Below are 57,671 nucleotides of genomic sequence, written 5' to 3' on the forward strand. Positions count from 1 at the left end.
CTGATATTGGTAAAGACGGTATGCTCAGCGGAGTTAATGTCGAATTTACGGTTGATATAGCTAGATCTAGCGGTATAGACACTATAGCAAGCGGAGGAGTAAAAGACATCGGCGACATAATAGCCCTTCAAAAAACCGGTCAAGTATTTGGCGTCATAGTAGGCAAAGCTTATTATGAGGGCAGGATAGATCTCAAAGAGGCGCTTAAATTAACTATCTAAAATTAAAGTTTATTTAAATATAAAATTTGATAAAATAGACCAAAATTTTAAAAGGAATGATTGTGAAAATATTAGTAGTAGACGATAGTTCTACGATGAGAAGAATTATAAAAAACACTCTGCAAAGGCTCGGTCATCAAGATATTTTAGAGGCTGAAAATGGTCTTGAAGCTTGGCAGCTACTAACTCAAAATAGTGATATAGATATACTTATAACCGACTGGAATATGCCTGAAATGAACGGACTCGAGCTTGTAAAAAAAGTTCGAGCAGAGCAAAAATATGTAGATATGCCTATCATAATGGTTACTACAGAAGGCGGTAAAGCGGAGGTTATAACGGCTTTAAAAGCGGGTGTAAACAACTATATAGTTAAACCTTTTACACCTCAAGTTCTAAAAGAGAAGCTTGAAGACGTTATCGGTTAATGCAAAATTCTCCTTTGAAAGAAAAATTTTATGAGCTAAGTGTTGTTTCTAACAATGCTTGCGATTTATTACTAGATCTTGTTTTTGCCTTTGGAATAACCTGTGTAGAAGAGATTGAAAATGGATTTATAATCAGAGATGAGGACGATCTTAGCGGGATTCAATTTGGCTTAATTGAGTATGTAAAAGCGGCTGAAAAATCTCTTGATAAAAAGATCGATCTTAAGCTTGATTTGCAGGTTAAAGAAAATAAAGATTGGATTAATGAATATAAAAAAAATGTTAAGCCCATCAAGCTTGGTAAATTTTATATACGTCCAAGCTGGGAAAATCCTAGAGAAGATCTTTTGAATATTATAATAGATCCTGCCTTGGCATTTGGCTCCGGACATCACGAGAGTACAAGCGCTTGTATAAGTTTTTTGCAAAAATATGCAAAAGAAGGAATGAGTGCTATTGATGTTGGTTGTGGAAGCGGTATTTTAAGCATAGCATTGGCAAAACTTGGATGCAATGTAGATGGTTGCGATACGGATGAGCAGGCAACTTACAGTTCTAAACAAAATGCAGAGTTAAACGATGTTAAATTTAATAAAATTTGGACTGGCTCCATATCAAATTTAGACGCTAAATACGATATTGTTGTGGCCAATATCATAGCTGATGTTATATTAATATTAAAAAATGATTTGATAAAATTACTCAAAGATGGTTCTTATCTGATTTTAGCAGGTGTGCTAGAAAAATATAAAGAGCGTATCCTAGAGGTCTTTGCTTCACTTAAGCTTGTTGAATTAAACACGCAAAATGAGTGGAGTAGCTTCGTATTTCAAAAATAATTTTTAAGGGACATAATGAACAATAAAAGATTCGATGAAGATAGAAATTCAAATAATAATAATGGCAATAACGGATTTTTTAATAAGAATCCGATTTTTATTTTTGCTATTTTTGCTATCGTTATTATTTTGGTATTTAGAGGTTTTACAGACAATATGGAGATGAGCGGTTCATTTGGAGGTCAAACAGCTACTAAGAGTGTGACATATTCTGAATTAAAAGAGATGATTAAAAACAAGCAAATTTCTCAAGTAGGAATTGCAGAAACGTCCATTAAAGCACTTGGCAATATGGGAGATGGCAGAAGCGTATTTATAGCAAAACGAGTGAACGACCCGACTTTGGTTCCTTTGCTTGAAGAAAACAAGATACCTTATGGCGCGTATAGCGAGACGAACTGGTTTAGCGAACTGCTATTTTCTTGGGTGCTTCCTATATTCATATTCTTTGGAATTTGGATGTTTCTTGCAAGCAGAATGCAAAAAAACATGGGCGGAGGCATACTCGGTATGGGAAGCTCCAAAAAGCTTGTGAATTCAGAAAAGCCAAAGGTGAAATTTACCGATGTAGCGGGCGTTGAAGAGGCTAAGGAAGAAGTTAAAGAGATAGTTGATTTTCTAAAGCATCCTGATAGGTATATAAATTTGGGAGCCAAAATTCCAAAAGGTGTGCTTTTGGTTGGACCTCCGGGTACGGGTAAAACGCTTCTTGCAAAAGCTGTTGCAGGAGAAGCGGATGTGCCGTTTTTCTCGGTTTCCGGTTCAAGCTTTATAGAGATGTTTGTGGGTGTTGGTGCAAGCCGTGTTCGCGATCTTTTTGAAAATGCCAAAAAAGAAGCCCCTGCGATCGTCTTTATCGACGAGATAGACGCCATAGGTAAAAGCCGTGCTGCAAGCGGTATGATAGGTGGAAATGATGAAAGAGAGCAGACTCTAAATCAGCTTCTAGCTGAGATGGATGGCTTTAGCTCGGATGCTTCTCCTGTTATAGTTTTGGCTGCGACAAACCGCCCTGAAGTGCTTGATGCCGCGCTTTTAAGACCCGGAAGATTTGATAGACAAGTGCTTGTTGATAAGCCAGATTTTAAAGGAAGAATCGATATCTTACGCGTGCATATGAAAGATATCAAACTTGATCCAAATGTGGATATCGAGGAAATCGCTCGTATGACTGCAGGACTTGCAGGAGCCGATCTTGCAAATATTATAAACGAGGCTGCGCTTCTAGCGGGAAGAAAAGAGAAAAATTATGTCGAGCAAAAAGATCTGGTTGAAGCAGTTGAGCGCGCTATTGCAGGACTTGAAAAGAAATCAAGACGTATAAATCCAAAAGAAAAGCGTATTGTAGCATATCATGAAAGCGGGCATGCGCTGATTTCAGAAACTACGAAAGGTGCCGATAAGGTAACGAAAGTTTCTATTATACCTCGTGGGCTGGCGGCTCTTGGATATACGCTAAATACTCCCGAAGAGAATAAATTTATGATGCAGCGCCATGAGTTAATCGCTCGCGTTGATGTGCTTTTAGCAGGAAGAGCTGCCGAAGAGGTCTTTATAAAAGAGATTTCGACAGGTGCCGGCAACGACCTTGAGCGCGCAACAGACATATTAAAAGCTATGGTATCGGTTTATGGAATGAGTGATGTTGCCGGACTTATGGTACTTGAGAAACAAAGAAATACATTTTTAACGGGTGGGCAAAGTATTAAAGACTATAGCGATAAGATGGCTGAAAAGGTTGATGAATTCGTTAAGAGTACGCTTGAAGCCAGATATAATGAGGTTTTGCAAACCCTTAGAACGTATAGCGGTGCTATCGAAAAGATGGTTGAGGCTCTATACGAACAAGAGACGATCGAGGGCGCCAAGGTTAGAGAGATTATAAAAGCTTATGAAAATGAAAACGGACTTCCTAGTCGTCTTATTGAAGAGCATAATGATAGCGAGCAAAAGTCTTAGAACGGAGTAGAGTGTGGAGATTGTCGCTAAGCAGGGCTATAAATATATACTAATTTTTAGTTTTTTATTTTTATCGTCGGTGTTTTTTGACACTCTCTGGGCTCTGTCTTTAACACTTTTTATTATCACCCTTTTTATTTTTAGAAACCCTAAAAGAGAGAAGGGAAGTAACGACGAATACGCTATTTTAAGCCCTATTGACGGCAAAGTAAAAAGCATTAGGAGAATTTCTTATTTAGGAGATGATTCTATTGAGATTGTTATCTGCAAATCAATTTTAGGATCAGGTTCTCTTAAAGCTCCTTGCGATCTTAAGCTTGTTGAATTAAGGCGAAGACATGGGCTATTTTTATGCAGTACTATGAAGTCTTCAAATTCTTTAAATGAAAGAGCTTTATATCTTTGTAAGCATGGAAATTTAAAGATAGCCATACGCACTATAGCGGGGGCTTTAAGCAGAAGCTTATCAGTTGAGAAATTTGAGGATTTAGAAGCTGGGGATAAATTCGGGTTTATAGGAGATGGACTAGTTGTGTTGATACTGCCTGCCAATGCTCGCATAAGTGCTGCTATAGGAGATAGTGTAAAGGCGACTTGTAGCGTAATTGGATTTTTTAATCATGAGGATAGAAGATGAGAGAGAATGACAAACTTCAGCTTATGTATATATTTCCAAATTTATTTACCGCAGCTAGTGCATTTTTGGGTGTCATTAGTATTATTGCTTCTGTAAATGGACAATATTTTAAAGCGATAACATATATAGTATTTTCTCTTATTCTTGACGGACTTGATGGTAGGGTAGCCAGACTTACTAAGACTACTTCGAAATTTGGAGTAGAGTTTGATAGTCTCGCAGATATTGTAGCATTTGGTGTTGCTCCTGCTATGCTATTTTATTTTTCGGTAGGGCAAAATTTTGGACGATTAGGCTCTCTTGTTGCAGCGCTTTTTGTAGTGTTTGGTGCTATTAGACTTGCTAGATTTAATGTGATGACGGGCACATATGAGCCTTCGGTATTTATTGGTCTTCCTATACCAACAGCCGCTATTGTAAGCGCTTTTTGGGTTGGGCTTAGTTTAGAATATAGTTTTGCTAGAAGCGCCGAGTGGTTTTTGCTAATACTTCAGTCCGTTCTTTCTGTATTGATGGTTAGTAATATACGTTATCCAAGCTTTAAAAAAATAGATTTAAAACAGGCTAATTTTTTAAAAATTTTAATAATTTTAACTATTATATGCTCTTTGCTCTATATATATCCCATAGAAGTTCCTGCGGCTTTAATGACTATTTACGTTTTTTATGGTATAGTTAGATTTATCTATATGTTTATCAAAAAGAATCCTAAATTTAAAAAGGAGAGCGAATGAGTATCGATTCTGGCATATATTTCATCCAAATTTTCTTTCAAATTAAACACGCTCTGCTGCTGCGCTAAGCAGCTACTACTCACTCTTAAACTCATTAAATTTACAAATTTCAAAAAACTTAACAAGGATCTAAAATGAATAATAATAAAATAATTATATTTGATACCACATTAAGAGATGGTGAGCAAAGCCCTGGTGCCTCGATGAATACGGAGGAAAAGTTAAGAATAGCTCTTCAACTTGAGCGCCTTGGAGTGGATGTGATGGAGGCCGGGTTTGCTGCAGCAAGCCCGGGAGACTTTGATGCGATAAATCAGATAGCAAAGCAGTCTTCAAATATTACTGTTTGTTCTCTTGCAAGAGCCGTAGAAAGAGATATCAAAGCTGCCGGAGAGGCTATATTTCCTGCTAAAAAAAAGAGAATCCATACATTTATCGCTACAAGTCCGATTCATATGGAGTATAAGCTTAAGATGAAATCTGACGAAGTGATACACCGTGCTGTTGAAGCTGTAAAATATGCTAAAACATTTTGTGATGACGTTGAGTTTAGTTGCGAGGATGCGGGTAGGACTGAGCTAGGATTTATGAAAGAGATTTGTGAGGCTGTTATACAGGCAGGAGCAAAGACTATAAATTTACCTGATACCGTTGGGTATCGATTGCCAAACGAGCTTACGGCTATGATAAGTGAGATGGTGAAATTTATAAATGGAAGAGCGATAGTTTCGGTTCATAATCATAATGATTTAGGGCTTGCTACGGCTAATTCTTTAGCTGCGGTAATGGCTGGAGCTAGGCAAGTGGAGTGTACCTTAAATGGACTTGGAGAAAGAGCCGGTAATGCAAGCTTAGAAGAGATTGTTATGGCTATAAAGACGCGTCAGGATATCTTTGCCCCACTATATACAGATATAATTTGTAAAGAAATTTATCCTAGCTCTCGCCTTGTGGCAACCATAACAGGTATAGAGCCTCAGCCAAATAAGGCTATAGTTGGCAAAAACGCCTTTGCTCACGAAAGCGGAATCCACCAAGACGGTGTGTTAAAGCATAAAGAGACCTATGAGATAATCTCAGCAGAAAGTATAGGGCTTGAGAAAAACTCTTTGGTTCTTGGTAAGCATTCAGGACGTCACGCTTTTAAAGATAAACTAATAAGTCTTGGTTTTGAGCTTGATAGCGAGGCGCTAAATGAAGCATTTGAAAAATTTAAAGATCTAGCCGATAAGAAAAAAGAGGTATTTGATGATGATATCCGCGCCCTTGTTACTAGCGAATTTATTAAAATTCCGCAAGCTTACGAGATAGTAACTTTAAGTCAAAATAACTGCAATAAAGGGCTTGCAAGTGCTGCTGTAACGATAAAGCATAAGGATGAGTTTATTAGCGATGCGGCTCTTGGAAATGGAACAGTAGATGCGATATTTAAGGTTATTGATCGCATAAGTAAGATAAATGGAGTATTAAAAGACTATAAAGTAAGTGCGGTTAGCCAGGGTAAAGATGCTTTGGCTAGCGTTATAGTTAAGGTCGAATTTGATAAAAATAACGCTGTTATAGGGCATGGGCTTGATATAGATACTATGATGGCTAGTGCGAAGGCCTATGTAGGTGCGTTAAATAGCTTTATTAGGATCAAAAATTTAAGTAAATAGATATAATCTAAAAATTAGCTCGCAACCACTCAGGTTGCGAGCTAATTTAATTTTATTCTAAAACAGGGTCGTCTCCAAATTGATTAGGGCCTATTGTTCCACGCTTTACAAACCATATTATAAGTATGATTATCCCTATAATCGGTATTAAAAACAGAAGATAAAACCAGCCACTTTTATTGATATCGTGTAGTCTTCTTACGGAGACAGAAATAGTTGGCAAAAAAAGCACTAATACAGATATGGTATAAAATATTGAAGAATTTATCGTTGTGTCTATTATGCTTGCAAATATGTATATGAGCACATTAAAAAGTGCGAACCACCAATACTCAGACCTAGATGCTCTGCCATGAAATGTTGCATAGTTGCTAAAGCAATTTTTTATAGATTGAGAAAAAGTCATTGATTATCCTTGATTAAAAAATATTACTTATATTTTATAAAAACAACTAAAAAATTAAAATAATAAAATTAAAGTAATAAAAATTTATATAAAATATTTAATTTGCAAGTGTCCTTATTAAGAATAAGCACATTATATTGATATTTAGTAATAAAATTTATTATAATGCCAATAGAAAATTTAATACAAGGAGATTACTGTGAGAAAGTTAGGTTTTATTGTTTTTGCAGCACTTCTTGCACTATCGGCTCATGCAAGAACCAATGAATCAATGGCAATGGAGTTAAGAGTAGACGGTAAAATCATAGAGTCTATGCCTTTTGAACACGAAGCTTGCGTAAAGGATAAGGTTTGGTCATCTTGCAAGCAGATTGGTTCGTACTATGATTTCGGAAGACCGGGCGTTGCAAGCGATCCGCAAAAGGCTATTATGTATTATAGATTGTGTTGCGACTTAAATGATCAAGACAAAATGTGCTGTGAAAAGGGCTATGCAAAAGAGCTTAAAGAAAAACGTGAAGCGGCTTGCAAGGCGAATGACGCTGCAAGTTGCGGTAAGCTCGCAGTCTCTGCCTATGACAAAAAGGACTTTGAAGCTTCGTTTAAGTACGCAAAAAAGGGTTGTGAACTCGGCAAGGACGAGGATGCTTGCACATATCTTGCCTATATGTACTACTACGGTCAGGGCGTAGAGAAGAATTATGAAAAGGCGTTTGAGGTCTATAACGGCTTGTGTGAAAGAGGAGTGTATAGTATGTGCCCTACGGTGAGCTTTTTTTACACCGATGGTATAGGTGTGAAAAAAGATATCAAAAAAGGCAAAGAAGTTTTAGAGAAAATTTGCCCTGATAAGTATCCGGAAGCTTGCGGCAGCTTAGGAGAGCTTTATGAAAGCGACAAATACGGCATGAAAGATGAGAAAAAGGCGAACGAGCTATTTTCTATCGCTTGCAAACACAACAGAAAAAGCAAGGCTTGCGAAAAGCTAGGCAAAACCACAAGCGAGGAGATAGCTTGCGAAAACAAAGATCCGCATTCTTGTTATATGGCGGCGAACGCTTATCAAAATGATCCTCAAAAAATGCTGTATTATTACGATAAAGCTTGCGAATACGGATATAGCAACGGTTGCTTTGGAGCTGCCGCTCTTAGCCAACAAGATGCTAAAAAAGCAATGGAGTATGCATACAAAGCTTGCAAATTACATAGAGTTGATGCTTGCGAGTGGCTAATGCAAATTTCAACACAGGCTTGCCAAGCCGGCAATCAGGAAGGTTGCAATTGGGTGGAGAGGATTAAAACGGGTAAATAATTTACCGATATGAGCCGTTTGCTAAATTTGGCAAACGGCTTTGATGATGTGAACCATTAATGTATTCAAATGATTCTTAAAATAATATATTAAAGTTAATGCTTTAACATAAAATCAAAAAATTTGCTTTTGAATTTAGTATCTTTGATTAGATTGTATTGTATTACAGCAGCATCTATATTGCCGATCTCTTGGTATAAGAGTGCAAGTGCCAGCCTACTTTCAAAAGCGTTTGGATCGGTTAGCTTTGATAGTTCCAAAAGAGCGATTGCATTTTGAGGGTGATTGGAGCCTATTGCAGCCACAGATGTTAGAAACAGTGTTCCTGCGTCAGTAATCTTAAACTCATCTATGATTTTGTTATATATTTGATAGCTCTCTTCGAAATCGTTAGTAAAAATATCGATATATGCGAGAGTTTGTAGTAAATTTATATCATTTTGATTACCGTTTGCGATTAGTTTTTTAAGCTTTTCTCTCTCGTAGTTAAGTAGTCCTGAAATTTGAAGAAGTTTGATGTATTGTTCTTTGATAATGTTTGCGCCGTGATAAAAAGCTGCTTCATTTAGCTCTTTATTGTGAAAATAGATTTGGATTTGGCGCACATACTCTTTGATATTACTATCTTTAAATTTGGATATAAAGCTTAAAATATTTGATATTACGTCATCTGGAAGCTTTGATTTTAAAATTTCACTCTTTGCGATAAAGTCCTTATCTCTATTTGCAATTTTAGCTATTATCGCGTCAAATGCTAAATTTATAGCGCTCTCTTCCTTTTCTTCTTCAAGCCATCTTATTAGTGCGTTTTGATTTCCGGAGATGAGCTCTATTAAGGCCTTGTACAAATTCACTTCTTTTATATTCGGATCTTGCGCTAAATTTTCAGTTATCTCTTTAATAAATTTTGTGTTATTAATGCTATTTATGTCGTTTGATATTGCACCAAAAACTCCGGCAAGATGATTCGTTGGATCAAGGTGATAACTTGTAATAAAGTGCTTTGCCGCAAGAGAGAAGTTGCCAAGTTGAGCGTAACTTAAAGCAAGGTTATAGTGAAGCACTGAGTGTTCCGGATAGATTGAAATAAGCTTTGCAAAATGCGCATTTGCCTCTTTTAGTTTGTAGTTTAAAGCGCTTGCTATGGCTTTTGATATTTCTAAATTTACCTTTGATATCATTCCGCTTGTATTTAGGTAGTTGCTTGCTGCGCTTGCATCATCTAAAAACAGACTAATTCCACCTTTTCTTATGTAGTTTATCGTTTGGCCAGGATCAAAAACTTTGTAAGGTGCGAAATAAAACAAGACCTCATATCTTCTGGTTTTGTCAAAAAATATATCGTTTTTAAAATGCATTTGAGCTAAATTTACATCAAATAGTTCCGGTTTTAGTATCGTTTTAATCGGAAAATTATTATTTAAGAATAACGGATCTTTTAAAAAGACCATTTTTAGCCCATCGGCTGCACCCGGATAGTTATTTGTTTTAATATCTATTAAAGCCAGTATTGAGTCGATTTTATCAGTGTTGCTTTCACTTTTAAGAGCGATATTTAGCTTGTTTCTAGCCTTCTCATACTCCCCTTCTTTAGCGTAAAGCATACCAAGGGTCAAACTTGCATCAAATTCCCTTTGTTTTTCTAGTAGTTCTATAGCCTCTTTGTTTTGATTTAAATAGCTTAAAATTTTTGCACTAAGGTACTCATATTTGTCTTTATAGTGTCCGTTGACAGGATGGGAAAGTGCTCGCAAAGCCTCTATATAATGACTCTTGTAGTAGTTTATAAGTGCATAGTAGTAGTTATAAAGTGGAGAATCTGACTCATCTTGAAGAAATGAATTTGCTAAATCTATATAGTATTGAAAATTTTGCTTGTTATTAAGCTCTAGTGAGCATACAGCCGCATTTATAGCACTTACTGCTATATTTTCTTTGTTGTTGATCGCTTTTTTAAATGACTCTAGCGCATCATCAAATTTTTGTTGTCTCATTTGAGATACGCCTAAGTTGTAGTTTGATAAAGACTCGTTAAAAATTGCTATGTTTTCATAAATTTTAAGCGCTTCAAATTTATTGCCCTTTTCGTATAAGATATTAGCCTTTTGTATCATGTCATCGATCTTTGAAGCGCCAAATTTCTGCACTTCAAAGCGGTCTTCGATTTCTCTTGCGAGTTTAGACGGATCAATATCTGAACTCTTATCTTCTTTGAAAACAAAAAATAAAATTATAGCTATTAGTATAGCCGATACTAAGGCTACAATTGCGACGATTATTAAAAGCTTTTTTTTGCTTTTTTTGACTACGATCTTCTCAGGCTGATCTGATTTGGCTTGCTCCTCTTGCAAACTATCAAGGGAGATAAGCCCTTCATCTTGAGGTTTTTCGTTTTTTGATTCGTCGGCTTCCTCTAGTATGACTACATTTTCTTCAGCCACTACATATACCTTTTAAGAACTTCCGGAATTTCGATCGTGCCGTCGCTTTTTTGGTAGTTTTCCATGATGGCTATGAGTGTTCTGCCTACGGCTAGGCTTGAGCCGTTAAGCGTGTGAACGAGTGTGTTTTTCTTACCGTCTTTAAAGCGAATTTTAGCTCTTCTTGCTTGAAAATCACGAGTGTTTGAAACCGAGCTTATCTCTCGGTATCTATTTTGCCCCGGCAACCAAACTTCAAGGTCGATGGTTTTTGCTGCGCTAAAGCCAAGATCTCCGCTGCAAAGAAGCAGATGTCGGTGTGGCAAGCCAAGCGAAGTAAGCAGGTCGCTAGCACACGCCACCATGTCCTCAAATACTTTTTCGCTTTGATCAGGCGCGGTTATGCTTACAAGTTCTACCTTTTCAAACTGGTGTTGGCGTATCATGCCGCGCGTATCTTTGCCCGCAGAGCCCGCTTCTTGGCGAAAGCAAGCCGAGTAGCAAGTCATCTTTATAGGTAGGTTGCCGGCATCGATGATTTCGTCGTTATATAAATTTGTAACGGGAACTTCGCTGGTTGGGATTAGATATAGATCTTCGTCGCGAATTTTATAAAGATCTTCTTCAAATTTTGGCAGCTGTCCCGTGCCGTAAAGCGTGCGAGAATTTACTAAAAACGGCACATTTACCAGCTCAAATCCGCGAGACATATTAAAATCAATCATATAATTAACAAGCGCTCTGCTAAGCTTTGCACCGTCTCCCTTTAGTACCGTAAATCGGCTTCCCGCAAGCTTTGCTCCGCGCTCAAAATCAAGCCAACCAAGCTTCTCGCCAAGCTCGTAGTGCTCCTTTGGCTCGAAGTCAAATTTGCGCGGCTCAAGCACTTTTTTAAGCTCGACATTATCATCCTCGTCTTTTCCAAAAGGCACGTCATCATCGGTGATATTTGGCACGCCCGAAGCTATGCCGTCAAGCTTTTCGTCAAGCTCGCGAACCACTTTTTCAGCATCATTCATCGCGACTTTATTTGAATTTAGCTCCTCTTTAAGCGCGCTTACGTCTTCGCCGTTTCTTGCTTTGATGCCAAGCTCCTTGCTTTTAGCGTTTTGGATAGCTTGAAGGCTTTCTAAATTTTGGCGTTTTGTTTTAAGTTCGTTAAAGGTTGCTAAAAGTTCGCTTAGAACCTCTTCTTTTATCTTTTTTCCTCGTAGTTTTGATACGAATTCATCGTAGTTTGTTTCAAGTAGTTTTAAATTTATCATTCTAATACCTATCTATAAATTCCCGTTGCTTCACGCACTCTTTCAATGAGCGGAAGTGCTACTTCGCGAGCCTTTTTTGCGCCCGCTAACAATATCTCATTTACGTCGTCTTCGTGACTTAAGTAGTATTCGTATTTTTGCCTTGCTGAAGCGAAATACTCCCACACCAATTCGTTTAGATACATTTTAAAGTGTCCATGACCTTCACCGCCGCGCTCGTAACGCTCTTGCAGCACTTTTTGTCCGCTTTGGTTTAAAAACAACTTTGCTATATTATATACATTGCAGGTTTGCCATTGCTTAGGGGCTTCAAGCGGTTCGGATGAGGTTGTTATAGAGCCGATTTGCTTTTTAAGCGCTTTTGCATCGCTAAAGATGTCTATCGTGTTTCCGTAGCTCTTACTCATCTTGGCTCCGTCCGTTCCTGGCACGGTTGCGACGTTTTCATCGACTTTGCTTTCGGGTAGAGTAAAAATTTCTCCATGTTCGTTGTTAAATTTAATAGCTATGTCGCGGGCTATCTCAACGTGCTGAATTTGATCTTTGCCGACAGGAACGATGTTTGCGCTAAATAGCAAGATATCGGCAGCCATAAGCACGGGATAGCTAAAAAGCCCGTGATTTGCGCTTATGCCTTTTGCTGTTTTGTCTTTGTAGCTGTGAGCGCGTTCAAGCAGTCCTATCGGAGTGTATTGGCTTAGCACCCAATATAGCTCAAGCACCTCTTTTACGTCGCTTTGCACCCAAAACACGCTTTTGTTGGGATCAATACCAAGCGCAAGAAACGCACATGCCGCTTCAAAGGTATTTTGCTTAAGTCTGCTCGCCTCGCTAACCGAGGTCATGGCGTGGTAGTTTGCGATAAACATAAACATATCGCTGCTATCTTGTGCATCAACCATTTGCTTTATCGATGCGAAATAGTTGCCAAGATGCAGCTTGCCCGAGGGCTGAAGTCCCGTTAATACTCTCAAATTTCTATCCTTTTTGCCTGTCTTTAAATTTTTTAATAATCTCTTTTGCTATTTTTTCAGGGGTTTTACCTTCGACATCGATGGTGATATCGGCTTTTTTCTCGTAAATTTTCTTTCTTGTTTTAAATAGCTCTTTTGCTTTGTCTATATCTTTTAAAAGCGGACGTTTAGCAAATTTCTTCTGGGCGTTTTGGCTATTTTCTATGCGTTTTATTATGCCCTCAAAGCTTGATTTAAGATATATAACAGTGCCGATTTTGTTTAAATTTTTAACGTTTACAAAGCCTCCGCCACCTGCTATCACGCAGTTTTGTACGTTAGCGGCTAAATTTTTAGCGACTAATCGCTCTTGCTTTCTAAAATACTCTTCGCCCTTTGTCTCAAAAATTTCGCGAATTTTTAAATTTTCGCTACTTTCGATAAGATCGTCCGTATCAAGCATGAGTCGCTTTAGTCTTTTGCAAAGCTCCCTTGCGACCGTTCCTTTTCCAACGCCCATGAAGCCGATTAAGACTAAGTTACTGCTCATCTTTTTCCTCGCTGCTTCTGTTTTTTGGTATGAGCACGACAGGAACGCCGTTTAGATCAAATCTTTCGCGCAGTTTGTTTGTAAGATAGCGTTTATAGCTAAAGTGAAGCGCGCGCGGACGATTCATAATAAGAGCTATCTTAGGCGGCGCAAAGCCAAACTGCACGGCATAATAAATCCTAACACTCTTGCCTTTTTCACGCGGTATCGGGTGGATTTTGGTAGCTTCTTCGATGAGTTCGTTTAGCTTTGAAGTCTGAATTTTTTGAGTGAAATTTTTATAAACTTCAAAGATGAGCGAGTAAATTTTATGCACTCTCTTGCCGCCAAGCGCACTAACGCTGATTATCGGCGCGTATGTTAGAAATTTAAACTTATCTTTGATGATCTTTTTCATCTCGTCAAACTCTACTTCGCTTTTGTCCCATTTGTTTAGCACGATTATCACGCCGAGGTTAAATTTGCTCGCAAGCCCTGCGATACGCTCATCAAGCTCGGTTAGAGGCTCGCTAGAGTCAAGCACGAGCAGAGCGATATCGGTGTTTTCAAGCACGCTTTCTGTTCTATTTAGCGCGTATCTTTCGATGCCTTCTATCTTGCCGCGCCTTCTGATGCCTGCGGTATCGACAAATTCTATTACCCTATCTTCATAAACAAATGTTTCATTTACAGGATCTATAGTAGTGCCCGCCACATCGCTAACTACGGCTCTTGCATCCTTAACCAAAGCGTTTAAAAGCGAGCTTTTGCCCACATTTACGCGGCCTATAATTCCTACTTTTATATTTTTTGATTCGAAATTTTGCTCTTGGATAGTATCGCTAAATTCGCCCTCTTCATCGAAATTTTCTAAAAATTCGTCAAAATCATCATCCAAGTCGGGTCTGATCTCGTCTTTAAGGTGTTTATAAATCCAGTCGCTAAGCTCATCTACTCCCGCATTGTGAGTGACGGATATGCTAAAAATATCTTTTGCGCCGAAGCTATCAAATTCCCAAGCTCGCTGCTCGTCTTTTTTGCTATCTACTTTATTTACGACAAGTGCGGTCGGCAAATTTAGCTTTAAAAGTGCATAAAACATAGCCTTATCTTCATCGTCTGGGAAATTTTTGCCGTCCACCATGTAGATAATCGCGTCTGAATTCTGCGCCTCTTTGAGGGTTTTTTCCTTAACGTTTCTAAAAAGCTCGCTACTGTCATCAAGTCCGCCGCTATCTACCAAAATACATTGCCTATCATCTATGGTGATCTGGGCTTTGTTCGTGTCGCGAGTGGTTCCGCTTACGTCCGAAGTGATAGCTATGCGCCTTTTTGCCAAGCGATTAAAAAGCGAACTTTTACCTACGTTTGGCTTTCCGACAAGTATGATTTTTTGCACTTTATATTCCTTTAAATTTCGCTATTATACAAATTTTTGCCTGCGATGTTTATAAATTTAAGCCGTTTTGCACTACAATACGCTCAAATTTTAAAAAGGTTATGGGGTTGTTGCATAAATTTTTAATGAGGCATTTGGGCACTTATTATATGATTATCGCTTGTATGCTTTTTGCGATAACGGGAGCTCTTGCAAAAGTAATAAGTGCCGATATGCCGTCTATCGAAGTTGTCTTTTTTAGAAATTTGATCGGCCTTGCGATGATCGTTTATTCGCTTTATAAAAAGCCTGCGCATCAAAAGGGCGGACATCCGTATCTGCTCATATTTAGAGGAGTTATCGGCACGCTTGCGCTATTTGCGTTTTTTTACAACATCGCTCATATAAATTTAGGCGCTGCATTTACTTTTTCTAAGACCAGCCCGATATTTACCGCGCTTCTTGCCGCGATGTTTATGGGCGAGAAGTTAAGCTCGCGCGGTTGGATGGCGATATTTATCGGATTTGGCGGAATTTTGCTTATCATTCAGCCTGAACTTGGCATCTCAAAGACCGATTGGCTTGGAATTTGGAGCGGAGTAGGGGCTGCGATGGCATATACGAGCGTTAGAGAGCTTAAAAAGAGCTATGATACTCGCGTTATAGTCTTTTCTTTTATGGGGTTTGGCACGGTTCTTCCTATCGTTTTTATGGCTCTGGCGGAATTTATCCAGATAGATGGCTTTGAATTTTTGTTTTCCAAATTTGTCCTGCCTGATACTAAAAATATCTTTTTGATCGTTTTAATGGGCGTTGCGGGGCTTTACTTTCAGATGTATCTTACTAAAGCTTATGCAGCAAGTAAAAAGGCCGGCACGGTTGCGGCTGTAAGCTACGCCGACGTCATCTTTACCATTATCATCGGGTATTTTATGGGGGATGGGCTGCCAAACACTGTTGCATTTTTGGGTATAATTCTAGTAATTCTTAGCGGAATTATAGTGGTAAAGGAGAAATAATGATACTAATCGCAGGGCCTTGCGTCATCGAGAGCGAAGAGCTTGTGTTTGACGTGGCAAAAAGGCTTGTGAAATTTAATGAAGATAATAGGATGGAGTTTTATTTTAAATCAAGTTTTGATAAGGCAAATCGCACGAGTATAAGTAGCTTTCGCGGTCCCGGACTTGAAAAGGGTTGTGAAATTTTAGCTCGCGTGAAAAAGGAATTCGGCTTTAAAATTTTAACGGACATTCACGAGAGCTATCAAGCTAAGCCTGTGGCTGAGGTTGCGGATGTGCTTCAAATTCCTGCGTTTTTATGTCGTCAGACAGACTTGCTTGTGGCTGCAGCCAAGACAAATTCGGTCGTAAATATCAAAAAAGGCCAGTTTTTAACAGCAAGCGCGATGAAGCATTCGGTTAAAAAAGTGCTTGAAACTCGCGGTGTAGATGGCGACGGATATGAAATAGCTAAACAAAACGGAATTTGGTTAACGGAGCGCGGAAGCACTTTTGGATATGGAAATTTGGTCGTTGATATGAGAAATTTGGTTTTGATGAGAGAATTTGCACCTGTGATATTTGACGCTACGCATAGCGTTCAGATGCCTTCGGCTCTTGGTGAAAAGAGTGGCGGAGATGCAAGATTTGTGCCGTATCTTGCAAGAGCGGCGGCAAGTGTGGGTGTGGATGGGTTTTTTTATGAGACGCACATAAATCCGTGTGAAGCGATGTGTGATGGACCAAATATGTTAAATTTAGACGAGCTGGATAGAGTTGTAAAGCAGACTTTAAAAATACAAGAAATTTTAAGGGGATAATTATGAACATAATCGAAGGAAATTTAAAACTAAGCGGAAAAGAAAAAATCGCAATTATCAACGCGAGGTTTAACCACATCATCACTGATAGGCTTGTCGAAGGCGCTAGAGATGCGTTTCTTCGCCATGGCGGAGATGAAAAAAATTTAAGCCTTATTTTAGTTCCGGGAGCATTTGAAATCCCTATGGCTCTTGAAAAGGCACTTGAGAGCGGCAAATGGGACGCGATATGCTGCGTTGGAGCGGTTATTAGAGGCTCAACTCCTCATTTTGACTATGTTTCGGCTGAAACTACAAAAGGCATCGCAAACGTAACTCTTAAATACGGCAAGCCCGTAACATTTGGCGTGCTAACGGTAGATAGTATCGAGCAGGCCATTGAGCGAGCGGGCAGCAAGGCCGGTAATAAAGGCTTTGAAGCGATGAGTGGGGCTATAGAGCTACTAAATCTATACAAAAACATAAAGGCTTAAAATGGCAACTCGTCATCAGGTTAGACAAGCCGTAATATCGCTGCTTTACGCTCAGGAGATGGGTAGCGAGATGAGTGAATTTAAGGATGAATTTTTAGAGGAAAAAAAGATAAGAAATGAGCAAAGAAATTTCACGACTTCGCTTTATGACGGCGTAAATGAGAATTTGACCGCTCTTGATGAGTTGCTTAACTCCCACTTAAAAGAGTATAAAATCCACGAAATCGGCGTTGTAGAAAGAGCTATACTTCGCCTTGGAGCTTACGAGATGAAATTTACGGACACCGATAAAGCGGTCGTGATAAACGAGGCGATAGAGCTTGCCAAAGAGCTTGGAAGCGACTCGGCTCCGAAATTTATAAACGGCGTGCTTGATGCCGCAAGGAGTGATATATGAAACTTTGTGTAGCTTTGGATATGCCTAATATGGAGCAAAATTTAGAGCTTGCTAGAAAGTTAAGTGGCCTTGATGTCTGGATGAAAGTTGGGCTTAGAAGTTATTTAAGAGACGGAGCTAAAATCATAAATGAGATAAAAAAAATAGATGATTTTAAAATTTTTTTAGATCTTAAACTCCACGACATACCAAACACGATGGCTGATGCCGCAGAAGTGATAGCAAGTCTGCCGGTAGATATGATAAACATCCATGCAAGTGCTGGAAAAAGAGCAATGAGTGAAGTTATGAACCGCTTAAATTTATTAAAAAATCGTCCCTTGGTTCTTGCTGTATCGGCGCTTACTAGTTTTAATGAGGATGGTTTTAGAATAGTTTATAACGACGATATAAAAAATTTTGTTCTTAAATTTTGTGTTAGTGCTTATGAAGTAGGTGTTGATGGGATGGTTTGTTCGGTATTTGAGAGTAATATGATAAAAGATGCGACATCACGTTTTTTCCTTACTTTAACTCCAGGAATTCGTCCTTTTAATGAGGATACGAACGATCAAAGTAGAGTAGCTGATTTGGATGCCGCAAAAAGAGAAAATAGCGATTTTATCGTAGTTGGCAGACCGATATATGAAGATAGTAATCCTAGGGAGATCTGCGAAAGAATACTATCTGAAATAGAAGTTGCAAATGAGTGAGCTTAGAAAAATTCCATTTGTCGGAAAATCTACCGAAGCAGATCTAATAGCTCTTGGATATTCAGATATAGCTTCGCTCAGATATGCTTGTTCCTGAGGATATGTATAGGGCGAACTATCGCAATGGATCGTGAAAGCGATAGGTGTATACTTTATGTTTATCGCATGATCTGTTATTATGCAAGTACTACAATGCCGGATAAAAACAGACTAAAATAGTGGCTCTGGAAAGATTAGTTAGAATTGACAAAATTTAAGCGGCATATCAGGAGCTATTTAATATAATCATATTTCTTCTTTTATGGACAGATGGGTGAGCGGCTGAAACCACACCCCTGCTAAGGGTGCAAGTCTTAATCGGGCTTCGAGGGTTCAAATCCCTCTCTGTCCGCCACGAAGCCCTAAACTACGGCATTTCAAAGCACTTTTTAAAAAATGAAAAATCCCTCTGCCGATGCTCCGGGTCAATATCATGTATATATGCTTATATCTCGATTAAAGTCATTTAAGTTTTGATTAATGTAATTAACATCGGGAATTTATGAAAACATAGTGGAGACCGTAAAAGACTTAAACATTTCGGTTCATGCTAATTACTATTTTGCAAAATAGACGACAAATTTTATAAAAGATCAGAAAATTTATTAAATTTTAAAAATCAATGAAGTGCTAAAACAGAGCCTAATATTAAATTTAAAAATGCTATTTAATGATTAAAAAGAATTGTTTCTGTAGTCAAAATTATCTACACCAACTCCACCAATATAATTTCATCACCATTAAGCTTCTTTAGTTCATCGGTAAATCCACTTTTGCTAAATATAAAAAAATGCTTTATAGGCAAATTTGAGTCTATCTTTTTAGATTTTTCTTGCAGTTCTTTTAATACGTCTATGCCTACTTTTTTATTAGAGTATTTACACTCTGCTACTATTAAGTAGTCTTGTGCTATGCCTACAACGTCTATTTCAGTATCTTTGTCCCACCATCTGCCGCATTTTATGAGACTATAATTATTCATCATATATCTTAAGGCTAGTTTTTCATATATAGGCGATATAAAGCTATTAAAGTTTTCTTTTAATATACTTAAAACATAGTTAGTATTACCTATTTCTAGCTGGCTCTTGTAAGGCAGTACATAGCTAAACCAGAATCTAAAGAAGTTGTCTTTAATAAAGTAAAGTCCTTTTTTGCTCTTTAGTGGATTACTCTCTGTTATCGGAACATCTTTATATATGATATCAAGCTCTATTAGTTTTGATATAAAAGAGGTGATGTTTTGAACATTCTTATTTAACTTGCCGGCTATATTTCCTATCTTATGTTCTCCGTTCGCTATAGCTTCAAGTATAGAAAAGTAGGTGATTGGTTCGTTTACCTCATTTTGCAAGATGAATTGAGGTTCGTTGTATAAATATCCATTCGGATTTAATATATTTGTCTCTATGCTATTAAATATATCACCACTATATATAAACATCTCTAGGTATTTAGGTACTCCATAAAGCACGCTATAAAGCTCTATTAGTTCTTCTTTTGACTTATTGTTAAAAAATTCTTTTAGATAATCAAACTCTATAGCCTCAAGTTTGATATCGCTTGTTCTTCTGCCGTATAAAGGTGAGCCGTAAGAGAGAGTTTGCTCGTACATCATCGATATTATTGAGCCGCAAAGTATTAGGTGGATATTTTTATCTTTCAGTAGCTCATCTACTATGTATTGGAATTGTGACGGTATAGAGCTATCTATCTTGCTAAGATATTGAAATTCATCTATGATTATTATTAGTTTTTTACCAATTTTTTTGTTTGAGAGATATTTAAATAGCTGCTTTATATCGGTTAGCCCTAAGCTCTTTAAAAGACTATCTTGTAAAAACTCTGCTACTATATCTTTAAATCTATTTAAAACTACATTAAAGTTTTCAAGAGTGGCCAAAAAGTATATAGAAGGCTTATCTTTTATAAACTCTTTTAAAAGCGTTGTTTTGCCGACTCTTCTTCTGCCGTATAACACTGTAAATGAAAAATTAGAACTAGAATATTCGTCATTTAATAGCTTAAGCTCTTTAACTCTATCGGCAAACATACCTATCCTTTAATATCGTTTTTGAATTATAATAATATCAAAACTAATTTAGATATATGCTTAAATTTAGCTTGATTTATATAGTTCGATATTGTATAATTCTTGAATATAACAAAAAGGATTTGAATTTTGAGGATTGAGCTTAAAGATATATCTGAAATTAAAATCGGGCTAATGACTGAACGCAAAAAGGCGTTAGTCGCTGATACTACACAGAAAAGATACAACTTAGTTTCCCTTAAATCTTTCAGTGAAGACGGTATATATAGTCACGACTTTAGTGAAAATTTTATATCAAACGAGCAATTAAAAGATGATTATTTAGTAAGAAAAGGAGATGTTTTAATACGCCTTAGATGGCCAAATTTTGCCGTGAGTATAGATGCTCAATACGAAAATTTGATATTTTCATCTCTTGTTGCTCGCTTAAGATTAAAAAATAGTTTTGAGCCAAAATTTATAGCTTATTACCTAAACAGCAATATCGTTAAAAAAGCCCTTTATAGCGACATTTCAGGAAGAATAGCCGCTATAAAGGTAAGCGACTTGGCTAAGATTAAAGTTCCTAGTATTAGTCTGCAAAAACAGCAACAAATCGTAAAATTTTTAGAAATATCAGCTAAAAAAAATGAAATTTTAACATCTATGGTAGAGAAAAACAAAATCTTTACAAAATCAGTATTCCAAGAAGCAATCAAAGGATAAAAATGCAAAAAACAACAAAAGATACTATAAATAATGTAGTTTGGAAGGCTTGTGATACATTTCGCGGCACTATAGATAGTAGCGATTATAAGGATTATATTTTAACGATGCTTTTTATAAAGTATCTTTCCGATTTTTACAAAGAAAAGCTTGAAAATTTAAAAGAAAAATATGGCGATAAAAAAGATCGCATAGAGGCTAGCTTAAAGCGTGAGAAATTTAGACTCGATGAAGAGCATACGTTTGAAAGGCTTATAGAGCAAAAAGAGGCGGATAATCTAGGCGAGATCATTAATAAAATGCTTGATAAGATAGAGGAGGATAACTCCGAAAAGCTGGAAGGGATTTTTAGAAGCATTGATTTTAACAATAAAAACAAGCTTGGAGACACAAAAGAAAGAAATGCTATCTTAAAGCACCTAATCGAAGACTTTAGCGATCCTAGACTTGACCTGCGTCCATCACGCCTAGCAAGTAGCGACGCTATAGGCGATGCGTATGAGTATCTTATATCAAAATTTGCTAGCGATGCCGGTAAAAAAGGCGGAGAATTTTATACTCCGGGAGAGGTTTCTGATCTGCTAGCTCAGCTTGTAGAGCCAAAAGACGGCGCCATGATATATGACCCAACCTGCGGATCAGGCTCTTTGCTGATAAAAGTCAGCAAGCAGACAAACGGTCAAAATTTCCGTCTTTACGGACAGGAGAAAAATAGCCAAACCCAAGCGCTTTGTAAAATGAATATGTTTTTGCATGAGATAAATGACTCGGTTATCGAGTGGGGCGATACGATAAGAAATCCGCTTCATCTTGAAAATAGTCTTTTAAAAACCTTTGATGTGGTCGTTGCAAATCCGCCTTTTAGCCTTGATAAATGGGGTGAAGATATAGCCGCAAATGACAGTTTTGGCAGGTTTAAAAGAGGTGTGCCTCCAAAGAGCAAGGGCGATTTTGCTTTCGTGCTTCACATGATAAGCTCTTTAAATTCAAACGGAACTATGGGCGTGATTTTGCCCCACGGCGTGCTATTTAGGGGAGCTAGTGAGGGAAGGATAAGAGAAAAACTAATAAGAGAAAATCTGCTTGATGCGGTCATCGGACTGCCGGCAAATCTATTTTACGGCACAAGTATACCGGTTTGCATCATGATCTTTAAGAAAAATCGCACTAAAGAAGACGTGATTTTTATAGACGCTAGCCGTGAATTTGAAAAGGGCAAAAATCAAAACAGCCTAACTGATGAAAATATCCAAAAGATCATCACCGCATACAAAAATAGAAGCCGGATCGATAAGTATTCTCACGTAGCAAGCATAAACGAGATAGAACAAAATGATTTTAATCTAAACATCTCTAGATATGTAGATACTTACGAGGAAGAAGAGCAAGTGGATATGACCGCTGTTAAGCTTGAAATTTCACGCCTTGAAGATGAGCTAAAAATAGTTCAAGATAAGATGGATGGCTATCTTAAGGAGCTTGGACTATGAGGGATAAAGATGAATAGTTTTAAAAATTTGCCGAGCGGGTGGAGAGTTGTAAGACTGGGAGATGTTGCTCCTTTGCAAAGAGGATATGATTTGCCTATCTCAAATTTGATAAAAGGTGATTTTCCGGTAGTATATTCTAATGGAATATTAAATTATCACAATACTTTTAAAGCCGAAAGACCCGGTGTTGTAACTGGTAGGTCTGGAACTATTGGAAAAGTTTTTTATATTGATGAGAATTATTGGCCACATAATACATCTTTATGGGTAACTGACTTTTATGGGAATTATCCTAAATTTATTTATTATATGTATTCAAATTTACATTTAAATAGGCTTAGTGCAGGCTCTACTGTTCCTACTTTAAACAGAAATGATATACACGAAATCATTGTTTTGATGCCGCCTTTAAAAGAGCAAGAAAAAATAGCGGAAATTTTATCTACTTGGGACAAGGCTATAAATTTAACCGCAGAACTAATCAAATCAAAAAAAGAGTTCAAAAAAGGCTTAATGCAAAACCTTCTTACCACTAAAATCCGCTTTCCAAATTTCAACGACAAATGGCAGGAAACCAAACTTGGAGAGATTGTAGAAATTAATTCTTATGCTTCAAAAAGTAAATTTATAGAACCGAATGGAAAATATTTAATAGTTGATATGGGTGCAGTTTCTCAAAACGGGCAATTAGTAACAAAAAAGAGGACAAACATAAATCAAGATATGCTTTATAAAAATGATTTAGTTATGCCAAAAGATGATATTGGTGGCGGAAATATTATAGGTAAAGTAGCCCGTATTGATAAAAATGATAAATATATTTGTGGCGATCATGTTTATAAAATAACAACGCAACAAAATGCAAAATTTTTATATTTTATTATTAATTCACAAGAAGTAAACAAGCAAATGAGATCGGTTTCTACCGGAACAGCTCAGTTGGGACTAGCCAAAAGAGATGTTAAAAATATCAAAATAAAGCTTCCAAATTTAAAAGAGCAACAAAAAATCGCGGAAATTTTAATCGCTTGTGATGATGAGATAAAAATTTTAGAAAATAAATTAGAAAAGTTAAAAAGACAAAAGCAAGGACTTATGCAGAATTTATTAACAGGAAAGGTGAGGGTTTAAATTTAAATATGAAAGATTTGACATACAGTAAATATTTTAATATTAATTATGGAAAATTGAAAAAATATAGTATTTTTAATGGTTTTATAAATAAAGATGCACAATATTACATATTGCCTTATAAGTTGGAAGATATAAAAATTCCAGAGTTTAAAGACTCTTACCAAAAATACAAAAAATACTTTAATGAAATAGTTTTATTACTAGAAAACTCAACTGGAGATGATCTTTTATTTAGAAAAGCAGAAAAAAGATTTAATTTTCATGAATTTGGTCATATAGGGCTTGGCTACTCTATAAATACAAAAAACGGTTCGGGTATAGGCAAAAAGTTTGCTAAACAATTGGCTCAATCATCTTTAGTTTTAGTTAAAGCAGGCATAAAAAACCCAGAAATTTTTCAATTTGTAAGTATTTTTGAGGAAGGTATAGGTGCTGATAGAATTAGTGATATGACTATAAGTATTTTAAAAGAAGATTTTTTGTTGTACACTCAAAGAGTTGCAAAAGAATTAAATCTTAGTATATCAACTTTCGTATTTAACAATACTAAATATGATTTACCTTTCAATGAAAATAAGAAACCTGTAATATTTTGTCCAAATACAATCCTAACAAAACTACCTTTGGCATTCGATGCATCAGATATAGAGGATATTTGCAGTCATAATGAAGAGTTGAGAAATAAACTAAATGAGATAATAGGCAATATATTATCTAAGGCAACAAAGACAATAATAAAAAGAGAATTAAAGAAATTTATTATTCATAATCCAAGTATTGCTAATAATGCAGTTGCTTTGTATAAGAAAAAGGGGCTAATTTATGACTTTAGTAATGATCCGGAAGGTGAGTTTGTATGGGAGCAGATTGCAGGCGAGGCAGTAGAAAAATTTCCTTTTAAAATTGATAGGCATATTGATGGTATTGAAAAAGTAGATTTAATATGCAATCAATATAAAAATTTAATTGAAAATAATGGCTTATGGAAATTTTTTCACAATAATGACGGTACTCATAAAAAGGAATCATTTGCGCAAATGTTATTTTTTGCAATTGCTTGCTCATATTGTGATGCAAATAACTTAGATATAAGTCCAGAAGCAAATTCTGGAAACGGTCCTATTGATTTCAAAATATCAAAAGGCTCAAATATTAAAATTAATATTGAAATGAAACTTTCTAGTAACACAAAACTTTTGTCAGGATATGAAAAGCAGCTTCCTGCATATAATCAGGCAGAAAAAACAAATAAAAGCAAATTTATCATCATGCAACTCTATGATAAAGATTTAAATAGAATACAAAAAGTTTTAGATTTTAAAAATAAATCTGAAAAAAATGGCATTAAATTACCAGATATAATAATTATTGATGCTACAAAAAGAGAATCTGCAAGCAAAAGGACTTAAAATGACCCCAAATATATCGGAAAAAGCATTGCAACAAAACTGCATAAATTTACTTACAAGTGAGCTGTTTGGTTATAAATTTATAAGCAGAGATGAAAATTTAAAACTAAGAGACAACCAAACATCAAATGTTCTTTTCAAAGAAATTTTGGCTAAAAAGCTAAACGAGCTAAATTCATACGAATACAAGGGTGAAATTTATAAATTTTCTCCTCAAAGCATAACCAGAGCTATCGAACATCTCGATGTAAGCCTAAATGAGGGTCTAGGCGTGGCAAACGAGCGAGTTACAAATATGCTTTTAATGGGGGAGAGTTATGAAGAGAGCTTGCCTGACGGCTCTAAAAGAAGTTTTAGCATAAAATTTATCGATTTTGAAAATATCTACAATAACGACTTTTATATAACCGAAGAATTTGCCGTAGCCAAGTCTGATAAAAGCGACAAAAAGAGCAGAAGACCCGATCTGGTGCTTTTTGTAAATGGTATTCCTTTGGCTGTAATTGAGCTTAAAAAATCAAGCATAAGCGTCCAAAACGGCATAAATCAACTTTTAAAAGAGCAAGAAAAGGGCGAGATACCGCATCTTTTTAAATTTATACAGCTTACATTAGCTGCCAACGCAAATGAAGCAAGATATGGTACAACTGGCACAAAGCCTGAATTTTACTCTATTTGGAAAGAAGAGGAAGAAGAGAGTGCGAGAGAGAATTTAGCTAAATTTGTAAACGATAGAAGCATAACAGCTCTTGATATGACACTTTATGCCTTGCTAAGACCGGATAGACTTCTTGATCTCATGAGAAATTTTATCCTTTTTGATAATAGAGTTAAGAAAATTTGCAGGTATCAGCAGTTTTTTGGTATCAAAAGAACTCTAAAAAGAGTCGAGCGAATAGAAGACGGCAAAAGAACGGGCGGGCTTATTTGGCATACCCAAGGAAGCGGAAAGAGCCTAACTATGGTTATGCTAACTAAGCTTTTAAAGCAAATTTATACAAATTCAAAAGTAATAATAGTAAGCGATCGTATTGAGCTTGATAAGCAGATAGAAGGAACGTTTAAGAATACCGATATAAGAGTTGAACGCTGCTTTAGCGGAGCAAATTTGACACATAAACTAAAAAGTAATGTTGGTGTTATAACAACTTTAGTGCATAAATTTGCAAGTGTTGCAAACTCCAAAACAGTATTAAATGATAACAATATCTTTGTATTGGTTGATGAGAGTCACCGAACTCAAGGGGGCGATTTGCATATAGCCATGAGAAGAGCGTTGCCAAACGCTTGCTATATAGGCTTTACGGGAACTCCGCTTTTAAAACGTGAGAAAAATAGCTTTGCAAAATTTGGCGGAGAGATACACAGATATACGATAGATGACGCGGTTAGAGACGGAGCAGTGCTGCCGCTTTTGTATGAGGGTAGATTTGTGGAGCAAGAAATTTCAAATCCTGAAATTTTAGACGAGAGATTTAAGGCTATTTGCAGAAATTTAAGCGATGAGCAAAAGAGAGATTTGCAGCAAAAGTGGGCTAAATTTAGCAAAGTAGCTTCAAGCGAGCAAAGGCTATATCTGGTGGCTATGGATATAAATAAGCATTTTAAAGAGTTTGCAAAGCCCGGATTTAAAGCTATGTTTGCAACTAGCTCAAAATTTGAGGCGATAAAGTATCATCAAATTTTTAAAGATTTGGGCGAGATAAAAACAGCCTTTGTCATATCAAACGAACAGGATGAAAATGTAGGCGTAAGCAGAGAATTTGTAATAAATGCGATGAAAGATATAGAAAAAGAGTATGGGGACAATGAAAGATATATAGATACCGTAAAAGATGAGTTTTTAAACGGTGATGATATGGATATGCTGATAGTCGTTGATAAGCTTTTAACGGGTTTTGACGCTCCAAGAGCCGCTATCTTATACGTCGATAAACCTTTAAAAGAGCATAATCTGCTTCAAGCCATAGCAAGAGTAAACAGGGTATATGAGGACAAAGACTACGGGCTTATAATAGACTATAGAGGGCTTTTAAGAGAGCTAAGCGATAGCCTTGAAAGCTACGAGTGTTTAAGCGGATTTGACGGGGTGGATATAGTGGGGGCTGTTATAGATGTAAGAAGCGAGATATCAAAAGTAAAAACTTACTATACTCATTTAGAGGAGCTTTTTAAGGATGTAGAGTTTAAAAATGATGTAGAGAGTTATGCGAAGTCTTTGGATGATAAAGATAAGCGTAAAAATTTTAAAGAGTGGCTTTCATCTCTTGCGAGGGCTTTTGCTCTAGCCTTAAGTAGCGACAAGACGGCAGAAATTTTAACTGGTATTGAGATAAAAGAGTATAAGAGTAAAATCAAATTTTATAATGAATTAAGAAGTATCGTGCAGATAATGTATCAAGAAAAATGCGACTTTAATAAGTATGAAAAAGATATGCAAAAGCTGCTTGATACTTTTATAAACGCAAAAGGAGTTAATACTCTAAGTAGGATTGTAAATATATTTGAGGCGGAATTTGATAGTGAAGTAGATAGGCTTGTGGCGGCAAATGCAAAAGCTGAAAGTATCAAAAGTGCGCTAGATGCAGTTGTGACTGAGAAATTTGACTCAAATCCGGCATTTTACAGGTCTATTTCAGCTCAAATTCAAAAAATCATAGATGAATATACCGCCGGACGCTTGAGTGATGAAGAAAAATTAACCGCTTTAAGAGCTATAAAAGAGCAGATAGTAAATAAAAAAGATGAGATGAAAGAGGAATTTAAGGGCAAGAGATCGATTGCCGATATGTATGAGAATTTAGCAGACTTAACTCAGATAGATGAAGAGGAGCTTGTCGCTTTAGCTCAAAAGATAGATGAAATTTACAGCTCTTACGCACTGAGACCTGAGTGGGATAAAAATATAGATGTAAAAAACGAGATAGAGGGGGCTATAGATGAGCTTTTATGGGATATAGAGGATAAATTTGACATAAATATTGAAAATAAAACCCAAATTTATGAAGTTATGCGCAACATAGGAATAAATCATTATGCTTAAAAGCGTAAAAATTATCAAAAAGGATATTAAAAACTTTAGCATTAAAGTTAAGCCAAGCGGTGAAGTAATAATTAACGCACCAAAAGATGCGAGCGATGAGCATATATGGTTTGTGCTTAAAAAGCGTGAGAAGTGGATAATTAGCAAGCAAGAATTCTTTGCCAAATTTAAAAGTCGTGAAAAAGAGCTTGTAAGCGGCGAAGAGATGAAGTATCTAGGAAGAAGCTATAGGCTAAAAGTAAATGAGAGCAAAGAAGAGTTTGTAAGACTTAACAGAGGCACTTTAGAGCTTTTTGTGCGAGATAAGAATAACTTTAAAAAGAAGCAAAAACTACTTGATGAGTGGTATAAAGATAAGGCGCTTATCTGTTTTTTTAACATCATAAACGAGTTTAATAAGATAGTAAAAAGAGATATAAAAAATGTAAGAATTCGCAAGATGAAGACTCGCTGGGGCAGCTGCAATGCGGCAAAATCATATATAAACTTAAATCTTGAACTAATCAAAAAACCAAAAAAATGCGTAGAATACGTTATATTTCACGAATTAGCGCATTTGATTCATCCTGATCATAGTAAAAAATTTTATGAATATCTTAGTGTTTATATGAGTGATTGGCAAGAGAGAAAAAGAGTGCTTGAAAATTCGTTGAATTAGTTTTATGTTATTAATACTACTTAAGATACTAAAATAACAAAAAGCTTTTACGTTCAAGAAGCTATTAAAAGATTTTTAGAAGATATGAATGATTATATAGATGCTATGGAAGAGTTAAAAAAGATAGAGAGTGATCCTAATCCTCAGTTTTATACTCTTGATGAGGTAGCTAAAGAGCTTGGCGTAAAACTATGAAAGTAAATTTTAGCAAGAATGCGTTAAAAGAGCTTAAGAAGTTAGATAATAGTATTAGCATTAAAATACTTAAAAAGCTAAAAGAGATAGAAGGCTTAGATAATCCTCTTTTAATATCAGTTCATTTTGTGTTGATAATTATTATCTAAATTGTAATATTATGCTATAATTTGCCAAATTTTATTTAAAAAGGATTAAAATGAAAGAAAAAGTAAAATCTCTAATCGAGAAAAATCCAAAAATTTCACTAGGTGAAATAGGTAAAGAGCTTGGGCTAAAAGAGATGGATGTGCTTTTAAACCTGCCTTGCGAGTTTTGCAGAGTTGCCGATGGGGCTAAATTTGACGAGATCATCGGTGAGATAGGCAGCTGGGGTGAAGTGCTTTTTGTTAAAAACACTTCATCGTTTATCATAGAGTTTAAAACCAAAATTCCAAGCGGACAGCATGCACAAGGGTATTATAACTTCAGCATGAAAGAGTCAAATTTCGGCGGACACCTAAAAGCAAGCGATATAGATAAGATCTTTTTCGTAACTCAGACATTCATGGGAATGCTTTCAAAATCGGTGCAGTTTTATGATAAAAATGGAGAAAATATTTTTAAAATCTATGTAGCGAGAGATAAAGAGAGGAATCTTTTAAAAAATCAAGAAAGTGCTTTTGAGGAGTTAAAAACTAGAATATAATATCAAATTTTTAAACAAATTGATTGGATACTAAGATTTTTTAGGCATATCGAAATTTATCCTGGATTATTAAAATTCAGGATAAATATTAATAAATATCATAATTGTATTAAGTTAATTTTTATTCATATTAATTTATAATCCTAAATTAATTTCTAAAGATCAAGGATGCTTTTGCTCTCAAAAACTAAAGAGTTTATCATTAGAACGATTGCTTGCAGCGTATTCGGATTTATCATATCTTATTATTTTAGTGTCAAAATTCCAAATTTTTTAAGCATTATTCAAAATGAAAAGCTTGTAGTTGCAAATTTTTTATTTATGGGCATTTTTACCCTTTGGTTTTTATTCTGCTATACAATAAGACTTAAATTTGTTCTTGTATTAACGGTTTTATTCACTATTTTGGCGGTCACGATATGATGATGCTTCGACTCTTTCATAGATATTTTGGACTTGCCTTTGCATGGATAATATTTTTTATATTTTTTAGTGGAACCTTGGCTTATTATAAAGATGATATAACTTTGTTTATGCAGCCTGAATATTATAAGATAAATTACAAAAATAGTGAATATCTGGATACTTCGCTTCAATATCTTAAAGAACACCATCCAAATTCCGATATTTGGAGGATAACACCGCCTAGTGAATTTACTCCTTACATAACCATATCCTGGCATGATGACGTAAGAGTTAGAGAGCATAGAAGAAACCGAAAAATAGTCAAGATAGATCCGGACACATCTGAGATTATAAGAGGCAGAAGCACTTACGGCGGAGGTTTTTTGAGCGCGCTTCATTATGATTTGTGGTTTATAAATCGAGTAACTGCACGCGAAATAATCGGCTATATAACCGTAGCTATGCTTTTTGTTTTATTGTCTGGCATTATGATACATAAGAGAATTTTAAAGGATTTTTTCAAATTTAGACAAAAGTCCTTTTGGATGGATTCTCATATTCTAGCTAGTGTTAGTGGGTTTGTGATATTTTTAATGCTTAGCGTTTCAGGCCTTTATCTGGTCGAGAGGTTTATGCTAAAGGGTATATATTCTGAAGTAGCTAATCAAAATAAGGCGAGTATGCAACAGGATTTTACTGCCAAGGCTAAGGCTAGAAACGAGGAACGCAAAAGGCAAAGGGATCTTGCAAAGGCGATGGCTGAGCAAAACTTAACTATTAAAAAAGATGATGAAGTATCTAAAAATTTAGTTAAGCAGAATGTAAAATCAAATGATATGAAGCCTTTGGTAATGCAAAATTTATCTCAAAATAAAGAGATAAATATCACTGAACAATCTTTATCAAAAATGAGAGATCAGTTTAGCAAAAGTAAGGAATTTATGGCTAATATGATGGCAAGAAGAGCTAAATTTATGCCTACTACCGATCAAGTTAAAAGTATTGTAGATAAACATTCAAATGAAAATTTTGAGAGTATAGTTATTCAAAGAAGTATGCAGGGCACAGCTCATATACAGCTAAATTTTGTGCCTAGTAAGCCATTTACCGAAAAAGGCCTAAGCTTTGAAGCTAAAGTTTTCGATGCCGTAAGCGGAGAAAAGCTTGAGGAGGTTTTTGAAAGAGAGGTTCCTAGGGCAAATCTTGTAATGCTGTTTATGAGAATTTTTCATGTAGGCGGCTTTGGTGGAGAGCTGGTTAGATTTGTATTTTTTGTATTTGGCTGTCTTGGGCTTATTATGTGCGCCTCAGGAGCTTATTTGTGGAGTCAAAAGCAGCACTCTAAAGTCGCAATATATATGATAAAAGTATTTAATAATGCGTTTTTTATAGGGCTATTTACCGCTCTTGGTATTTATTTACTTGCAAATCAGCTAATACCTTATGAAAATGAGTTTAGGTACGAATATGAAGTTTATGCCTTTTTTACCGCTTTTGCGTTTATTTCATTGATCGGCGCAATTTTTGTCAAAAAATATGGATACTCTTTAAGTTCTGTTATAACTTCTGTGATTTTTGCTGTTGTTTTTATAGTCTCTATAGCAAATGGTTCTTTCGTGAATTTTGAAATTTTTAAGATTTCGCTTGCTTGTCTCTTTGTTTCTCTTGTCTTTGTATGGCTTAGTCTTAGATTTATAAAGGAGAAAGCATGAGCATTTTACTTGGAATCTTAAGTGTAGCTTTTATCGCTTTTGCAAGACTTGACAAGAGATTTTATTTGGGTTCTATTGTTTGCCTTGTTTTGTTTGTTTTTCTTATGATTATGAATGATAATAAATTTTTGGATTTTACATATTTTTTCTTTGCAGCAGGACTTTGCCAGCTTGCAATTAGTATTTGTTTAAATTTTAAAGAATTTAAAAATTGATAATTTAAATTTAAAGAAATTAAGAATATGGCGATTTTTAATACCCAGTATTTTAAATTTTAGTTGGAATGTGTGATTTTAAGGTAGCTTTTTGCTTAAAAATTTATTTGATTTTTATTGCCTGGGTTTATTAATAAAATATTTACTTAAGCGTAGCTTTTAACCCTTTTTTAAGCATTATTTATATATCGTTTTATAAATTAGATTTTTAAAAATTATTTTTTATATTTTTTTAAATTTAAAGTTGTTTTTAGAATACAACAATAATAAAAAACATTTATTACAGGAGAGTATTATGAAAAAAGCTTTGCTTTTAAGCAGTTCAGGCTACAAGGATACAGGGTACTTGAACCACTGCAGGTCTTGGATTAACGAGTTTTTGACAGAGCATGGAGTTTGCGATGAGGAGGTACTCTTTATCCCTTATGCGGGAGTTAGACGCACAAACGATGAATATGAGCTTAAGGTTCAAGATTGTCTCCAAAATAAAAATATAAAATCAATTCATAGATTTAACGATCCAAAACAGGCTGTAAAGAATGCTAAAGCAATATCAATAGGAGGGGGAAACACCTTTGTTTTGCTTTATTATCTATATAAATATGATTTAGTTGATGCAATAAGAGAGAAAGTTGAGGCCGGAACTCCGTATTTTGGCTGGTCTGCTGGTGCAAACGTAGCTGGAAGTACTATTATGACAACAAACGATATGCCTATTATAATGCCAAAACTTTTTGATGCGCTAAATATCTTCCCTCATCAAATCAATCCTCATTTTATAAGCGGAAAGATAGCCGGTCATAATGGAGAGAGCAGAGAAGAGAGATTGGAAGAATTTTTAATAGTCAATCAAGACAGCATAATCTATGCTCTTCCTGAAGGAGTTGGATTAAAGATATCCGGCAATAGTGCAAAAATACTAGGAAATGATGCGGTTCTAAAAATGCGCTACAAAAAAGATACAGAAAGTATCGCAGTGGGAGATAGCTTTACATTTTAGACAGATTTTAATTTTGATTTAAAATTAAGATGAATATAATTAAACAGTATGTAAACATTATATACAATTTATAAGAAAGGTTAAATATGGCTACTTTAAAGCTAATATGTGCCGTTTTAGGCTTAGTTGCAGTTGTATATCTGCTTATTAAAAAGAGAGAGACTAAAACCGTCCTTATAGGTGTTGGTTTGGTGCTTTGCGCGATTTGTCTTACTCCTCTTGATGCTCTTGCTCAGTTTACAAAGTCAATGACTTCAGCAGGACTTATTAAGGCTATTTGTGCGAGTATGGGTTTTGCTTACGTTATGAAGGTTACTAAGTGTGATCAGCATCTAGTTACTCTACTTACAAAACCTATGAAAAATATAGGATTCTTACTTGTTCCTCTGACATTTGTGATTACATTTTTTGTTAACATAGCCATTCCTTCTGCTGCTGGATGTTCTGCTGCTGTTGGTGCCACTATGATACCTCTTCTTATGGCTTCTGGTGTTCGTCCTGCTATGGCTGGCGCTGCTGTATTTTCAGGAACTTTCGGTGGAGTTTTAAGTCCTGGATCAGCACACAACGCATTTGTTTCAGATATGGCTAAGGTAACTATACCTGATGTTATTAAGGTTCAATTTCCAAATGCTATGGCTGCATTTATAGTTGTTTTAGTTATTTTAAGTGTTACGGCTATATTGTTTAAAGACTATCAAAAAGGTCAAGATTTTTCACAAAAAGTCGGAGACGCAGCTACTGCAGAGCCTATAAAAGTAAATATTTTATTTGCTCTTATGCCTTTAGTACCACTTATTATTCTTGTTATCGGCGGAACTGATCTACATAAGATTTCATTTTTAACTTGGACTAAGATGGGTGTTGCCGAAGCTATGTTGCTTGGTGCTATTTTGGCCGTATTTGTAACATGGACAAGCCCAGAAAAGATTACTTCAGAGTTCTTCAAAGGTATGGGAAGCGCTTATGCTGAGGTTATCGGTATTATTATAGCAGCTGGTGTTTTTGTTGCCGGTCTTAAGGCTTGCGGAGCCATAGATGCTGTTACTAACGTATTAAAACACTCAGAAGAGTTCGTAAGACTTGGAGGTACGTTTATACCTTATCTAATGGCTGTAGTTACAGGTTCTGGCGATGCTGCTACTATGGCGTTTAATGGTGCTATAACTGTACACGCTCAAGATCTTGGTTTCGAGCAAACCAAACTTGGTATGGCTGCTGCTATAGCAGGTGCTCTTGGTCGCTCATCATCTCCAATTGCTGGTGCTGCTATCGTTTGTGCAGGTCTTGCGATGGTAAGCCCTATTGAGATTGCAAAAAGAACCGCTCCGGCTATGGCCATAGCTGTTGTGGTAATAGCATTCTTTATGCTCTAAAAATTATAAACTTCGAGGCGGAATTTCCGCCTCTTTTTAAAAATACTTAATCTGCAAATTTAAATTTTATATAGCATCTTTTTATTTAAATTAAAAGCCAAATTTGTTTTATGATAGATAAAAGGCTGCTTTAAACAGCCTTTTATTGAATTATTTTGCTAAATTTTTTATTATCTCTTTAACGACATTAGTTGATGCGTAAAGAGATTTAACAGGCAAGTATTCATATATAGAGTGGAAGTTGTGGGCGCCGGTAAAGATATTTGGGCAAGGAATTCCTTTTTCTGATATTACCGATCCGTCATATCCGCCTCTCATAGGGATTACCTTTGGCGTGATACCTAAGCTTTCATAAGCTTTTTTGGCAGCTACTATAGGAAGGCTGTTTTCACCCTCAGATAGATAGTTATAAACGTTTTTGTATCTATCGGCAAGCTTTATATTTACTCTGCCGTCTCCCCAAAGCTTAGAGCAAGAGTCTGCTAAATTTTGTAAAAACTGCATGCGCTCAGAGTATTTTTTCTCGTTAAATTCTCTTACATCAAGCTTTAAAACGGTCTTTGCACTATTTCCGCTAAGCTCTTTTACCCAGTAATATCCCTCTCTGTTTTCAGTGTATTCAGGAGCCTCTCCGCCAGGAAGCATAGAGATAAATTTATGTGCCATAAGAAGTGAATTTATAAGCTTGCCCTTAGCGTTCATAGGGTGAGCCGATTGACCTGTAAAAGTAACCACCGCATCGCCCGCATTCCAGTTTTCATATATAAACTCACCTATGCCACAGCAATCCAAACAGTAACCAAAATCTGTGTTTATCTCGCTTATATTTAGTGCCTTAGCTCCTCTAAGCCCTTGCTCTTCATCAGGCAAGAAGCAAGCTACCACATCGCCGTGCTCAATATCAGGATTTTGCACAAAAAATTGCAAAGCATTCATAATGCTCGCTATTGCAGCCTTATCATCCGCCCCAAGCAAGCTAGTGCCATCGGTTACTATTATATCATCGCCTACATAGTTTTTAAGTTCTGGAAATTCACTTTCTTTCATTACGATATTTAGCTCTTTATTTAGAGTTATATCTCCGCCTTTGTAGCTTACTATTTGAGCTTTAGTATCGTTTTTTTGCTCCGCGCTTGTATCAAGGTGTGCAAAAAATGCAACCGATGGAAGCTTTTTGCTTGAATTTGAAGGCAAAATAGCAGTTGTTATACTATTCTCGCGCCTTTTTATATCTTTTAGTCCAAGCTCTTTTAGCTCGTTTTCAAGAAGCTTTGCAAGCTCCATTTCAACAGGATTTGAAGGCATTATGCCAGCAGCTCCAGCCTCTCTATTTGTAGTTGTGTTGATTTTTGTATATCGCAAAAATCTTTCGACTATATCCATTTATTCCTCCTAAATTTAGATTAAAAATTTATAAAATTATAGTGTAATAAAAATTAAAATAAATTAATAAGTTTAAAATAAAATTTATAAATTTTATAAGAAATATTTTTTAAGCTAAATTCTCTAAAATTTTAAAAATTTGGATTATTTTTAACACTCAATTTAAATTTATTAGATTTTTCTTTAAATCATTATCCTTTTAAGACAAATAAAGATAAAATCAGATACCAATCAAATATCAAGGAGGCTTTTATGGTTGAGTCAAAAAAAAGGTATTTTGAATTTTTACTTCAAAAGTAATTTGTTGGTTAGAATTTTAATAGGTCTTATTTTGGGTGCTATATTTGGTATGATATTCTAAAATGCTACAAGCGCGATAGGGATCTTAAAGCCTTTCGGGGATGTTTTTATAAGGCTTTTAAAGATGATTATGATCCCTGTTATAGTCTGTACCTTGATAGTAGGTGCTAGCAGTATTTCTCCTGCACATCTTGGAAAGGTTGGCGTCAAAATTATTGCATTTTATATGGCGACTTCACTTTGCGCAATAGTAATCGGACTTTTTGTGGGTTCTGTTTTGCAGCCTGGAATATGGCTTGAGTTGGCTCATATCACAGGAGTAACCAAAGAGTTCAAATCCTCAGGATTGGTTGAAATTTTATTAAATATTATTCCTGCTAACCCATTTGGCCCTATAGCGAATGCAGAGGTTTTGCCGACTATCTGTTTTTGTCTATTCTTTGGAATCGCTTTGGTCTTTTACAAAGATAGTGAAAGTCAGGCTGTAAGAAATGCGGCTGAGAATGTTTGTCTGTTTTTTGAGGGTATGAATAGCGTGATGTTTAAAGTTGTTGGTTGGGTCATGCAGTATGCCCCTATTGGCGTATTTGCACTTATTTTTATAGTTTTTTCAAAAAGCGGAGCAGAGGTGTTTGGGCCTTTAGCTAATGTAACTTTGAGCCTATATATAGGACTTGCTTTACAAATTTCATTGGTTTATTGTGTGGCATGTCTGTTTGTTGGATTAAATCCTCTTATATTTATAAGAAAAGTGCGTCCGCCTATGATTACAGCCTTTGTTACGCGCTCTTCCGGAGTTACTCTGCCTGTTTCCATGGAGACTGCCGAAAAGGATATGGGAGTGCCTAGGAGTATTTATGGCTTTACTTTGCCAGTTGGTGCGACTATAAATATGGACGGCACAACCATATATTTAGGAGTTTGTGCGATATTTATCGCAAATGTCGTAGGTATGCCGCTTGATTTCGCTCAGCAGCTAACCGTAGTAATAACTGCATTATTAGCCTCCATAGGAACTGCTGGAGTGCCGGGAGCAGGAGCTATAATGCTCCTTATGGTTCTTGAATCAGTGGGCTTAAAGGTGGAGGCTGGCAGTGTGATAGCCATAGCTTACGGTATGATTTTGGGCATTGATGCTATACTTGATATGGGAAGAACATCTATGAATGTTGTTGGAGATATGATGGGTGCGGTTTTTGTGGCTAAAAGTGAACGCGAGCTAGATGAGGAGATTTGGAATAGCTAATTTATGTTTCAGGAGAAGGACTTAAATCTTCTCCTGAAACTAGGCACGAAATTGAAATTCTTCCGGATGATCTAATGCGTAGCGAAACTGTTTTATATCGACTTTTTTATCCCAGATAGAGATAATGAGGCATCCAACCGCATTGCCGCACAGATTTCCTACCGCTCTCATCTCCGACATAAATTTATCCACCCCTAGTAGTACCGCTACCGTAACAACAGGTATCCCGGCACTAGGCAGGGCTGCTAGCGTACCTGCTAAAACTATAAACCCTGATCCGGTAACTCCTACTGCACCTTTGCTTGTAACCATTAGTATAATTAAAATTTGTATTAAGTGCTCAATAGTTAAAGGGATACCAAAGGCTTGAGCTAAAAATATTACGCTAAGACTTAAGTAGATATTAGTGCAATCAAGATTAAAAGAGTATCCTGTGGGTATTATAAGTCCTACTGCGCCTCTATGTATGCCGGCTCTTTCCAGTTTTTGCATAAGCGGAGCTAGGGCGGTCTCAGAGGAGCTTGTCGCAAATACTACCAAAACTTCTTTTGCGATAAAGCGCATAAATTTAAATATATTAATTTTGGCAAAATAGCATATGGCGCCAAGAACTACAAAAATAAAAAATAAGCTAGCAGCCGCCATTACAAGTAGAAGTTCTATCATTCCTAAAAGCGAATCTATACCAAATTTGCCTATCAAAAACGCCATTGCAGAAAACGCGGCAATAGGGCTAAAAAGCATTAGTATGGTAAGAAGTTTTAATACGTAATGCTGAATAAACTCAAGTGGTTTTAAAATTTTCTTTTTATAATCATTCTTCAAAAATGAAATGGCGACCGCAGTAACTATAGCCATAAAAAGCACTTGTAATGTATTCGAAGTAAGAAATGGCGTGATGGGATCGCTTGGTACCGCACTTTTTAGGATTGACCACACAGATCCTACATCCTTATCAATATGCGTATATTTTTCTATGCTTCCCGGATCTAGGGTAGTCCAATCCAGATGCATATCGTGTCCCGGCTTTAATACCTCGCCAAATAAAATTCCAACCGCAAGAGCTATGGTGCTGACTATCTCAAAATAGATAAAGCCTTTTAGTCCTATGCTGCCAAGCTCTTTCATACTTTCAAGGCCAATAATACCAGATACTATGGTAAGAAATATAATAGGTCCTATTAGAGCTTTTAAGGCTCTTATAAACCAGTCTATCCCGGGCTTGCTGGCCACGCCGAGATCCGGGAAAGTAACTCCTACGAAAATACCGGCAGCTATACCTAAAACTACCCAGAACGCAAGGCTTGTAACAATTCTTTTAAATTTACTTTTTTGGGATTTTATTTGAGGTTGTTTTGAATCTTCACTTGAAACTTTTTCTATCAAGCATAATCCTTTAAATTAATTATTTTTTTAAAGATAACGTTATTTTATCTAAGAAAATATTAAATCAATATTATTACAAATTTTCTATTTATAAATAAATTTTATGCTCTTAGCTAATATTAAAGCCTTAATGGCTTTAATATTAGTAGTTTTTATAAATTCTCTTTTATCTCGATAGAATTTATCTTATCTCCGCCTCTTATAGAGTCAAGTGTCTTTAGGCTCTCATCGTCAATTGCTTGTCCAAAAACCGTATGAACCCCGTCAAGGTGAGGTTGCGCGCTATGGCATACGAAAAATTGACTTCCGCCGGTATCGCGTCCTGCATGAGCCATAGAGAGACTACCGCGTTTATGTTTACTCTTTTGGTCTACACATTCGCATTTTATTCTCCATCCAGGACCTCCCGTGCCTGTACCATAAGGACATCCTCCTTGGATAACAAAATTCGGGATTACGCGGTGGAAATTCAGACCGTCATAAAAGCCGTCATTGGCTAAAGTTGCAAAATTAGTAACTGTTTGTGGCACCTCTTCCCCAAATAGCTCAAGCTTGATGTCTCCTTTTTGCGTATGTATAATAGCAAATTTAAATTTCGCCAACTCATCTTTGTTTATATCGTAAACTTTTAGCTCTTCGTTTCTCATATTTTCCCTTATTAAATTTATTCAATATTTGTATATACGGCTTGAACGTCATCGTCGTCTTCTAACTTATCAAGCAGCTTTTCTATCTCTTCCATCTGCTCTTCGCTTAAATTTATAGGAGAATTTGCAATGTATTGCAGGCTTGATTTTTTGGCCTCAAGTCCGAGTTTTTCTATGCCATCGTGAAGTGTACCAAAGCTTGTGTAGTCGCCATAAATATATAAAATTCCGTCTTCTTCTTCAAGCTCGGTTAGTCCAAAGTCTATTAATTCAAGTTCAATCTCATCAAGCTCCAAATTTGGCTTTTCAAGCTCGAAAACGCTCTTTCTCGTAAACATAAAGCCCAGGCTTCCGCTTGGTAAAATTTCTCCTCCATTTTTACTAAAAATAGCTTTTACATTGGCCACTGTTCTCGTAGGATTATCGGTAGCGCACTCCACTATGATTTGCACTCCATGAGCTGCCTTGCCGTCATAAGATATGGTTTTTATATCTGCACTATCTTTGCCGTTTGCGCGCTTTATAGCCGCATCGATATTATCTTTTGGCATATTTTCATTTTTTGCGGCAGCTATCGCCGAGCGAAGCTTTGGATTCATATCGGGGTCTGATCCGCCCTCTTTGGCTGCTACTGTAATCGCTTTTGCAAGCTTTGGAAATACCTTGCTCATCTTATCCCAGCGCGCTTCTTTGGACGCTCGCCTATATTCAAATGCTCTTCCCATAAAATTCCTTAAAAAATTTTTGGTAATTATAGCCAAAAATCTTTTTATCATTTTTAAAAGCTTAGGTTTTAATGCTGTTTGGGAAAAATTTATGTTTTAAATTTATAATTTGGATTATGATAACAAGAGCTGATAAAAAAGATTCTAAACGCTGCATAGAGTTGCTAAATTTAGCCATGGAGGATATCGCTTTTTGTCTTAGTGGCACTACAAGCAGGGCTAAGAGTAATGAAATTTTAACCTCATTTTTTAATCAAGATATAAATAGATTAAGTTATAACAATATATATATTTATAGGGATAACGATCAGATATTAGGAGCTGTTTGCGCATATTTTGGCGGAGATTTAAAGAGTCTTGATGAACCTATAATAAATCATTTAAGATTAAAAGATCCAAGCGCCAATGTTGAAGCTGAGTGCTTTAATGATGAATTTTACATAGATAGCATAGCTGTCGATGAGAAATTTAGAGGTCGCGGCATAGCTAAAGAGCTGATAAAATTTATATTTGAAATAGCGAGCCAAAGAGGCATTAAAAAAGTCTCCTTGATAGTAGATGAAGAAAAAATAAAAACGAAAGAATTTTATGAAAAATTTGGTTTTAAGGAAAATTGTATCAAAATTATCAATTCTCATAAATATTACCATATGATAAAGGAGCTGTAATGGCAAAATTTAAAGTTGCAAATATTAATTGTGAAAATTGTGCAAATACTATTAAAAGGTCGCTTGAGGATGAGTTTGGTAAAATAGACGTAGATCTAAGCGTAGAGCCTCGTGTAGTAAGCCTAGATATAGAAGATAAGGATATTGAAAGGTTTAAATCCGAACTTGATGAGATCGGATTTAAAGTAATCGAGCAAATTTAATATGCAGAAAAATCTCAAATTAAATATCGCAGGCATGACCTGTGTAAACTGCTCGAATGCTATTGAACGAGCTGTAAAAAAGATGGATGGAATAGTAGAGGCTAAAGTAAATTTCGCTAATGCTACGGGCGAATTTATAGTGCAAGATGAGAGTATTCGTCCCAAAATAGAAGAAAAGATAAAAAAACTTGGCTATGAAATCGCTAAAGATCTTGGAGAGTTCGAGAAAAAACGAGCCGCTCATATAAAAAATTTGAGAAATAACTTTATCTCAGCCACTATTTTTAGCGCGATAATAATGTGGCTTGAGATGAGCGGAAGCATGAGTGAGCCAAAAGCCTTTATAATGCTGTTTTTGGCATTGATCACTCTTGCCGTATGCGGAAAAGATTTCTTTATACACGCCATTGGAGCACTTAAAAACAGAAATTTCGATATGAATGTGCTCGTTGCACTTGGCACCTCGATGGCATTTTTATATTCGGTATTCGTATTTTTAGCTCCTAACCTTATACCTGAAAATATGCGTCATATGTATGTTTCGGGTTCAGCTATGATAATAACTTTCGTTCTTCTTGGGAAGTATCTTGAGGAGCGCTCTAAAGCTAAGGCCGGCGACTATCTAAAAAGCTTGATGGATATGTCGCCAAAGGTTGCCTTGGTGCTTAAACCAGACGGTCAAGCTGTAGAAACCGAAGTGGCAAATCTTAAAATAGGGGATATAGTAGTCGTAAAAACGGGCTACAATATTCCTTGCGATGGTGTTATTATAAATGGCGGAGCAGAGATAGATACCTCTATGCTTACCGGCGAGAGTCTGCCCGTATATAAAAAGATGGGCGATGAGGTAAATGCAGGCACTGTAAATACCAATGGATATCTTAATATAAAGGTTACTAAACTTTCAAGTCAAACTTTGCTGGCTCAAATTTTAAACTTATTAAGCGATGCTAGTACTAAAAAGATGCCTATTAGTCGCTTTGCCGATAGGGTGGCTAATATATTTGTGCCAACCGTGATAGTTATATCCTTTGTTACTTTCTTGGTTTGGATTGCTTTCACCGGAAATGCTACTCAGGGAGTATTAAGTGCGATTTGTGTGCTTATAATCTCTTGTCCTTGCGCATTAGGGCTTGCTACTCCTATAGCTATTATCTCATCACTTTCGCTTGGTGCTAAAAATGGAATTTTGGTCAAAAATCCCGAAGTCATAGAGATCATTCACACTGCTAAATATGCTATTTTTGATAAGACCGGAACCCTGACTCATGGTAAAATTTCTGTAAATTTTACAGACATAGATGAAGAAAATTTAGCCCCAATCGCAGCCATAGAGGCAAAAAGTTCACATCCTATATCAAAAGCTATTGTAGAGTATGCAGCAAGTCTTGATATTAAAATTTTAGGAAACGAGAGCGGGTTTGAAAATATTGCAGGAAGAGGGGTGAGAAGTCTCGATGAAAATCAGATAATAGTAGGAAATGAGGAGTTTTTAAAAGAATTTAAAGTAGCAATTCCAAATGAGGAGAAGGAAAAAATCTTAAAAGCTCAAAATGATGGAAATGGAGTGGTTTTAGCTTCTATTAAAGGTAAATATGTAGGTTTTATAAGCCTTAGCGATACTTTAAAAGAGAGTGCAAAAGAGGTAATAGATGAGCTAAAATCAAGGGATATAACTCCGGTAATGCTAACAGGAGATAATGTATTTACGGCTAAAAATATCGCTGGTAAGCTTGGGATAGAGCAGGTTTTTGCCGGGGTAATGCCTAATGAAAAATTTGAAATCATACAAAGGCTTCAAAAAGAAGCCAGAGTTATTTTTGTAGGAGATGGCATAAACGATTCTCCGTCTTTAAAGCAAGCCGATGTCGGTATAGCTATGAGTAGCGGAGCTGATATCGCAAAGGACGCCGGCGATATAGTTCTAATTAAAAATGATCTAAAAAGCGTATTGCAGTCTATAAATTTAGCTAAGCATACGATGAAAACTATAAAAGAGAATTTGTTTTGGGCATTTATATATAACCTCATATTTATTCCTGTAGCAGCAGGAGTTTTATATCCTGTATTTGGACTTGTTTTAACTCCTGTTTATGGCGCAGTTGCGATGAGTTTTAGTTCGGTTACTGTAGTTTTAAATTCAATAAGATTAAGATTTAAAAAAATATAAATTTTTAAAAATAGTTGTAAAATGGCTAAAATTTAAAAAAGGCTGAGGTATGAAGATTGGTGAATTTTACTCTGTGGTTTGCAGAATTTTTGCACTAAATTTTGCAAATTGTCCAAGTGAAGAAATTTTTAACGAGATCAAAAAAAATTCAAATTGGGTTATAAAAAACAATAACGAAGCTAACTTAACAGGCTCGAAGCTATATAAAGAGTCGCTTGAGGTGGAAAATTTAGAAGAGATAAAAGAGGATTTTTTAAATTTAAAAAAATATTTTAATGCGGAATTTTTCTTTGAAGGTGACAAAAAAAGGCTTGAAGGTCTTTATAAAGTATGTAAATTTGAGCCAAATTTAAAGCTTAGTGAGGTTGATAGTATAACCACTCAACTCTCATTTTTATCCTCTGTATTACAACTTAAGGCCGATAAAAAAATAGAAGAAATTTTAGGGGTTTTTTTAAGCTCTTATTTTTTACCTTACTCTAAAAAGCTATACCCCTTACTTCAAAAAGAGGCTAAGACCAAATTTTATCGCTCTATGGGGTATCTTTTCGAGGATTTTAGCGAAGGGATTGAAAAAATATTTAAGATAAGAGTTGTCCCTAGATGAGTTGGTGGAACAACATCTATAATAATTTTGATCCGGTAGCCTTTAAAATATTTGGACTTAGCGTTCATTGGTATGGGGTTATGTATGTTTTAGCCCTTATTCTTGCGCTTGGAGTGGCTAAATTGATAGTAAAATTTGATAAGATGAATATATCGGATTCTCTACTTGATAACTACTTTTTCTGGGTTGAAATTGGAGTAATTTTAGGCGCAAGAATCGGCTATATAGTCATTTATGATCCAAATACCTTTTATTATCTAACTCATCCTTGGCAAATTTTTAATCCTTTTTATAACGGAGAATTTATAGGAATTAGAGGTATGAGCTATCATGGTGCGGTTATTGGATTTTTGATAGCGACGATCGCTTTTTGCAGGAAGTATAAACAAAATACACTTGCACTCCTTGATCTTTGCGCTCTTTCTATTCCGCTCGGATATTTTTTCGGTCGTATTGGGAATTTCTTAAATCAAGAGCTTGTCGGTCGTGCTACGGATGTTTCTTGGGGAATTTATGTCGCAGGTATACTTAGACACCCATCTCAAATTTATGAAGCATTGCTAGAAGGCATAATCATTTTTATTATATTATTTTTTTATAGAAAGTTTAAGAAATTCAATGGAGAGCTTATAGCTATGTATGCCATATTTTATACTTTAGCAAGGTTTATATGCGAGTTTTATAGAGAACCTGACTTTGGAATAGGTTTTGTATTTTTAAATTTTTCAATGGGGCAGATATTATCATTTATAATGTTTTTGTGCGGAATTTTTATATTTTTCTTTTTAAAAAAAAATTATACTAAATAATTTAACAAGAATTAAAGTTACAGTGTAGTATTATTGCATACAAATTTTAGGTTTATCAAAATTTGTATAAAGCTAAAAATTACAATATATTAAGGAGTGCTCATGAGTGGGCTTATAGAAGGGTTTCTAGGAAGGCAGGCTGACTGCAAAAAGAGTCGCTGTCCTGCGGTCTGGGACAGGTGGCAAAGTATAACAGGATTTATTCTGGCCTGTTTTATACTATGTCATATGGTATTTACTTCAACCATTTTACTTGGTAAGGATGCATTCAATGCCGTAGTTGGCTTTGCGGAGGCTAAATTTTTGTTTGGCGAAGCTACTTGGTGGATTACAAACGTAATAGCCGCTGTAATTTTTGTTGTCTTTATCGCTCATGCGTTTTTGGCTATGAGAAAATTCCCTGCCAATTTTAGACAATATTTGATGTTTATAGGACACAAAAAACGCATGAAACACCTTGATACTACTCTATGGTGGTTTCAGTTTTTAACAGGATTTGTACTCTTTTTTGCTGCAAGCGGGCACTTAGTTGATATAGTTTTTGGTGGACATATTACTGCTGATAGCTCTGCTGCAAATTTTGCTAGATTGGAAATTTTTTATCTTGCATTGCTTGTATTTATGGTAGTTCACGCAGGCGTTGGAATGTATAGATTGTATGTTAAATGGGTAAGTATTGAAGGAGCTAGCAGACAAGAGATGTTAGCAAAAAGAAATAAGGCCAGAACTATAATTTTTGCCGTTTTTGGCGGGCTCGCTTTAATCGCATTAATTGCCGATTTCGTCTGGATCGGCCTTAGTCATTAATGGATAGGAGCTAGAAATGAATATAAAATATTGTGATGCATTAGTTATCGGTGGAGGACTTGCCGGACTTAGAGCTGCTGTTGCAGCCGGTGAAAAAGGTCTTAGTACTATAGTTTTAAGTCTTATCCCAGTTAAACGTTCTCACTCAGCTGCCGCACAAGGTGGTATGCAAGCAAGTCTTGGAAACTCAAAGATGAGCGAGGGTGATAATGAGGATGTGCACTTTGCGGATACCGTAAAAGGAAGCGACTGGGGATGCGATCAAGATGTAGCTAGAATGTTTTGTCAAACAGCTCCAAAAGCTATTCGTGAGCTTGCCGCTTGGGGTGTACCTTGGACTAGAATTACTAAAGGTGAAAGAAGCGCTATTATCAATGCTCAAAAAACAACGATAGTAGAAAAAGATGAGGTTCATGGACTAATTCACTCTCGTGACTTCGGCGGTACGAAAAAATGGAGAACTTGCTATACAGCTGACGCCACAGGTCACACTATGCTATTTGCCGTAGCAAATGAGGCTTTAAAACACAATGTTGCTATTGAAGATAGAAAAGAGGCTATAGCCTTAATTCATGAGAATAACCGTTGTTATGGAGCTATCGTTAGAGATTTGGTAACGGGCGAGATTATAGCTTATGTTTCAAAGGGTACTTTGATAGCCACAGGTGGATACGGAAGAGTATATAAACATACTACAAACGCTGTAGTTTGCGAGGGTATAGGAGCTGCGATAGCGCTTGAAACAGGCGTGGCAAAACTTGGAAATATGGAAGCGGTTCAATTTCACCCAACTCCAATCGTTCCAAGCGGAATCTTGCTAACAGAAGGATGCCGCGGTGACGGTGGAATTTTGCGTGACGTGGACGGATATCGCTTTATGCCTGATTATGAGCCTGAGAAAAAAGAGCTCGCTAGCCGTGACGTCGTAAGTCGCCGTATTATGGAGCATATTCGTGCAGGAAAAGGTGTAAAGAGCCCTTATGGAGAGCACGTATGGCTAGATATTAGCATACTTGGACGCGAACATATCGAGAAAAACCTACGTGACGTTCAAGAAATTTGCCAAATTTTTAATGGAATAGATCCTGCTGACGAGGGTCCAAAAGGTTGGGCACCAATTCTTCCTATGCAGCACTACTCAATGGGTGGAATTAAGACAAATCCTAGAGGTGAGAGCCCTACTTTGGCTGGATTATTTAGTGCAGGAGAGGCTGCTTGCTGGGATATGCACGGATTTAACCGTCTTGGTGGAAACTCCGTATCAGAAACAGTTGTGGCAGGTATGATCGTAGGTGATTATTTTGCAGATTATTGTGCAACTCACGATATAGAAATTAGAACTGAAAATATCTATAAATTTGTTCAAGGTCAGATAGATTATATGAATAGCCTCCTTGAAAAAGAGGGTAAATTTAACGTATTTGAGATAAAAAATAGAATGAAAGATGTTATGTGGGAACACGTAGCTATATTTAGAACGGGCGAGGGGCTTGAAAAGGCCGTAAAAGAGCTTGAGGAGCTTTATAAGCAATCTCTTGACGTTAAAGTAGCTAATAAAAATCTATTTGGAAATCCTGAACTAGAAGAAGCTTACAGAGTACCAAAAATGCTAAAACTATCGCTTTGTATAGCTTATGGTGCGCTTCTTAGAACAGAGAGCCGTGGCGCTCACTATAGAGAAGATTATACAAAAAGAGATGACTTAAATTGGCTAAATAGAACTATAACAAGCTGGAAAGAGGGCGATACAATGCCTACTGTAGAGTATGAACCACTTGATATTATGAAGATGGAGATTCCGCCAGCCTTTAGAGGATATGGAGCTAAAGGAAATATTATAGAGCACCCTGACAGTGCTATCCGCCAAGCACAAGTTGATGAGATCCGTGCCAAAATGGAAGCGGAGGGTAAGGGTAGATACGAAATTCAAAATGCGCTTATGCCTTACGAGTTACAACCAAAATATAAAGCGCCAAATGAAAGAGCAGGTATAGGATATGAGTAGAAAAATTACAATTAGAGCATTTAAATATAATCCGTTAAGCAAAATTTCAAAACCACATTTTGCTTCGTATGAGCTGGAGGAAACTCCGGGTATGTCGCTATTTATAGCGTTAAATGTTATTAGAGAGAAATTTGATCCGGATCTTAGTTTTGACTTCGTATGTAGAGCGGGAATTTGCGGAAGTTGTGGAATGCTGGTAAACGGTACGCCAAAGCTTGCTTGTAGAACGCTTACAAAAGATTATGAAAGCGGTGTAATAGAGCTTATGCCGCTTCCTGTATTTAAGCTACTAAAAGATCTAAGCGTGGATACAGGCAATTGGATGAATGCAATGAGTAAGCGCGTAGAAAGCTGGATACACACAGATCATGAGACTGATATAAGTAAGCTTGAAGAGAAGGTCGAGCCTGAAGTGGCACAAGAGGTTTTTGAGCTTGATAGATGTATAGAGTGCGGAATCTGCGTAGCGGCTTGCGGAACAGCTATAATGAGACCTGATTTTATCGGTGCTGTTGGACTTAACCGTGTAGCAAGATTTAAAATAGATGCACTTGATAAAAGAACAGACGAAGACTTCTATGAGCTTGTGGGTGATGATGACGGAGTATTTGGATGCATGACTCTTCTAGGGTGTGAAGACAACTGCCCAAAACACCTTCCGCTTCAAAGCAAAATCGCATATATGCGTCGCAAACTAGCTACAGTAAAATAATTTTAAGAGAGCCTCTTGGCTCTCTTGTATTTACAATACTATTTATTTCTCTACCATTAAGTGAAAATATACTAAAATCTTATATTGATAATCTTTGTTAAAGAGCTATGTATGGATAAATTTTTAAGTGAAATTTGGGGTAGTGATAAGTTGTTTTTGGATATGAAAAAACTTCTTATCGGCGATGAGAGATTACTAGCCGTTTTGATGGCTACTAATCAGAAAAATTATGATAGATTTATTGCCATTTACGACTTTAGGGATATTTTACATACATTAAATTTGAAAGCTAACATATACAGCGTCCAAAGCGCTCAAGTTGGGATAATAAATGCTCTTTTAAACTCAAAAATTTCAAAAAATAGACTATTAGATACCCTTAAAAGACTTCAAAATGAAGCTATTATAACTGCTTTAGAGCTAGAAAATTTAGAAAATTTTATAAATTCCATATCTGCTGACTCTGGTACTGAAAACCAAAACAAAAATAATGAACAAAAAGATTTTTTTCATACTAAGATGGACAATTTAGATTTTATTTACGAGAAACTTTTATCTCTTTGCAATGGAAGATATTATGAAGATAGATTAAAAAAAGCAAAACAAAAAAATAGCGAACTTGTATTTAATGTAGTTGTAACCGGAGTTGTAAACGCAGGAAAATCCACTCTATTAAACGCTATTTTGGGAACTAAAGTTTTAGGTACTTCAAATGTGCCGGAAACTGTAAATTTAACTATTCTAAAGCATTCTGATAACTCTTTTGCGAGAGTAAAATTTTGGAATGAAAGTGAGTTAAGAGAGCTTGATTTAGACATAAATGATGGTATAAAGCGTTTTGTAGGCAAAGAGATTGAAATAAAACCCGAGGAATTAAAAGGCTATACTACCGCTCAAAATGAAATTTCAAAGGCTGTTAAAATTGTAGAGCTATATGAAAATTTAGAGCTCTTAAGAGATGGCATATGTATAGTTGACACTCCAGGCATAGATGATGCCGTGTTTTTGCGTGAAGAGATTGCCCGAAGATATATGAACGAGTGTGACTTGATGGTGCATTTAATGAATGTAAGCCAAAGCGCCACGCAAAAAGATGTAGAGTTTTTGATAAATTCGCTTAAAAGCTCTAATATAGTTAGGCTTGTAGTAGTTCTTACACATGCTGATTTGTTGCAGGTTCAGGATTTGAGCGAAGTGATAAACTACACTAAAAAAAGTCTAGAAAAAGAGCTTAAAACAAACGGGCTTGATAAAATTTCAAGCGAGATTAATTTCTTTACAATTAGTGCCAAGAAGTTTTTTGAAGGTGATGAAGATAGCGGAGTGGATAGCTTTAAAGAGTATCTTTATGAGATATTTTTTGGACAGCATAGCGAGAAATCAAGGCTTGTATTGGAAGCATACAAAAAAGAGCTTATCTCTGTTGCAAGCGAGTTTTTAGAAGAGACTAAAGAGAGCTTACTTCATTTAACCGGTTCAAATTTGGAGCTAAGTCAAAATTTAAAAAATCTAAAAGAGAGAAAAGACGCCCTTGCCGAAGAGTTTAAGGCTATAGAAGATATGGTGATTATTGAATTTGAGAAGATTGATATAAATAGTCTTGATGCTGATTTTTTAATGAGCTTAAGATTAGTTGGCACAACTCTTAAAGATAGGATTTTAAATGAAGTTGATTTTGCTAAAAGGCGTAAAGAAAATATAGATGAAGATAGAATAAAATACATCATTCAAACATCTCTAAACGACGGTCTTTTGGCTACAGCCAGGATAAAACGAAATGAAATTTTAAGACGCATAAAATCTTGCGCCACAAATATTAGTTTAAAATTTGCAGATTTTAAGATTGATGTAGACGAAAAAGTGTTTAATATTGGAGATTATCTAAGCGCACAAGGTATTAGTTTTGGATATATGGACGTAGCGCAAAAAATTTGTAAATTTTTAAATTCAAAAGAGTTGGAAAATAGCATAAATACAAGTTTGGAAGAGTTTTTAAAAGATGAAAAGATTGCCAATTTTGTATTTAATTTAATTAAGTTTGAAAAAGATGAGTTTGAAAAGAAGCTTAACGCAAAAATACGGCACAGACGCATAGTGTTTGAAGGGGATGAAAATAGGCTTGCAAAAGAGAGTGAAATTTTAAGCAAAACAGGCGGCGAAATAGCTGAAAATTTAATTCATTTTGAAAAATTAAGAGATGGTTTGAGCTCTATTTTAGAGGAGTTAAAAGATGCTTGAAAAATTTATATCCTCTTACAAGATGACATATTTTAAAATTTTCGGAGATGATTTTTACGGGCGATTTAAAGCTTATGAAAATGCACTTTTAGAGCCTAAATTTCACCCTAGTAGCGAATTAAAAGATGAGCTTAGAAAGCTTGATCTGTTTTTAAGCGAGCCTGTTCAGATCGCTATTATAGGGCAGTTTTCAAGTGGCAAATCAACTTTTTTAAATGCTCTTTTGGGATTTGATATTTTGCCTACAGGAGTTACACCGGTGACTGCGAGGCTCACGCGCATAAAATATGGCGAAAATTTGTCTTTAAGAGTGGATTATAAAAATGGCAAAGAGCTTAGCCTAAATGTGAATGAAATAGCTAAATTCGTCGATCAGCGCGTTTATGGCGATGAAGTGAAGGAGCTTTGCATATATGCGCCAAATCCTATTTTAAAACTTGTAAATTTTATCGATACTCCCGGACTTAATTCGCTATCAAGCTCGGATACTAATATAACTAAAGAGGTTTTGGATTCCGTTTCAAGCGTTATTTGGCTAAGTCTTATAGAAAATGCCGCTCGTGCAAGTGAATTAAATGATCTTAAAGAGTTCTTGCAAAATACTGGTAAAACAGCAGTTTGTATATTAAATCAAAAGGATAAACTAAGCGATATTGAGCTTGAAAATGTATTATCGCATGCGAAAATAACATTTGATGGAATTTTTGAAGAGATTATTGCTATCTCTGCTAAGCAGGCTAATTTGGCTAGAAAAAATCAAGATGAAAATTTAATGCTTGTTTCAAATTTCAAAAGTGTTTTGGATGCTATAGATAGATACTTTATTAGTGAAAAAATAAAAGAGAAATTTGTATTAAAAAAATGCGAGAGTATGTTGGCTCAAAGTATAAATCAGCATGAGTATTTTTGTGAAATTTACGAAAAAGCTAAAGAGATTGTAACTAAATTTGATTTTGAACTTGATGCAAATTTAGAGCGAATTAAAAATAAATTTAAACCAAAAATCGAGACGGCTTTTAATGAAATAAAGGAAATTTCAAAGTTTATTAGTGATGAAATTTTAAGTAGTTTAAAGCCTAAAAAAAAGTATAAATTTATATCCAAAAAGTCGCTTTTAAAGAGTGATATTTACGAAAGGCAAGAGTATGAAATGATGAGCTTTGATAGCGATGAGATTTTTTCAAAGCTTATTTATAATGATGTAAAGCTTAGTAAATTTTTTAGAATTTATAGGCGAAATTTATCTATACTTGAGGATGAGCTTAAGGCTGAGATCGATGAAATTTATAAAAATTTAGAGCGTGAATTTCTGATTTATAAATCCGAGTTTGAAAATATAATTAAAGAGATTTCTATACACTCTGATACTGAGTTTGCTACGATTAGAACTTATGCAGGGCAAATTTATAGATTGATATTAAGAGATTTTGAAACGGTTAAGTTTAATAAGCTTCAAAAGCTCTCTTTGTTTTTTGAAAAGCTAAATTTAAAAGTAGTTGCAAACTATGAAAATGCTATAAAAATTGCTGTGCATTTTATAAAAGATAAGATCGAAAACTCCGCCATTGCTTACGAAAAAGATCCGCTGCATTTTGCGCTATTTATCCCAACTAGTGCTGAGACTTTTGATAGGGTTTTGATATCTCTTAATTTATATGAATTTGAAAATGAGATGCTATCAAATAGCTCATTTTTGAACAAAATTATAAATGAGCTTAGAATGGAATTTGGCGATATAAAAGAGGCTAAAATAGAGCAGCTAAATAGCCTCTCAAATAGACATAAAGCCCTAAAGAGCGAGCTTGAAAATCTTAGTTTATCTTTTGATTGTGACTAATTTAGACAAAGGATCTCTCTTTAAGTAAGACATAAAGCTTAATTGTGGAGAGAAAGAATGTCACAATCGCTGGGCCAAGTATTATGCCCCAAAAACCAAATGTTGTGATGCCTGCTATCATCGCGAAAAATATAAGAAGCTCGTTGATTTTAGTTGGAATCTCAACTAGTCTATCATTTATAAATTTAATTATTAATGGTTTTAAAAAAGTATCTGCCACTATTGATATCATAATTATAGTATAAAGCGCTATTGTTATCGCTCCCATCGTATTTCCGTTGGCAAATTCATATAGGCTGATAGGCCCCCATGCAAGTAGCCCGCCGACTACTGGAATTAAAGATGAAAAACCAAATACAATGCCTGTTAAAAAGCCGTTGTATCCAAATATCATCGTTATAATGGCAAATAAAAATCCTTGCAAGATCATATTGGCTATTATCGAAAAGAACACGACGCTCATTACATTTGCTACTTCGCTAAGTATGAATTGAGTATCCTCCTTTTGCATAGGAAGAGCCTCTTTTAGATAACTTACAAGATCGTTTCCGTAAACGAAAGAGAAAAATACAAAAACTACGATTATGACCATATCGGTTAAGAATTTAGCGCTTAATTTACCAATGTTTGCTAAATTTGAAATAATGTTAGCTGAGATCGCCTTTATGTCTATATTTGCAATCAGCTCTTTAAATTTAGGTTCTAAAAAATCTATGCTTGCCGGAAGTGCGAAATCATAGTTTTTGATGTAATCAATAGTATTTGTAACGTTATTCATATTAAATCCAGCTGCTTGTCTTGTAAGCTCTATCACGGCGTAGATAAAAGGAGCGATGAACAGCAAAAACAAAACTGCCGTAGTAAGTGCTGCTGATAGTGTTTTGTTGTTTTTGGTAAGTTCTAAAAATTTAACGTTTATATTGGATGTCGCGACCGCTAGTAGGGCGGCTATAAAAATATTTAGCAAAAATGGCTTAAATAAATAAATAACCAAAGAGATTGCGAAAAATACGAAAATTCCGAAGAAAATTCTACTGTTATTGACCATCAAAAAGTCCTTTTTGCTCTTTAAAATTTAGTTTAAAAGTATCAAAGCATTTTGCGCTTGCTATTCTACCTTTTGCGGTTCTTTCAATAAAGCCGTTTGCAAGTAAATAAGGTTCTATAACATCTTCTATCGTGCCCTCATCCTCACTAAGTGCAGCTGCCATAGTGTTTAATCCTAGTGGTCTTCTTTTGGCTTCAAGTAAAATTTTAAGATATTTTATGTCCATCTCATCAAAGCCGATTTCATTTACTCCAAGTGCGTCAAGCGCCTCTTTGGCACGTTTTTGAGAGATGATGAGCTCATCGTTTACTTCGGCAAAGTCGCGAATTCGTTTTAGCAGTCTAAGCGCGATTCTAGGAGTTGCTCTGGCGCGTCTTGCGATCTCAAGTGCGGCTAGCTTTTCGCACTCCTTGCCAAGCTTGACGGATGCTATTTGAACGATTTTGGCTAGCTCTTCGTGGCTGTAAAACTGAAGTCTAAAGTCCATTCCGAAGCGATCTCTAAGCGGAGCCGAGATCATGCCGGCTCTTGTCGTAGCTCCTATTAGAGTAAATTTAGGCAGGTCAATTTTAATGGTTTGCGCGGCAGGTCCCGAGCCTATGATGATATCTAGCCTAAAATCCTCCATTGCAGGGTAAAGCACCTCTTCGATGGCCGAGCTAAGGCGGTGAATCTCATCTATGAAAAGCACATCTCCTTCTTGCAAATTCGTAAGCACTGCAGCTAGATCGCCACTCTTTTCTATCATAGGAGCAGCCGTCATTTTGATGCTCACTCCCATCTCGTTTGCGATTATATGAGCCAGGGTTGTCTTACCAAGTCCTGGAGGTCCGTAAAAAAGCACATGGTCAAGGCACTCTGCGCGTTTCTTCGCAGCCTTTATAAATACATCTAAATTTTGCTTAATCTTTTCTTGCCCGATATAGTCTTCAAATTTGCTCGGCCTTAAAGAGGTTTCAAATTCGCTTTCAAAGCTTACTTTTTCTATCTCGACTATTCTATCCATGATCGTCTTAAAATTTCTCCAAAAGCTTTGCTAATATCTCGCATCTTTCTTTATCACCCATTTTGCAAGATGCCGCTATAGACTCATACTCCTCGTATTTTTTTTCGTCTATTTTTCCATTTTCAAATTTGATTCCGAGTGCATTGCATCCATTTTCGTTGCCCATATGGCAAGCTGTTGCGTATGAATCGTAGGCATTATAGACGTTTTTATCTGTTCCGTAGCCATTTTCATACATTATGCCTAGAGCATTACATCCAAGAGCATTTTTCATATAGCATGAGCGATCAAAAAATTTAAAGGCGTTTTTATAATTTTTTTCGGTAGATACTCCTTCGTATATCATAGATGCTATATTAAAGCATGCAGTTCCATTGTATAGTTCGCAAGCTTTATAATAAAGATCAAATGCTTTGCGGTGATCTTTTTCAGTACCCTCACCATTGTAATACATAACGCCCAAATTTGTGCAGGCATTATCCTCTTTTAGCTCGCAAGCCTTTGAGTAAAGTTCAAAAACTCTTTTTGTATTTTTGTTTACAATCTCGCCTTTTTTATATATAAGGGCTAGATCAAAGCATCCTGTCCCATTTTTTAGCTCACAAGCTTTGTTAAAAAACTCGTATGCCATTTTTTTATCTTGCTCGATGCCAAGCCCTTTATAATACATATCTCCCAAAACAGCACATCCGTATCCATCGCCTTTATCGCAAATTTTTGTCACTATTTCCTTGACTTTTTTGTAATCTTTTTTTTCAAATGCATCTCTAGCCTGCGATATTTCACTCTGTATAGCAAAAATTTGACTTGTAAAAATTAAAAATAATATTAAAATTTTAAATTTCATTATCTATCCTAAATTTTATATTTGTATTCTTCACTTGGAAATGCTCTATTTTTTACTTCTTCCGCGTATCTTTGCACCGCTTCACGAACTAAATTTGAGCCATCGATATAACGTTTTGCAAATTTTGGTTTAAACTCTTCAAAGAATCCTAGCATATCTGACCAGACTAAAATTTGCCCGTCCACCTTAACTCCTGAACCTATGCCTATAACCGGTATTTTAACACTCTTAGCCACTTTTTCTGCTACGCTTTCTATTACTCCTTCAATAACTATAGAAAATGCGCCAGCCTCTTCTATAGCTATTGCCTCTTCAATAAGCCTATTTTCATCATCTTGTGCGCGACCTTTTACTTTGTATCCACCCTCTAATCTTACCTGTTGGGGCATAAGCCCTATATGGCCCATCACACTTATTCCCTCCTCGCAAAGCCTTTTTATGATTTTTGTTACTCTTAGTCCACCCTCTAGCTTAATAGCCTCGGCATTGGTTTGTTTAAAAAATTTCGAAGCATTTTTAATTGCTGTTTTTTCATTTATGTAGCTTGCAAAAGGCATGTCTGCGACTTTAAAAGCGTGTTTTGAGCCAGCACAAACGGCTTTTGTATGATACAGCATAATCTCCATTGAGGAGCTTAATGTATCTTTTTTGCCATTGAAGCTCAAGTTAAGACTATCTCCTATTAAAATAATATCAACGTAATCATCAAAAAGCCTAGCAAAAAGTGCATCATAAGCTGTAATCGCAACTATGGGAACTATAGGTTGGATTAGTTTTTTGTTTTTGATGTCGGTTATTGTAATTTTTTTTTCTTTTAAAAGCATTTCTATATCACTTTTTATTTAGTTAAATTTTCTAATTTTATCAAAAAAATGCTACAATCACTCTGAATATTTAAGGATATAAAAATGGGGATATTGAAAAATCTTGAAATTGACTACTCTTATGATATTGTTGAAGAATTTTTAACGCACTATTCTATGATGTGTGAGCTTATGGAACCTCTCATAATTGATCTTGCTAGGGAGGATAGATACAAGAGTAGTATAGAGGAGTTATTTAGAATTTTTCACAATATTAAATCGGCTACATCATTTATGAAGATTGATCCTATATTAAAACTTACTACTCTTAGTGAAGAAATTTGCTCTGAAGCAAGGGATCTAAGAGGGCCTGCAAATGATGAATTTGTGGATTGGCTATTAGTGGTAAGTGATCAATTTGGCAAATATCGTGAAGATATAGAGGTTGATGCTGAATTTTTTAGTGTTTTAAATCCTATGATTGTGAAAATTCCTTCAAGACTCGATATTTGACAAAAAGATTAAAATAAACTACAATACGTAACTTTTTATGGGAGCGACTTGGCTTCGACAGGAGCAGAGCACACATGGTGGCACGTCGCTTTGAGCAAAGCGTAAAAAGCTCAAATTAAAATTAAACGCAAATAACGTTAAATTCGCTCCTGCTTACGCTAAAGCTGCGTAAGTTCAGTTGAGCCTTGCTTGTTTTTGATACTATCTAAAAAATATAGCGAGTAACCATAGATAGAGTAGGCTTGTGGTATGACGAACTATAAGCTGAAATTTTGTCTTAGTCTAGCTTTTGGTTTTGGAAAGTGAGCTTTGCTAGATGAAATTTTCACTTTTGCTAAGCGTGTAGAGGCTGTGGGCGGTTTGTTTTTGGACAGGGGTTCGATCCCCCTCGCTTCCACCATTTAAACTTTCTTTAAGTTTCAATCCCTTCCTTTTAATTCTGTTAAATGCCTTACTTAAGGGCTTTACAGCATTTTTGATTTCCAATTAGTTGCTTTGATTACCCTTTGTGCTATAATTGTTTCTGATTAATTCAGGGACTAATTAAGGGACTTTTTTTAATTCTGGGACTTTTGTAAAAAACATAAGAAAACATGGAAACGAAAGGAATTAAATGGCAAACATCTCTAAGGCAAACCTTCAAGATAAAGATATTAGAAAACTGCAACCTCCAAAATCTAAAAAGAAAATAGCTGTAGGAAATCCCAAAGAGTTATATTTATGGCTTAATCCAAGTGGTAAGAAAGCATTCTTTATAAGAACAAAAGATGATAAGTCGCTTACAATAGGTGAGTTTAGAGAAGGCAATAGTGTAAGCGAAGCAAGGATGGATGCAGTAAAACTACTAAAAGAGCTTGAAAGCGGTAAGGATATAGATACCATTAAAGGCAAGAATGATAAGTATAAATTTAAAAGTCTATTTAATATATACATAGAGCAAAAACAGAAAAACGGTGCCGCAATACCGCAAAGCGATAAGATAAAAATTAGCGTAAGTGATGATTTTAAACTATTACTGAGTAGCACAAAGAAAAAACCAAAATATCAAGCCCTTAACGGATGGAAAGAAATAGAGATAGATCCTTGCAATCTAGAAAGTACCCTAAAGTCATATTCGGCTATATCGACGGCTGTATTTCAGGCAGGAGAGAAGTAATGAAAATATAGCAAAAGTTAACCCTCCTGCTAATTTATGATATAGATAATAGCGACAATACAAAGCCGCAGTTTACAATAAATGATGCGGTAAATACTCTAAATTCCAAAGGTATTCAAGGCTATATCTATCCTTCAGCTTCTCATCTTTTGGACAAAAAGACGCAGAAATTTAGACTTCTAATACCAGCACCCAATGCATTTAATTATTCAGAACATAAAGATACCGGATATAAGATATATATGGATAATGCAACAAAGTTTTAGGGCTAAAAGATAAAGTCGATGAAGTTTACAAAACGCCTTCTCAGCTT

At 35.8% G+C, this 57,671-nt stretch carries 54 protein-coding genes, 1 tRNA gene and 1 other RNA gene (1 of these 56 running past the window's edge); 41 read left to right on the forward strand and 15 right to left on the reverse strand.

All coding sequences use genetic code 11. From position 1 onward, the window contains the following. From hisA to CDOM16190_RS06175, 7 genes are all read left to right on the forward strand, one after another. Positions 1-221, forward strand: partial view of a 1-(5-phosphoribosyl)-5-[(5-phosphoribosylamino)methylideneamino]imidazole-4-carboxamide isomerase gene (hisA, locus tag CDOM16190_RS06145; RefSeq protein WP_169973004.1) — the 3' portion only. It extends 490 nt beyond the left edge of the window; only the last 221 of its 711 coding nucleotides appear in the window; its start codon lies off the left edge, out of view; it ends in the stop codon at positions 219-221. A 62-nt stretch (positions 222-283) separates the two neighbouring features. Beyond that, on the forward strand, positions 284-649 hold the full coding sequence (locus tag CDOM16190_RS06150; protein WP_169973006.1) for a chemotaxis response regulator CheY: 366 nt from the start codon (positions 284-286) through the stop codon (positions 647-649). Positions 650-663: 14 nt separating this feature from the next. Further along, positions 664-1,488: a 50S ribosomal protein L11 methyltransferase gene (locus CDOM16190_RS06155; RefSeq protein ID WP_170019458.1), complete on the forward strand. Its 825-nt coding sequence runs from the start codon at positions 664-666 to the stop codon at positions 1,486-1,488. A gap of 15 nt (positions 1,489-1,503) precedes the next feature. After that, positions 1,504-3,447: an ATP-dependent zinc metalloprotease FtsH gene (gene ftsH / locus CDOM16190_RS06160; RefSeq protein ID WP_170019348.1), complete on the forward strand. Its 1,944-nt coding sequence runs from the start codon at positions 1,504-1,506 to the stop codon at positions 3,445-3,447. Between the two features lie 13 nt (positions 3,448-3,460). Further along, a complete protein-coding gene (locus CDOM16190_RS06165; protein ID WP_170019349.1) occupies positions 3,461-4,084 on the forward strand; it encodes a phosphatidylserine decarboxylase in 624 nt (207 codons plus the stop codon). Beyond that, entirely contained in the window at positions 4,081-4,818 is a 738-nt protein-coding gene (gene pssA, locus CDOM16190_RS06170; RefSeq protein WP_169973012.1) for a CDP-diacylglycerol--serine O-phosphatidyltransferase, read from the forward strand. The genes CDOM16190_RS06165 and pssA overlap by 4 nt, the downstream gene beginning before the upstream one ends. Positions 4,819-4,952: 134 nt before the next feature. Further along, positions 4,953-6,476, forward strand: coding sequence for a 2-isopropylmalate synthase (locus tag CDOM16190_RS06175; RefSeq protein ID WP_170019350.1), 1,524 nt, complete (start codon positions 4,953-4,955; stop codon positions 6,474-6,476). 52 nt (positions 6,477-6,528) lie between these two features. Here the strand turns inward: CDOM16190_RS06175 and CDOM16190_RS06180 are convergent, their stop codons facing one another. Beyond that, positions 6,529-6,882 (reverse strand): DUF805 domain-containing protein, encoded by a 354-nt coding sequence (locus tag CDOM16190_RS06180; protein ID WP_170019351.1) that lies wholly within the window; start codon positions 6,880-6,882, stop codon positions 6,529-6,531. A 199-nt stretch (positions 6,883-7,081) separates the two neighbouring features. Here CDOM16190_RS06180 and CDOM16190_RS06185 point away from each other — a divergent pair, with 199 nt between their 5' ends. After that, complete coding sequence (locus CDOM16190_RS06185; protein ID WP_170019352.1) at positions 7,082-8,194, forward strand: tetratricopeptide repeat protein; 1,113 nt, start codon at positions 7,082-7,084, stop codon at positions 8,192-8,194. A 95-nt stretch (positions 8,195-8,289) separates the two neighbouring features. On the opposite strand, the gene CDOM16190_RS06190 is transcribed toward CDOM16190_RS06185, so the two are convergent. From CDOM16190_RS06190 to der, 5 genes are read right to left on the reverse strand one after another with little or no spacing between them, the layout of a single operon-like run. Then, complete coding sequence (locus tag CDOM16190_RS06190; protein WP_170019353.1) at positions 8,290-10,635, reverse strand: tetratricopeptide repeat protein; 2,346 nt, start codon at positions 10,633-10,635, stop codon at positions 8,290-8,292. Then, entirely contained in the window at positions 10,635-11,879 is a 1,245-nt protein-coding gene (serS, locus tag CDOM16190_RS06195) for a serine--tRNA ligase (RefSeq protein ID WP_170019354.1), read from the reverse strand. The genes CDOM16190_RS06190 and serS overlap by 1 nt, the downstream gene beginning before the upstream one ends. 8 nt (positions 11,880-11,887) lie before the next feature. Next, positions 11,888-12,853, reverse strand: coding sequence for a tryptophan--tRNA ligase (trpS, locus tag CDOM16190_RS06200; RefSeq protein WP_170019355.1), 966 nt, complete (start codon positions 12,851-12,853; stop codon positions 11,888-11,890). Between the two features lie 4 nt (positions 12,854-12,857). Continuing rightward, the gene (locus CDOM16190_RS06205; RefSeq protein WP_170019356.1) at positions 12,858-13,382 is read right to left on the reverse strand and encodes a shikimate kinase; all 525 of its coding nucleotides are present in this window, start codon (positions 13,380-13,382) and stop codon (positions 12,858-12,860) included. Continuing rightward, positions 13,372-14,760 (reverse strand): ribosome biogenesis GTPase Der, encoded by a 1,389-nt coding sequence (gene der / locus CDOM16190_RS06210; RefSeq protein ID WP_170019357.1) that lies wholly within the window; start codon positions 14,758-14,760, stop codon positions 13,372-13,374. Before der ends, CDOM16190_RS06205 begins: the two co-directional genes overlap by 11 nt. Before the next feature lie 107 nt (positions 14,761-14,867). On the opposite strand from der, the gene CDOM16190_RS06215 reads away from it, so the two are divergent. From CDOM16190_RS06215 to CDOM16190_RS06245, 6 genes are all read left to right on the forward strand, one after another. Beyond that, the gene (locus CDOM16190_RS06215; RefSeq protein ID WP_170019459.1) at positions 14,868-15,758 is read left to right on the forward strand and encodes a DMT family transporter; all 891 of its coding nucleotides are present in this window, start codon (positions 14,868-14,870) and stop codon (positions 15,756-15,758) included. Beyond that, a complete protein-coding gene (kdsA, locus tag CDOM16190_RS06220; protein ID WP_170019358.1) occupies positions 15,758-16,558 on the forward strand; it encodes a 3-deoxy-8-phosphooctulonate synthase in 801 nt (266 codons plus the stop codon). Before CDOM16190_RS06215 ends, kdsA begins: the two co-directional genes overlap by 1 nt. A gap of 2 nt (positions 16,559-16,560) precedes the next feature. Then, positions 16,561-17,031: a 6,7-dimethyl-8-ribityllumazine synthase gene (gene ribH / locus CDOM16190_RS06225; protein WP_170019359.1), complete on the forward strand. Its 471-nt coding sequence runs from the start codon at positions 16,561-16,563 to the stop codon at positions 17,029-17,031. 1 nt (position 17,032) lies between these two features. After that, a complete protein-coding gene (gene nusB, locus CDOM16190_RS06230; RefSeq protein WP_170019360.1) occupies positions 17,033-17,428 on the forward strand; it encodes a transcription antitermination factor NusB in 396 nt (131 codons plus the stop codon). Then, positions 17,425-18,120 carry an orotidine-5'-phosphate decarboxylase gene (gene pyrF / locus CDOM16190_RS06235; protein WP_170019361.1) on the forward strand — a complete coding sequence of 232 codons (696 nt, stop codon included), beginning with the start codon at positions 17,425-17,427 and terminating at the stop codon, positions 18,118-18,120. The genes nusB and pyrF overlap by 4 nt, the downstream gene beginning before the upstream one ends. A 303-nt stretch (positions 18,121-18,423) precedes the next feature. After that, positions 18,424-18,514 (forward strand) — tRNA-Ser (locus CDOM16190_RS06245). Between the two features lie 351 nt (positions 18,515-18,865). Here the strand turns inward: CDOM16190_RS06245 and CDOM16190_RS06250 are convergent. Then, entirely contained in the window at positions 18,866-20,212 is a 1,347-nt protein-coding gene (locus CDOM16190_RS06250; RefSeq protein ID WP_170019362.1) for an ATP-binding protein, read from the reverse strand. A 129-nt stretch (positions 20,213-20,341) separates the two neighbouring features. On the opposite strand from CDOM16190_RS06250, the gene CDOM16190_RS06255 reads away from it, so the two are divergent. From CDOM16190_RS06255 to dcuC, 13 genes are all read left to right on the forward strand, one after another. Then, on the forward strand, positions 20,342-20,917 hold the full coding sequence (locus tag CDOM16190_RS06255; protein WP_170000726.1) for a restriction endonuclease subunit S: 576 nt from the start codon (positions 20,342-20,344) through the stop codon (positions 20,915-20,917). A gap of 2 nt (positions 20,918-20,919) precedes the next feature. Continuing rightward, positions 20,920-22,407 (forward strand): type I restriction-modification system subunit M, encoded by a 1,488-nt coding sequence (locus tag CDOM16190_RS06260; protein WP_170019363.1) that lies wholly within the window; start codon positions 20,920-20,922, stop codon positions 22,405-22,407. Between the two features lie 9 nt (positions 22,408-22,416). After that, positions 22,417-23,538: a restriction endonuclease subunit S gene (locus tag CDOM16190_RS06265; RefSeq protein ID WP_170019364.1), complete on the forward strand. Its 1,122-nt coding sequence runs from the start codon at positions 22,417-22,419 to the stop codon at positions 23,536-23,538. 8 nt (positions 23,539-23,546) lie between these two features. Then, complete coding sequence (locus CDOM16190_RS06270; RefSeq protein ID WP_170019365.1) at positions 23,547-24,950, forward strand: DUF8370 family protein; 1,404 nt, start codon at positions 23,547-23,549, stop codon at positions 24,948-24,950. A 1-nt stretch (position 24,951) separates the two neighbouring features. Further along, positions 24,952-27,993: a type I restriction endonuclease subunit R gene (locus CDOM16190_RS06275; RefSeq protein ID WP_170019366.1), complete on the forward strand. Its 3,042-nt coding sequence runs from the start codon at positions 24,952-24,954 to the stop codon at positions 27,991-27,993. Then, positions 27,986-28,651: a M48 family metallopeptidase gene (locus tag CDOM16190_RS06280; protein ID WP_170019367.1), complete on the forward strand. Its 666-nt coding sequence runs from the start codon at positions 27,986-27,988 to the stop codon at positions 28,649-28,651. The genes CDOM16190_RS06275 and CDOM16190_RS06280 overlap by 8 nt, the downstream gene beginning before the upstream one ends. A 191-nt stretch (positions 28,652-28,842) precedes the next feature. Continuing rightward, the gene (locus tag CDOM16190_RS06285) at positions 28,843-28,995 is read left to right on the forward strand and encodes a type II toxin-antitoxin system RelE family toxin (protein WP_170019368.1); all 153 of its coding nucleotides are present in this window, start codon (positions 28,843-28,845) and stop codon (positions 28,993-28,995) included. A gap of 50 nt (positions 28,996-29,045) precedes the next feature. After that, a complete protein-coding gene (gene hutX, locus CDOM16190_RS06290; protein WP_170019369.1) occupies positions 29,046-29,534 on the forward strand; it encodes a heme utilization cystosolic carrier protein HutX in 489 nt (162 codons plus the stop codon). Between the two features lie 174 nt (positions 29,535-29,708). Next, a complete protein-coding gene (locus CDOM16190_RS06295) occupies positions 29,709-29,957 on the forward strand; it encodes a hypothetical protein (protein ID WP_170019370.1) in 249 nt (82 codons plus the stop codon). Then, positions 29,954-31,651 (forward strand): PepSY domain-containing protein, encoded by a 1,698-nt coding sequence (locus CDOM16190_RS06300; RefSeq protein WP_170019371.1) that lies wholly within the window; start codon positions 29,954-29,956, stop codon positions 31,649-31,651. Before CDOM16190_RS06295 ends, CDOM16190_RS06300 begins: the two co-directional genes overlap by 4 nt. Beyond that, complete coding sequence (locus CDOM16190_RS06305; protein ID WP_170019372.1) at positions 31,648-31,866, forward strand: hypothetical protein; 219 nt, start codon at positions 31,648-31,650, stop codon at positions 31,864-31,866. The genes CDOM16190_RS06300 and CDOM16190_RS06305 overlap by 4 nt, the downstream gene beginning before the upstream one ends. 295 nt (positions 31,867-32,161) lie before the next feature. Continuing rightward, entirely contained in the window at positions 32,162-32,866 is a 705-nt protein-coding gene (gene pepE, locus CDOM16190_RS06310; RefSeq protein WP_170019373.1) for a dipeptidase PepE, read from the forward strand. A gap of 86 nt (positions 32,867-32,952) precedes the next feature. Then, a complete protein-coding gene (gene dcuC, locus CDOM16190_RS06315; RefSeq protein ID WP_169973064.1) occupies positions 32,953-34,242 on the forward strand; it encodes a C4-dicarboxylate transporter DcuC in 1,290 nt (429 codons plus the stop codon). 150 nt (positions 34,243-34,392) lie between these two features. Here the strand turns inward: dcuC and pepT are convergent, their stop codons facing one another. Further along, entirely contained in the window at positions 34,393-35,625 is a 1,233-nt protein-coding gene (gene pepT / locus CDOM16190_RS06320; protein ID WP_170019374.1) for a peptidase T, read from the reverse strand. A 382-nt stretch (positions 35,626-36,007) separates the two neighbouring features. On the opposite strand from pepT, the gene CDOM16190_RS06325 reads away from it, so the two are divergent. Beyond that, positions 36,008-37,171 carry a dicarboxylate/amino acid:cation symporter gene (locus CDOM16190_RS06325; protein ID WP_349644383.1) on the forward strand — a complete coding sequence of 388 codons (1,164 nt, stop codon included), beginning with the start codon at positions 36,008-36,010 and terminating at the stop codon, positions 37,169-37,171. 39 nt (positions 37,172-37,210) lie between these two features. Here the strand turns inward: CDOM16190_RS06325 and CDOM16190_RS06330 are convergent, their stop codons facing one another. The 3 genes from CDOM16190_RS06330 to CDOM16190_RS06340 all read right to left on the reverse strand — a co-directional run bounded on the left by CDOM16190_RS06330 (position 37,211) and on the right by CDOM16190_RS06340 (position 39,929). After that, the gene (locus CDOM16190_RS06330) at positions 37,211-38,515 is read right to left on the reverse strand and encodes a cation:dicarboxylate symporter family transporter (RefSeq protein ID WP_170019461.1); all 1,305 of its coding nucleotides are present in this window, start codon (positions 38,513-38,515) and stop codon (positions 37,211-37,213) included. Positions 38,516-38,709: 194 nt separating this feature from the next. Continuing rightward, positions 38,710-39,204 carry a peptidylprolyl isomerase gene (locus CDOM16190_RS06335; protein WP_170019375.1) on the reverse strand — a complete coding sequence of 165 codons (495 nt, stop codon included), beginning with the start codon at positions 39,202-39,204 and terminating at the stop codon, positions 38,710-38,712. Between the two features lie 17 nt (positions 39,205-39,221). Beyond that, a complete protein-coding gene (locus CDOM16190_RS06340; RefSeq protein WP_169973070.1) occupies positions 39,222-39,929 on the reverse strand; it encodes a YebC/PmpR family DNA-binding transcriptional regulator in 708 nt (235 codons plus the stop codon). A 116-nt stretch (positions 39,930-40,045) separates the two neighbouring features. On the opposite strand from CDOM16190_RS06340, the gene CDOM16190_RS06345 reads away from it, so the two are divergent. From CDOM16190_RS06345 to CDOM16190_RS06390, 10 genes are all read left to right on the forward strand, one after another. Next, a complete protein-coding gene (locus CDOM16190_RS06345) occupies positions 40,046-40,597 on the forward strand; it encodes a GNAT family N-acetyltransferase (protein WP_170019376.1) in 552 nt (183 codons plus the stop codon). Then, positions 40,597-40,800: a heavy-metal-associated domain-containing protein gene (locus CDOM16190_RS06350; protein WP_169973074.1), complete on the forward strand. Its 204-nt coding sequence runs from the start codon at positions 40,597-40,599 to the stop codon at positions 40,798-40,800. The genes CDOM16190_RS06345 and CDOM16190_RS06350 overlap by 1 nt, the downstream gene beginning before the upstream one ends. Position 40,801: 1 nt before the next feature. Then, complete coding sequence (locus tag CDOM16190_RS06355; RefSeq protein WP_170019377.1) at positions 40,802-42,970, forward strand: heavy metal translocating P-type ATPase; 2,169 nt, start codon at positions 40,802-40,804, stop codon at positions 42,968-42,970. A gap of 49 nt (positions 42,971-43,019) precedes the next feature. Next, positions 43,020-43,577: a hypothetical protein gene (locus CDOM16190_RS06360; protein WP_170019378.1), complete on the forward strand. Its 558-nt coding sequence runs from the start codon at positions 43,020-43,022 to the stop codon at positions 43,575-43,577. Continuing rightward, positions 43,574-44,386 carry a prolipoprotein diacylglyceryl transferase gene (gene lgt, locus CDOM16190_RS06365; RefSeq protein ID WP_170019379.1) on the forward strand — a complete coding sequence of 271 codons (813 nt, stop codon included), beginning with the start codon at positions 43,574-43,576 and terminating at the stop codon, positions 44,384-44,386. Before CDOM16190_RS06360 ends, lgt begins: the two co-directional genes overlap by 4 nt. Positions 44,387-44,488: 102 nt before the next feature. Further along, the gene (locus CDOM16190_RS06370) at positions 44,489-45,193 is read left to right on the forward strand and encodes a fumarate reductase cytochrome b subunit (RefSeq protein WP_170019380.1); all 705 of its coding nucleotides are present in this window, start codon (positions 44,489-44,491) and stop codon (positions 45,191-45,193) included. A 16-nt stretch (positions 45,194-45,209) separates the two neighbouring features. Further along, positions 45,210-47,198 carry a fumarate reductase flavoprotein subunit gene (locus CDOM16190_RS06375; RefSeq protein ID WP_170019381.1) on the forward strand — a complete coding sequence of 663 codons (1,989 nt, stop codon included), beginning with the start codon at positions 45,210-45,212 and terminating at the stop codon, positions 47,196-47,198. Then, a complete protein-coding gene (locus tag CDOM16190_RS06380) occupies positions 47,191-47,910 on the forward strand; it encodes a fumarate reductase iron-sulfur subunit (RefSeq protein WP_170019382.1) in 720 nt (239 codons plus the stop codon). Before CDOM16190_RS06375 ends, CDOM16190_RS06380 begins: the two co-directional genes overlap by 8 nt. Before the next feature lie 111 nt (positions 47,911-48,021). Further along, positions 48,022-50,148 carry a dynamin family protein gene (locus CDOM16190_RS06385; RefSeq protein ID WP_170019383.1) on the forward strand — a complete coding sequence of 709 codons (2,127 nt, stop codon included), beginning with the start codon at positions 48,022-48,024 and terminating at the stop codon, positions 50,146-50,148. Next, positions 50,141-51,985, forward strand: coding sequence for a dynamin family protein (locus CDOM16190_RS06390; RefSeq protein ID WP_170019384.1), 1,845 nt, complete (start codon positions 50,141-50,143; stop codon positions 51,983-51,985). The genes CDOM16190_RS06385 and CDOM16190_RS06390 overlap by 8 nt, the downstream gene beginning before the upstream one ends. 1 nt (position 51,986) lies before the next feature. On the opposite strand, the gene CDOM16190_RS06395 is transcribed toward CDOM16190_RS06390, so the two are convergent. The 4 genes from CDOM16190_RS06395 to panB are packed head-to-tail and all read right to left on the reverse strand — an operon-like array spanning position 51,987 to position 55,710. Next, positions 51,987-53,033, reverse strand: coding sequence for an AI-2E family transporter (locus CDOM16190_RS06395; protein ID WP_170019385.1), 1,047 nt, complete (start codon positions 53,031-53,033; stop codon positions 51,987-51,989). After that, on the reverse strand, positions 53,023-54,039 hold the full coding sequence (ruvB, locus tag CDOM16190_RS06400; RefSeq protein WP_170019386.1) for a Holliday junction branch migration DNA helicase RuvB: 1,017 nt from the start codon (positions 54,037-54,039) through the stop codon (positions 53,023-53,025). The genes CDOM16190_RS06395 and ruvB overlap by 11 nt, the downstream gene beginning before the upstream one ends. Before the next feature lie 7 nt (positions 54,040-54,046). Beyond that, positions 54,047-54,886: a tetratricopeptide repeat protein gene (locus tag CDOM16190_RS06405; protein ID WP_170019387.1), complete on the reverse strand. Its 840-nt coding sequence runs from the start codon at positions 54,884-54,886 to the stop codon at positions 54,047-54,049. An 8-nt stretch (positions 54,887-54,894) separates the two neighbouring features. Beyond that, positions 54,895-55,710 (reverse strand): 3-methyl-2-oxobutanoate hydroxymethyltransferase, encoded by an 816-nt coding sequence (gene panB / locus CDOM16190_RS06410; protein WP_169973098.1) that lies wholly within the window; start codon positions 55,708-55,710, stop codon positions 54,895-54,897. An 84-nt stretch (positions 55,711-55,794) separates the two neighbouring features. Between panB and CDOM16190_RS06415 the strand changes: the two genes are divergently transcribed. The 3 genes from CDOM16190_RS06415 (at position 55,795) to CDOM16190_RS06425 (ending at position 57,358) form a co-directional block, all read left to right on the forward strand. Continuing rightward, positions 55,795-56,202 carry a phosphorelay protein gene (locus tag CDOM16190_RS06415; protein ID WP_170019388.1) on the forward strand — a complete coding sequence of 136 codons (408 nt, stop codon included), beginning with the start codon at positions 55,795-55,797 and terminating at the stop codon, positions 56,200-56,202. Between the two features lie 39 nt (positions 56,203-56,241). Then, positions 56,242-56,602, forward strand: a transfer-messenger RNA (tmRNA) gene (gene ssrA, locus CDOM16190_RS06420). A gap of 213 nt (positions 56,603-56,815) precedes the next feature. Next, entirely contained in the window at positions 56,816-57,358 is a 543-nt protein-coding gene (locus CDOM16190_RS06425) for an Arm DNA-binding domain-containing protein (RefSeq protein WP_170019389.1), read from the forward strand. Positions 57,359-57,671: the final 313 nt, after the last annotated feature.

The organism is Campylobacter sp. RM16190 (assembly GCF_012978835.1).
GTDB lineage: Bacteria > Campylobacterota > Campylobacteria > Campylobacterales > Campylobacteraceae > Campylobacter_A.

Bases quoted from the DNA above. Each gene is read 5' to 3' on its own strand.
- CDOM16190_RS06335 (WP_170019375.1), bottom strand. From the start codon at position 39,204: ATGAGAAACGAAGAGCTAAAAGTTTACGATATAAACAAAGATGAGTTG.
- serS (WP_170019354.1), bottom strand. From the start codon at position 11,879: ATGATAAATTTAAAACTACTTGAAACAAACTACGATGAATTCGTATCA.
- CDOM16190_RS06275 (WP_170019366.1), top strand. From the start codon at position 24,952: ATGACCCCAAATATATCGGAAAAAGCATTGCAACAAAACTGCATAAAT.
- CDOM16190_RS06205 (WP_170019356.1), bottom strand. From the start codon at position 13,382: ATGAGCAGTAACTTAGTCTTAATCGGCTTCATGGGCGTTGGAAAAGGA.
- CDOM16190_RS06300 (WP_170019371.1), top strand. From the start codon at position 29,954: ATGATGATGCTTCGACTCTTTCATAGATATTTTGGACTTGCCTTTGCA.
- CDOM16190_RS06375 (WP_170019381.1), top strand. From the start codon at position 45,210: ATGAATATAAAATATTGTGATGCATTAGTTATCGGTGGAGGACTTGCC.
- ftsH (WP_170019348.1), top strand. From the start codon at position 1,504: ATGAACAATAAAAGATTCGATGAAGATAGAAATTCAAATAATAATAAT.
- CDOM16190_RS06355 (WP_170019377.1), top strand. From the start codon at position 40,802: ATGCAGAAAAATCTCAAATTAAATATCGCAGGCATGACCTGTGTAAAC.
- CDOM16190_RS06260 (WP_170019363.1), top strand. From the start codon at position 20,920: ATGCAAAAAACAACAAAAGATACTATAAATAATGTAGTTTGGAAGGCT.
- lgt (WP_170019379.1), top strand. From the start codon at position 43,574: ATGAGTTGGTGGAACAACATCTATAATAATTTTGATCCGGTAGCCTTT.
- pepT (WP_170019374.1), bottom strand. From the start codon at position 35,625: ATGGATATAGTCGAAAGATTTTTGCGATATACAAAAATCAACACAACT.
- CDOM16190_RS06180 (WP_170019351.1), bottom strand. From the start codon at position 6,882: ATGACTTTTTCTCAATCTATAAAAAATTGCTTTAGCAACTATGCAACA.
- CDOM16190_RS06285 (WP_170019368.1), top strand. From the start codon at position 28,843: ATGAAAGTAAATTTTAGCAAGAATGCGTTAAAAGAGCTTAAGAAGTTA.
- ruvB (WP_170019386.1), bottom strand. From the start codon at position 54,039: ATGGATAGAATAGTCGAGATAGAAAAAGTAAGCTTTGAAAGCGAATTT.
- CDOM16190_RS06345 (WP_170019376.1), top strand. From the start codon at position 40,046: ATGATAACAAGAGCTGATAAAAAAGATTCTAAACGCTGCATAGAGTTG.
- CDOM16190_RS06390 (WP_170019384.1), top strand. From the start codon at position 50,141: ATGCTTGAAAAATTTATATCCTCTTACAAGATGACATATTTTAAAATT.
- CDOM16190_RS06425 (WP_170019389.1), top strand. From the start codon at position 56,816: ATGGCAAACATCTCTAAGGCAAACCTTCAAGATAAAGATATTAGAAAA.
- CDOM16190_RS06175 (WP_170019350.1), top strand. From the start codon at position 4,953: ATGAATAATAATAAAATAATTATATTTGATACCACATTAAGAGATGGT.
- CDOM16190_RS06370 (WP_170019380.1), top strand. From the start codon at position 44,489: ATGAGTGGGCTTATAGAAGGGTTTCTAGGAAGGCAGGCTGACTGCAAA.
- CDOM16190_RS06380 (WP_170019382.1), top strand. From the start codon at position 47,191: ATGAGTAGAAAAATTACAATTAGAGCATTTAAATATAATCCGTTAAGC.
- CDOM16190_RS06265 (WP_170019364.1), top strand. From the start codon at position 22,417: ATGAATAGTTTTAAAAATTTGCCGAGCGGGTGGAGAGTTGTAAGACTG.
- nusB (WP_170019360.1), top strand. From the start codon at position 17,033: ATGGCAACTCGTCATCAGGTTAGACAAGCCGTAATATCGCTGCTTTAC.
- dcuC (WP_169973064.1), top strand. From the start codon at position 32,953: ATGGCTACTTTAAAGCTAATATGTGCCGTTTTAGGCTTAGTTGCAGTT.
- pepE (WP_170019373.1), top strand. From the start codon at position 32,162: ATGAAAAAAGCTTTGCTTTTAAGCAGTTCAGGCTACAAGGATACAGGG.
- kdsA (WP_170019358.1), top strand. From the start codon at position 15,758: ATGATACTAATCGCAGGGCCTTGCGTCATCGAGAGCGAAGAGCTTGTG.
- ribH (WP_170019359.1), top strand. From the start codon at position 16,561: ATGAACATAATCGAAGGAAATTTAAAACTAAGCGGAAAAGAAAAAATC.
- CDOM16190_RS06305 (WP_170019372.1), top strand. From the start codon at position 31,648: ATGAGCATTTTACTTGGAATCTTAAGTGTAGCTTTTATCGCTTTTGCA.
- panB (WP_169973098.1), bottom strand. From the start codon at position 55,710: ATGCTTTTAAAAGAAAAAAAAATTACAATAACCGACATCAAAAACAAA.
- CDOM16190_RS06395 (WP_170019385.1), bottom strand. From the start codon at position 53,033: ATGGTCAATAACAGTAGAATTTTCTTCGGAATTTTCGTATTTTTCGCA.
- CDOM16190_RS06280 (WP_170019367.1), top strand. From the start codon at position 27,986: ATGCTTAAAAGCGTAAAAATTATCAAAAAGGATATTAAAAACTTTAGC.
- pssA (WP_169973012.1), top strand. From the start codon at position 4,081: ATGAGAGAGAATGACAAACTTCAGCTTATGTATATATTTCCAAATTTA.
- CDOM16190_RS06360 (WP_170019378.1), top strand. From the start codon at position 43,020: ATGAAGATTGGTGAATTTTACTCTGTGGTTTGCAGAATTTTTGCACTA.
- CDOM16190_RS06415 (WP_170019388.1), top strand. From the start codon at position 55,795: ATGGGGATATTGAAAAATCTTGAAATTGACTACTCTTATGATATTGTT.
- CDOM16190_RS06340 (WP_169973070.1), bottom strand. From the start codon at position 39,929: ATGGGAAGAGCATTTGAATATAGGCGAGCGTCCAAAGAAGCGCGCTGG.
- CDOM16190_RS06385 (WP_170019383.1), top strand. From the start codon at position 48,022: ATGGATAAATTTTTAAGTGAAATTTGGGGTAGTGATAAGTTGTTTTTG.
- CDOM16190_RS06270 (WP_170019365.1), top strand. From the start codon at position 23,547: ATGAAAGATTTGACATACAGTAAATATTTTAATATTAATTATGGAAAA.
- pyrF (WP_170019361.1), top strand. From the start codon at position 17,425: ATGAAACTTTGTGTAGCTTTGGATATGCCTAATATGGAGCAAAATTTA.
- CDOM16190_RS06250 (WP_170019362.1), bottom strand. From the start codon at position 20,212: ATGTTTGCCGATAGAGTTAAAGAGCTTAAGCTATTAAATGACGAATAT.
- hutX (WP_170019369.1), top strand. From the start codon at position 29,046: ATGAAAGAAAAAGTAAAATCTCTAATCGAGAAAAATCCAAAAATTTCA.
- CDOM16190_RS06350 (WP_169973074.1), top strand. From the start codon at position 40,597: ATGGCAAAATTTAAAGTTGCAAATATTAATTGTGAAAATTGTGCAAAT.
- CDOM16190_RS06405 (WP_170019387.1), bottom strand. From the start codon at position 54,886: ATGAAATTTAAAATTTTAATATTATTTTTAATTTTTACAAGTCAAATT.